At 66.1% G+C, this 54,279-nt stretch carries 57 protein-coding genes (1 of these 57 only partly in view); 30 read left to right on the top strand and 27 right to left on the bottom strand.

Features of this window, described 5'->3' with window-relative positions:
• Positions 1–97 precede the first annotated feature (97 nt).
• Positions 98–772 carry a S24 family peptidase gene (locus VGU00_RS03095; RefSeq protein ID WP_327465379.1) on the top strand — a complete coding sequence of 225 codons (675 nt, stop codon included), beginning with the start codon at positions 98–100 and terminating at the stop codon, positions 770–772.
• 37 nt (positions 773–809) lie between these two features.
• Here VGU00_RS03095 and VGU00_RS03090 read toward each other — a convergent pair whose 3' ends face one another.
• Positions 810–1,115, bottom strand: a complete 306-nt coding sequence (locus VGU00_RS03090) for a hypothetical protein (protein ID WP_327465378.1) — start codon at positions 1,113–1,115, stop codon at positions 810–812.
• Positions 1,116–1,292: 177 nt separating this feature from the next.
• Here VGU00_RS03090 and VGU00_RS03085 point away from each other — a divergent pair, with 177 nt between their 5' ends.
• Positions 1,293–2,582: a methyl-accepting chemotaxis protein gene (locus tag VGU00_RS03085; RefSeq protein WP_327465377.1), complete on the top strand. Its 1,290-nt coding sequence runs from the start codon at positions 1,293–1,295 to the stop codon at positions 2,580–2,582.
• Between the two features lie 113 nt (positions 2,583–2,695).
• Complete coding sequence (gene aqpZ / locus VGU00_RS03080; protein ID WP_327465375.1) at positions 2,696–3,421, top strand: aquaporin Z; 726 nt, start codon at positions 2,696–2,698, stop codon at positions 3,419–3,421.
• 36 nt (positions 3,422–3,457) lie between these two features.
• Here the strand turns inward: aqpZ and galU are convergent, their stop codons facing one another.
• The 6 genes from galU to VGU00_RS03050 form a co-directional block, all read right to left on the bottom strand.
• Positions 3,458–4,321, bottom strand: coding sequence for a UTP--glucose-1-phosphate uridylyltransferase GalU (gene galU / locus VGU00_RS03075; protein ID WP_327465372.1), 864 nt, complete (start codon positions 4,319–4,321; stop codon positions 3,458–3,460).
• Positions 4,322–4,382: 61 nt separating this feature from the next.
• Positions 4,383–4,904: an OmpA family protein gene (locus VGU00_RS03070; RefSeq protein WP_327465370.1), complete on the bottom strand. Its 522-nt coding sequence runs from the start codon at positions 4,902–4,904 to the stop codon at positions 4,383–4,385.
• Positions 4,901–6,124 (bottom strand): diguanylate cyclase, encoded by a 1,224-nt coding sequence (locus VGU00_RS03065; RefSeq protein WP_327465368.1) that lies wholly within the window; start codon positions 6,122–6,124, stop codon positions 4,901–4,903. The genes VGU00_RS03070 and VGU00_RS03065 overlap by 4 nt, the downstream gene beginning before the upstream one ends.
• Complete coding sequence (locus VGU00_RS03060) at positions 6,121–6,657, bottom strand: YfiR family protein (RefSeq protein WP_327465366.1); 537 nt, start codon at positions 6,655–6,657, stop codon at positions 6,121–6,123. Before VGU00_RS03060 ends, VGU00_RS03065 begins: the two co-directional genes overlap by 4 nt.
• 139 nt (positions 6,658–6,796) lie before the next feature.
• Positions 6,797–7,333 carry a peptide-methionine (S)-S-oxide reductase MsrA gene (msrA, locus tag VGU00_RS03055; protein WP_327465364.1) on the bottom strand — a complete coding sequence of 179 codons (537 nt, stop codon included), beginning with the start codon at positions 7,331–7,333 and terminating at the stop codon, positions 6,797–6,799.
• Between the two features lie 54 nt (positions 7,334–7,387).
• Positions 7,388–8,323: a M48 family metalloprotease gene (locus VGU00_RS03050; protein ID WP_327465362.1), complete on the bottom strand. Its 936-nt coding sequence runs from the start codon at positions 8,321–8,323 to the stop codon at positions 7,388–7,390.
• A 103-nt stretch (positions 8,324–8,426) separates the two neighbouring features.
• Between VGU00_RS03050 and VGU00_RS03045 the strand changes: the two genes are divergently transcribed.
• The 5 genes from VGU00_RS03045 (at position 8,427) to VGU00_RS03025 (ending at position 11,837) form a co-directional block, all read left to right on the top strand.
• Positions 8,427–9,476 carry a COX15/CtaA family protein gene (locus tag VGU00_RS03045; protein ID WP_327465360.1) on the top strand — a complete coding sequence of 350 codons (1,050 nt, stop codon included), beginning with the start codon at positions 8,427–8,429 and terminating at the stop codon, positions 9,474–9,476.
• Positions 9,473–10,276, top strand: coding sequence for a hypothetical protein (locus tag VGU00_RS03040; protein ID WP_327465358.1), 804 nt, complete (start codon positions 9,473–9,475; stop codon positions 10,274–10,276). The genes VGU00_RS03045 and VGU00_RS03040 overlap by 4 nt, the downstream gene beginning before the upstream one ends.
• Before the next feature lie 174 nt (positions 10,277–10,450).
• Positions 10,451–10,930, top strand: a complete 480-nt coding sequence (gene rplM, locus VGU00_RS03035; RefSeq protein WP_327465356.1) for a 50S ribosomal protein L13 — start codon at positions 10,451–10,453, stop codon at positions 10,928–10,930.
• The gene (rpsI, locus tag VGU00_RS03030) at positions 10,930–11,427 is read left to right on the top strand and encodes a 30S ribosomal protein S9 (protein ID WP_327453429.1); all 498 of its coding nucleotides are present in this window, start codon (positions 10,930–10,932) and stop codon (positions 11,425–11,427) included. Before rplM ends, rpsI begins: the two co-directional genes overlap by 1 nt.
• 104 nt (positions 11,428–11,531) lie before the next feature.
• The gene (locus VGU00_RS03025; RefSeq protein WP_327465354.1) at positions 11,532–11,837 is read left to right on the top strand and encodes a hypothetical protein; all 306 of its coding nucleotides are present in this window, start codon (positions 11,532–11,534) and stop codon (positions 11,835–11,837) included.
• A gap of 41 nt (positions 11,838–11,878) precedes the next feature.
• On the opposite strand, the gene VGU00_RS03020 is transcribed toward VGU00_RS03025, so the two are convergent.
• From VGU00_RS03020 to VGU00_RS03000, 5 genes are all read right to left on the bottom strand, one after another.
• Positions 11,879–12,688, bottom strand: a complete 810-nt coding sequence (locus VGU00_RS03020) for a hypothetical protein (protein ID WP_327465352.1) — start codon at positions 12,686–12,688, stop codon at positions 11,879–11,881.
• A 92-nt stretch (positions 12,689–12,780) separates the two neighbouring features.
• Positions 12,781–13,824, bottom strand: a complete 1,044-nt coding sequence (locus VGU00_RS03015) for a phosphotransferase (protein ID WP_327465350.1) — start codon at positions 13,822–13,824, stop codon at positions 12,781–12,783.
• Positions 13,821–14,927 carry a hypothetical protein gene (locus VGU00_RS03010; protein ID WP_327465348.1) on the bottom strand — a complete coding sequence of 369 codons (1,107 nt, stop codon included), beginning with the start codon at positions 14,925–14,927 and terminating at the stop codon, positions 13,821–13,823. The genes VGU00_RS03015 and VGU00_RS03010 overlap by 4 nt, the downstream gene beginning before the upstream one ends.
• A gap of 49 nt (positions 14,928–14,976) precedes the next feature.
• A complete protein-coding gene (locus VGU00_RS03005; protein WP_327465346.1) occupies positions 14,977–15,825 on the bottom strand; it encodes a metallophosphoesterase in 849 nt (282 codons plus the stop codon).
• Positions 15,822–16,652: a diacylglycerol/lipid kinase family protein gene (locus tag VGU00_RS03000; protein ID WP_327465344.1), complete on the bottom strand. Its 831-nt coding sequence runs from the start codon at positions 16,650–16,652 to the stop codon at positions 15,822–15,824. Before VGU00_RS03000 ends, VGU00_RS03005 begins: the two co-directional genes overlap by 4 nt.
• 122 nt (positions 16,653–16,774) lie before the next feature.
• Between VGU00_RS03000 and VGU00_RS02995 the strand changes: the two genes are divergently transcribed.
• The 3 genes from VGU00_RS02995 to VGU00_RS02985 are packed head-to-tail and all read left to right on the top strand — an operon-like array spanning position 16,775 to position 19,253.
• The gene (locus VGU00_RS02995) at positions 16,775–17,701 is read left to right on the top strand and encodes an alpha/beta hydrolase (RefSeq protein WP_327465342.1); all 927 of its coding nucleotides are present in this window, start codon (positions 16,775–16,777) and stop codon (positions 17,699–17,701) included.
• Positions 17,698–18,492: an NTP transferase domain-containing protein gene (locus VGU00_RS02990; RefSeq protein WP_327465341.1), complete on the top strand. Its 795-nt coding sequence runs from the start codon at positions 17,698–17,700 to the stop codon at positions 18,490–18,492. The genes VGU00_RS02995 and VGU00_RS02990 overlap by 4 nt, the downstream gene beginning before the upstream one ends.
• A complete protein-coding gene (locus VGU00_RS02985; protein ID WP_327465340.1) occupies positions 18,489–19,253 on the top strand; it encodes a phosphocholine cytidylyltransferase family protein in 765 nt (254 codons plus the stop codon). The genes VGU00_RS02990 and VGU00_RS02985 overlap by 4 nt, the downstream gene beginning before the upstream one ends.
• Here VGU00_RS02985 and VGU00_RS02980 read toward each other — a convergent pair.
• From VGU00_RS02980 to VGU00_RS02960, 5 genes are read right to left on the bottom strand one after another with little or no spacing between them, the layout of a single operon-like run.
• Positions 19,241–19,669 carry an HIT family protein gene (locus tag VGU00_RS02980; protein ID WP_327465339.1) on the bottom strand — a complete coding sequence of 143 codons (429 nt, stop codon included), beginning with the start codon at positions 19,667–19,669 and terminating at the stop codon, positions 19,241–19,243. The two genes, VGU00_RS02985 and VGU00_RS02980, sit on opposite strands and share 13 nt — an antisense overlap.
• On the bottom strand, positions 19,666–20,769 hold the full coding sequence (locus VGU00_RS02975; protein ID WP_327465338.1) for a CDP-alcohol phosphatidyltransferase family protein: 1,104 nt from the start codon (positions 20,767–20,769) through the stop codon (positions 19,666–19,668). The genes VGU00_RS02980 and VGU00_RS02975 overlap by 4 nt, the downstream gene beginning before the upstream one ends.
• Entirely contained in the window at positions 20,766–21,905 is a 1,140-nt protein-coding gene (locus tag VGU00_RS02970) for a hypothetical protein (RefSeq protein ID WP_327465336.1), read from the bottom strand. The genes VGU00_RS02975 and VGU00_RS02970 overlap by 4 nt, the downstream gene beginning before the upstream one ends.
• Positions 21,905–22,624 carry an HAD-IB family phosphatase gene (locus VGU00_RS02965; RefSeq protein WP_327465334.1) on the bottom strand — a complete coding sequence of 240 codons (720 nt, stop codon included), beginning with the start codon at positions 22,622–22,624 and terminating at the stop codon, positions 21,905–21,907. The genes VGU00_RS02970 and VGU00_RS02965 overlap by 1 nt, the downstream gene beginning before the upstream one ends.
• Positions 22,621–24,165: a lipopolysaccharide biosynthesis protein gene (locus VGU00_RS02960; protein WP_327465332.1), complete on the bottom strand. Its 1,545-nt coding sequence runs from the start codon at positions 24,163–24,165 to the stop codon at positions 22,621–22,623. Before VGU00_RS02960 ends, VGU00_RS02965 begins: the two co-directional genes overlap by 4 nt.
• Positions 24,166–24,293: 128 nt before the next feature.
• Here VGU00_RS02960 and VGU00_RS02955 point away from each other — a divergent pair, with 128 nt between their 5' ends.
• The 4 genes from VGU00_RS02955 to zapE are packed head-to-tail and all read left to right on the top strand — an operon-like array spanning position 24,294 to position 27,659.
• Positions 24,294–25,076: a succinate dehydrogenase iron-sulfur subunit gene (locus VGU00_RS02955; protein WP_327465330.1), complete on the top strand. Its 783-nt coding sequence runs from the start codon at positions 24,294–24,296 to the stop codon at positions 25,074–25,076.
• A complete protein-coding gene (locus VGU00_RS02950) occupies positions 25,076–26,053 on the top strand; it encodes an MBL fold metallo-hydrolase (RefSeq protein ID WP_327465328.1) in 978 nt (325 codons plus the stop codon). Before VGU00_RS02955 ends, VGU00_RS02950 begins: the two co-directional genes overlap by 1 nt.
• Positions 26,050–26,541: a PaaI family thioesterase gene (locus VGU00_RS02945; protein ID WP_327465326.1), complete on the top strand. Its 492-nt coding sequence runs from the start codon at positions 26,050–26,052 to the stop codon at positions 26,539–26,541. The genes VGU00_RS02950 and VGU00_RS02945 overlap by 4 nt, the downstream gene beginning before the upstream one ends.
• Complete coding sequence (zapE, locus tag VGU00_RS02940; RefSeq protein WP_327465324.1) at positions 26,538–27,659, top strand: cell division protein ZapE; 1,122 nt, start codon at positions 26,538–26,540, stop codon at positions 27,657–27,659. The genes VGU00_RS02945 and zapE overlap by 4 nt, the downstream gene beginning before the upstream one ends.
• Here the strand turns inward: zapE and VGU00_RS02935 are convergent.
• Entirely contained in the window at positions 27,630–28,673 is a 1,044-nt protein-coding gene (locus tag VGU00_RS02935; protein ID WP_327465322.1) for a hypothetical protein, read from the bottom strand. The two genes, zapE and VGU00_RS02935, sit on opposite strands and share 30 nt — an antisense overlap.
• 355 nt (positions 28,674–29,028) lie before the next feature.
• Here VGU00_RS02935 and mdh point away from each other — a divergent pair, with 355 nt between their 5' ends.
• The 7 genes from mdh (at position 29,029) to VGU00_RS02900 (ending at position 38,248) form a co-directional block, all read left to right on the top strand.
• Positions 29,029–29,991 carry a malate dehydrogenase gene (gene mdh, locus VGU00_RS02930; protein WP_327465320.1) on the top strand — a complete coding sequence of 321 codons (963 nt, stop codon included), beginning with the start codon at positions 29,029–29,031 and terminating at the stop codon, positions 29,989–29,991.
• Positions 29,992–30,052: 61 nt separating this feature from the next.
• Complete coding sequence (gene sucD, locus VGU00_RS02925) at positions 30,053–30,943, top strand: succinate--CoA ligase subunit alpha (protein ID WP_327465318.1); 891 nt, start codon at positions 30,053–30,055, stop codon at positions 30,941–30,943.
• An 82-nt stretch (positions 30,944–31,025) separates the two neighbouring features.
• Positions 31,026–33,848: a 2-oxoglutarate dehydrogenase E1 component gene (locus VGU00_RS02920; RefSeq protein WP_327465316.1), complete on the top strand. Its 2,823-nt coding sequence runs from the start codon at positions 31,026–31,028 to the stop codon at positions 33,846–33,848.
• A 33-nt stretch (positions 33,849–33,881) separates the two neighbouring features.
• The gene (odhB, locus tag VGU00_RS02915) at positions 33,882–35,120 is read left to right on the top strand and encodes a 2-oxoglutarate dehydrogenase complex dihydrolipoyllysine-residue succinyltransferase (protein WP_327465314.1); all 1,239 of its coding nucleotides are present in this window, start codon (positions 33,882–33,884) and stop codon (positions 35,118–35,120) included.
• A gap of 4 nt (positions 35,121–35,124) precedes the next feature.
• Positions 35,125–35,442, top strand: coding sequence for a hypothetical protein (locus VGU00_RS02910; protein WP_327465312.1), 318 nt, complete (start codon positions 35,125–35,127; stop codon positions 35,440–35,442).
• A 47-nt stretch (positions 35,443–35,489) separates the two neighbouring features.
• Positions 35,490–36,887, top strand: coding sequence for a dihydrolipoyl dehydrogenase (gene lpdA / locus VGU00_RS02905; protein ID WP_327465310.1), 1,398 nt, complete (start codon positions 35,490–35,492; stop codon positions 36,885–36,887).
• Positions 36,888–36,907: 20 nt separating this feature from the next.
• Positions 36,908–38,248 (top strand): amidohydrolase, encoded by a 1,341-nt coding sequence (locus VGU00_RS02900; protein WP_327465308.1) that lies wholly within the window; start codon positions 36,908–36,910, stop codon positions 38,246–38,248.
• A 4-nt stretch (positions 38,249–38,252) separates the two neighbouring features.
• Here VGU00_RS02900 and VGU00_RS02895 read toward each other — a convergent pair whose 3' ends face one another.
• Entirely contained in the window at positions 38,253–38,714 is a 462-nt protein-coding gene (locus VGU00_RS02895) for a GFA family protein (RefSeq protein WP_327465306.1), read from the bottom strand.
• Between the two features lie 53 nt (positions 38,715–38,767).
• Here VGU00_RS02895 and VGU00_RS02890 point away from each other — a divergent pair, with 53 nt between their 5' ends.
• The 3 genes from VGU00_RS02890 to VGU00_RS02880 are packed head-to-tail and all read left to right on the top strand — an operon-like array spanning position 38,768 to position 41,691.
• Positions 38,768–39,385, top strand: a complete 618-nt coding sequence (locus tag VGU00_RS02890) for a trimeric intracellular cation channel family protein (RefSeq protein ID WP_327465304.1) — start codon at positions 38,768–38,770, stop codon at positions 39,383–39,385.
• Between the two features lie 48 nt (positions 39,386–39,433).
• Complete coding sequence (locus tag VGU00_RS02885; RefSeq protein WP_327465302.1) at positions 39,434–40,762, top strand: oxygenase MpaB family protein; 1,329 nt, start codon at positions 39,434–39,436, stop codon at positions 40,760–40,762.
• Positions 40,763–40,785: 23 nt separating this feature from the next.
• A complete protein-coding gene (locus tag VGU00_RS02880; protein WP_327465300.1) occupies positions 40,786–41,691 on the top strand; it encodes an alpha/beta fold hydrolase in 906 nt (301 codons plus the stop codon).
• Between the two features lie 30 nt (positions 41,692–41,721).
• Here the strand turns inward: VGU00_RS02880 and sppA are convergent, their stop codons facing one another.
• The 6 genes from sppA to VGU00_RS02850 form a co-directional block, all read right to left on the bottom strand.
• Positions 41,722–43,704 (bottom strand): signal peptide peptidase SppA, encoded by a 1,983-nt coding sequence (sppA, locus tag VGU00_RS02875; RefSeq protein ID WP_327465298.1) that lies wholly within the window; start codon positions 43,702–43,704, stop codon positions 41,722–41,724.
• A 78-nt stretch (positions 43,705–43,782) separates the two neighbouring features.
• Positions 43,783–44,679, bottom strand: coding sequence for an NAD-dependent epimerase/dehydratase family protein (locus VGU00_RS02870; RefSeq protein WP_327465296.1), 897 nt, complete (start codon positions 44,677–44,679; stop codon positions 43,783–43,785).
• A gap of 17 nt (positions 44,680–44,696) precedes the next feature.
• Positions 44,697–45,800 (bottom strand): glutamate 5-kinase, encoded by a 1,104-nt coding sequence (gene proB, locus VGU00_RS02865; RefSeq protein ID WP_327465294.1) that lies wholly within the window; start codon positions 45,798–45,800, stop codon positions 44,697–44,699.
• Between the two features lie 44 nt (positions 45,801–45,844).
• The gene (locus VGU00_RS02860; RefSeq protein WP_327465292.1) at positions 45,845–46,591 is read right to left on the bottom strand and encodes a MipA/OmpV family protein; all 747 of its coding nucleotides are present in this window, start codon (positions 46,589–46,591) and stop codon (positions 45,845–45,847) included.
• Between the two features lie 104 nt (positions 46,592–46,695).
• Entirely contained in the window at positions 46,696–47,736 is a 1,041-nt protein-coding gene (gene obgE / locus VGU00_RS02855) for a GTPase ObgE (RefSeq protein ID WP_327465290.1), read from the bottom strand.
• Between the two features lie 175 nt (positions 47,737–47,911).
• The gene (locus VGU00_RS02850; protein WP_327465769.1) at positions 47,912–48,520 is read right to left on the bottom strand and encodes a TetR/AcrR family transcriptional regulator; all 609 of its coding nucleotides are present in this window, start codon (positions 48,518–48,520) and stop codon (positions 47,912–47,914) included.
• 76 nt (positions 48,521–48,596) lie between these two features.
• Between VGU00_RS02850 and VGU00_RS02845 the strand changes: the two genes are divergently transcribed.
• The 3 genes from VGU00_RS02845 to VGU00_RS02835 all read left to right on the top strand — a co-directional run bounded on the left by VGU00_RS02845 (position 48,597) and on the right by VGU00_RS02835 (position 50,817).
• A complete protein-coding gene (locus VGU00_RS02845) occupies positions 48,597–49,487 on the top strand; it encodes a metal-dependent hydrolase (protein WP_327465288.1) in 891 nt (296 codons plus the stop codon).
• 206 nt (positions 49,488–49,693) lie between these two features.
• On the top strand, positions 49,694–50,254 hold the full coding sequence (locus tag VGU00_RS02840; protein WP_327465286.1) for a hypothetical protein: 561 nt from the start codon (positions 49,694–49,696) through the stop codon (positions 50,252–50,254).
• A 32-nt stretch (positions 50,255–50,286) separates the two neighbouring features.
• Complete coding sequence (locus VGU00_RS02835; protein ID WP_327465284.1) at positions 50,287–50,817, top strand: GNAT family N-acetyltransferase; 531 nt, start codon at positions 50,287–50,289, stop codon at positions 50,815–50,817.
• Here the strand turns inward: VGU00_RS02835 and VGU00_RS02830 are convergent.
• On the bottom strand, positions 50,814–51,260 hold the full coding sequence (locus VGU00_RS02830) for an NfeD family protein (RefSeq protein WP_327465282.1): 447 nt from the start codon (positions 51,258–51,260) through the stop codon (positions 50,814–50,816). The two genes, VGU00_RS02835 and VGU00_RS02830, sit on opposite strands and share 4 nt — an antisense overlap.
• Position 51,261: 1 nt before the next feature.
• The gene (locus VGU00_RS02825; RefSeq protein WP_327465280.1) at positions 51,262–52,173 is read right to left on the bottom strand and encodes an SPFH domain-containing protein; all 912 of its coding nucleotides are present in this window, start codon (positions 52,171–52,173) and stop codon (positions 51,262–51,264) included.
• Positions 52,174–52,260: 87 nt separating this feature from the next.
• On the opposite strand from VGU00_RS02825, the gene VGU00_RS02820 reads away from it, so the two are divergent.
• Together VGU00_RS02820 and VGU00_RS02815 are read left to right on the top strand one after the other, a co-directional pair.
• A complete protein-coding gene (locus tag VGU00_RS02820; protein WP_327465278.1) occupies positions 52,261–53,073 on the top strand; it encodes a CoA ester lyase in 813 nt (270 codons plus the stop codon).
• A 131-nt stretch (positions 53,074–53,204) separates the two neighbouring features.
• Positions 53,205–54,279, top strand: the 5' portion of a protein-coding gene (locus VGU00_RS02815; RefSeq protein ID WP_327465276.1) for a M28 family peptidase. It continues 431 nt past the right edge of the window; 1,075 of the gene's 1,506 nt are visible here — the first part of the coding sequence; it begins with the start codon at positions 53,205–53,207; its stop codon lies off the right edge, out of view.

Raw genomic sequence — 54,279 nt, 5'->3', positions numbered from 1 at the left:
CCGATAGGATATTTCCTATTTGAGATTCATTTTCCTACTTGTCTAGGAAAAATCCTATTGCTAGAGACGAAATAGGAAGGACCAGCCGTTCACGACCATGACCGATTTTGTTCAGGATCCGCGCGCCGCGCTCGACCGCCTCTTGACCGACAAGGGGATCGACTATGCACGCCTGTCGGAAGTGATCGGGCGCAATCCCGCCTATATCCAGCAATATATCAAGCGCGGCTCGCCGCGCCGGCTGGCCGAACAGGATCGCGCGCGCATCGCGGCCTATCTCGGCGTATCCGAAGCGATGCTCGGTGGCCCGGTCCAGCGCGTTGCCGCGCCGGCGCGCGGGCGCGGGCCCGCCGCCGCCATGATCCTTGTGCCCAAGCTCGCGATCGGTGCCTCGGCAGGGGCCGGGGCGAGCATCGACGGCGAACCGGTCGAGGGCGAGGTTGCGTTCGATCCGCGGTGGCTGCGCGAGCTTGGCGCCGATCCGCGCGCGCTCAGCATCATCCGCGTCGAGGGCGATTCGATGGCGCCGACGCTCGACGACGGCGATGACATATTGGTCGACGGCGGCGACGCGGCGGCGCGGCTGCGCGACGGCATCTATGTGCTGCGCATGGACGATGTGCTGATGGTGAAGCGGGTGGCGCGTGCGCCGGGGCAGGGCCGCATTTCGGTGATCAGCGACAATCCGCATTATCGCAGTTGGGACGACCTGCCGATGGGGGCGGTGCAGCTTGTCGGCCGCGTCGTGTGGACCGGGCGAAGGGTGCGGTGATTGTCTGCGTTTGGCGGCGCAGACGGCGCTCGCTCGCCTAGCGCGGCTCCGCCATCAGCGCCTCGATCTCATGATCTAGCACTTCGGCGCGCTGGCATTGCTCGTTGTTGCCATCGCGGCATTTCTCCGCCGCCTTGTCGCGCTGGCGCGACAGCTTGCCGACCTGCTCTTCGCGCTTGCGCATTTCGCGGCCGCGGTTGCGGTCGGACTCGTCCTGGCTCGTCGTCGACCAGTCGGCGACCTGCCCAACCGCCTTGACGGGCGCGGTGACGACCGTCTTGACCGCGCTCACGCAGCCCGAAAGCAGGGGAACGGTCAGCGCAGCGATGATGAGGACACGCATTTTCTTCTCCCTTGCGGACGGCGTTTCATCGCATAGCCGGGGCGCCCTGAACAGAAGATTGCGATGGACAGCCCGTCGTTTTCGTCTGCTGTCACAGCTTTGAAACAATTGGTTAAATTTGCCTTTACCATCCGGGCCTAGATCGGGCGGCACCGATCATCCGCGCTACAAAGAGATATGATGAGCCCCGTCGACCTAGTCCTAGCCCCGTCATCCGGCCATTCGGTCGCGATCGGCGCCGATGCCCGATTGTCGGATGTGATCGAGGCCTTTCGCGCCAATCCCGACTTGCGCGTCCTCGCCGTGCTCGATGCTGGACGCGCGCCGGTGGGGATCGTGCGCGAACAGCGGATTCGCGAACTGCTTTTCTGTCCCTACTGGTATTCGCTGATGCAGAACCCGACGATCGGCGGCTCGATTGCGTCGATGATCGAGCCATGCCTCACTGCCGATGTGTCCGAGACGACGGCCAGCCTGTTGCGGATGGTGTCGGATTCGAAGCGCCATGACGGGCTGATCCTGGTCGATCGGGGGCGCTTCGTGGAAACGCTCGACGCGGCGCAACTGGCGCGGCTCGCGATGCTGCGCGAGGTCGAAGTGGCGCAGGATCGCGCCGCGCGCGCATCGCGGGTCGACGATGCGGGCCACCGGTTCCAGCAGGATATCGCCGCGCTGACCGCAACGCTGTCCGACATGGCGCGCGAGGTCGAGGGGGTTGCGCTCAAATTGTCGGCGCGGGCACAGCAGACCGGTCGCGATGCGGTTTCGGTCGCCGGCGCGACCGCGCAGACCCTCACAGGCCTGCGCGAACTCGGCGATCGCGGGCAGGCGCTGGCGACGTCGATGACGCGGATCGTCGACGACGGCGCCCGCGCCCGCGCGGTCCGGCACGACGCGCATCTGAAGGTCAAACAGGCGGGCGAACGCGCCGAGGCGCTGAAGGCCGCGAGCCAGTCGATCGAACATATGCTGCGGCTGATCATCGATATGGCGAGCCGCACCAACATGCTGGCGCTCAACGCAGGGATCGAGGCGGCGCATGCCGGCGACGCCGGCCGTGGGTTTGCTGTCGTCGCGGCAGAGGTCAAGTCGCTGGCCAGCCAGACGCGGGTCTCGGCGAGCGATATCACGCCCTATGTCAACCGGATCCGCGAAATCGTCGAGCAGGTTGCCGCCGGTTTTGCCGAGGTCGAGCGCGCGATCGATGCCAATAACGGCTTTTCGGACGCGATCGATCTTGCCGTCGATGGCCAAAGTGCGACGACGCTGGTCATCGCAAGCTATGTCGAGCAGGCTGTCTCTGCCGGTCGCGAGGTCGACCAGCGGGTCCAGCATATCAGCCGCGGCGCCAATGCCGTGGGGGAAGGCGCCGAGTCGCTTGGGCGATTGTCGGCCGGGCTCACGCAGGCGGCGACATCGCTGCACCAGCGGGCGCGCCATTTCGTCGAGGCGGTCGCCGTCGCCTGACCGGTTCTTGGGTGAAACCCCCGCGCTATTCAAAGGCTTGCCGCAAATTCGCGTCGTGCTAGGATGGCGCTGCGCCGGAGGCGTCGATGGCCGCCGGCGGGGAGGAGGTCACCATGACGAATATCCAAAAGGGTTTGGCCGAGTTTATCGGCACGTTCTGGCTTGTCTTTGGCGGTTGCGGCAGCGCGGTCCTGGCTGCGGCTTTTCCCGATGTCGGCATCGGATTGCTCGGTGTTTCGCTGGCTTTCGGCCTGACGGTGGTCACCATGGCCTATGCGATCGGGCATATTTCGGGCTGTCACCTCAACCCGGCGGTCACGGTCGGACTATGGGCGGGCGGGCGTTTCGAGGCTCGCGACATCCCGCTCTATGTCGTTGCGCAGGTGCTGGGCGCGATCGTGGCGGCGTTCCTGCTCTACTATGTCGCCAGTGGTACCGCGACATTCGATCCGGCAACGAACCAGCTTGCGTCTAACGGTTTTGGTGATGCGTCGCCCGGAAAATACGACATCTGGTCGGGCTTCATCGTTGAAATCCTGCTCACCGCTTTCTTCCTGTGGATCATCATGGGATCGACCGACGGCCGCGCGCCGGCGGGTTTCGCGCCGCTCGCGATCGGCCTTGCGCTGACGCTGATCCACCTCATCTCGATCCCGGTGACCAACACGTCGGTCAACCCGGCACGCAGCACCGGCCCGGCGCTCGTCGTCGGCGGGCTCGCGCTCCAGCAGCTGTGGCTGTTCTGGGTTGCGCCGCTGCTCGGCGGGCTTGTCGGTGGCTGGCTCTATCGCACCGTCGGTGCGGACCGGTTCCCGAAACCGAATATCGAAGGCGAATGATCGTCGGCCGGGCGGAGGCGTCAGCCTCCGCCGGTCCTATTTCAACAAGTCGACCGCAAAGGCCCGGACGTCGGCCGCCATATCGGGGCGTTCGAGCGCGACCGCGAGATTGGCCTGGATATATCCGGCTTTCGATCCGCAGTCATAACGCGCGCCGTCGAACGTCACGGCGTGGAAAGCCTGTCGCCCGATCATCGTCGCCATCGCATCGGTCAACTGGATTTCGCCGCCCGCGCCTTTCTCCTGTCGTTCGAGGACGCGCATCACTTCGGGCTGCAGGATATAGCGGCCCGAAATGATGAGGTTCGACGGGGCGTCTTCGGCCTTCGGCTTCTCGACCAGCCCGGTCACTTCGGTCAGCGCGCCGTCGCGCGCGCCCGGCGCGATAACGCCATAGCTCGACACCTGCTCGTGCGGCACTTCGAGGACCGAGATCAGGTTGCCGCCGACTTGGGTGTAGGCATCGACCATCTGCTTCATGCAGCCGGGCGAACCGTGCATGAATTCATCGGGCAGGAAGATCGCGAAGGGCTCGTCGCCGACGATATCGCGCGCGCACCAGATTGCATGACCCAGCCCGAGCGGCTCCTGCTGCCGGACATAGGCGCAGTTGCCGGGGCCAAGCCGCGTCGGTTCGAGCACACTGAGGTCCTTGCCGCGCTCGGACATCGTCTTTTCGAGTTCGAACGCGACGTCGAAATGGTCCTCGATCGCGCTCTTCCCTCGTCCGGTGACGAAGATCATCTGCTCGATCCCCGCCTCACGCGCTTCGTCGACTGCATATTGGATCAGCGGCCGGTCGACGATCGGCAGCATTTCCTTGGGGATCGCCTTGGTCGCGGGCAAAAAGCGCGTGCCGAGACCGGCAACGGGAAATACGGCTTTGCGGATCGGTTTCATGCGCCGGACTTAGCCGCGAATTTGATGCAAGAAAAGCGCGGCGGCTGCGCGTTTCACAGCCTCACTCGGGGGCGACGATGACGACGACGCGCCGGTTGTCCTGACGTCCCTCGGGCGTCGCATTGCTCGACAGCGGCAGCGTTTCGCCGCGACCGATAATCTGGTCCGCCGTAAAGCGCATGCCGCCTGCCTGCATCGGCGCCGCAACTGCCTGCGCCCGCGCCTCCGAAAGCGTCAGATTATAGGCGGAGGCGCCGGTCGAATCGGTATGCCCCTCGATCCGCGCCGTCGTGATCCCGACCGACACGAGCTTGGCGGCGGTTTCGCCTATCCGTTTTACCTGTTCGGCGCCGAGGCTGCTTTCGTTCGAAGGAAACAGCAGCCGTTCGGGCATGTTCAACTGCCAGTCGGGACCGGTCTCCACGAAGCCTTCGGACCGGAGTACGGCGATCTGCGCGGCGTTGAACCCGGTCGGCGCCGGGACACTCTGGCACGCGGCAAGCAATGCCGCGAAAGCCGCGACGAGAAAGAGACGGATGGTGTGGGGGAAGGAGGGGGTCACATTGGTCACTCCGCTGTTCATCGGGAACGGTTGGTCATCTTGTCGGCGTACATCGCCGCGTCCGCTGCGGTCAGCAGGGCCGTCGCATCGCTGCCATTGTCGGGAAAGGTGGCGACGCCGACGCTGACCGCAGGGCGATAGGTTTCGCCCCCCGGCAGCTGGATGGGTTCGGCGACACTGGCCCGGATCCGGCTTGCCAGTCCTTCGGGGCGCGTGTCATTGTCCAGCTCGACGATGACGATGAATTCGTCGCCGCCGATGCGCGCGGCGAAATCATCCTTGCGCAGGGTCTCCTTGATCCGGGCAGACAGCGCAACGAGAACGGCGTCGCCCGCGGCATGGCCGAAATTATCGTTGGCAGCCTTGAAATTGTCGGCATCGATGAACAGCAGGGCAAAGCGGACGCCGTGCGTTTCCGCCGCCTCGATCCGCTGGCCGAGCTGTTCGTCGAACGACGCCCGGTTGGGCATTTCGGTCAGCGTGTCGTGCGAGGCGCGGTGTGCAAGCATCGCCCGTTCGCTTTCCATATGGCCCTGCCAGCCCTGCAGTTCGTCGAGCAACGCGTTGATATCGCCGCCGAGCCGGTCGAGTTCGGCGATGCCCAGTTGCTGGACGCGCTTGTCGAAGCGCCGGTGCAGGCGCACGTCATGGGCAACGGTTGCGATCTCGTTGAGCGGCTTGACGAGTTCATATTCGAAGCGCCGCGCGAGGAAGATCGTGCCCAATGCGGTGATAAGGAGGCAGCCGAGCCCCGCTAGCAGCCCGATGCGGACGTAATCGATCAACGTCGAACTGTCGCCCCATACCTCGATCGTCCCGATGATCGATCCGTTGCGCTGCACGGTCACGGCAAAGGGGCGTGGAAAGAAGATACGGGTCAGGATCGGCGCGGGGTCGGCCGCAGGCGACATCCATTGCGTGAGGGGTCGGCCTACATCGTCGAGCACGCGCAGTCGCGCAATGCCGGGGATGCGTGTCAACGGCTCCAGCCCTTCGCGTACCGCCACCGGATCGTTGAAGACCAGCGCCGGCTCGACGCCATAGGCGCCGAGCTGCGCTGCCAGTTCCATATTGCGGTCGGCATAGCCGCGCAGCGCGGTGACACCGGCAAGCAGGATGGTGAGCCCCGAAAGTGCGACCGCAAACAGTGTGATGCCGAAATGAAAGCGCGACAGCAGTTTTTGCAACGTCGTGCGCGCACCGATTCGTTCGATCGGGCGATTTGTCGTGGCCCCGGTCATGACGCGCCTCCGCCGATGCGCAGCACGCGCGGATCGATCCGCAGCGGCCCGCGGCCGACTGCATCGAGATTGACCGAGAAGCTCAGGTTGCCCATCTTGCTCTGGAGGCAGAACATCGCGCCGTAGATGCAGGCGGCATCGTCGTCGGTGATCGTCAGGATGGGGCGACCGCGCACCCATGCGATCAATTGCCGGCGGTCGGCGACCGGCATCCGGCCGAGGAACAATATGTCGCAATCGGTTCGTAGCTCGACCGCCTCCGCGGTCATGCGGCGAACCACCACCGATCCGGTCCCCGGGACGTCGGGCGCCATATGGTCTGTCAGTCGCGGCAATCCGACAAGGCACATGACCCGGCTGGTGGTCGCCGACCTGTCAGGCCAGCGGGCATAACTCACGATCCCGCCGACCATGCGGTTGACGGCGCGGGTCATCCCGCCGGCGCCGTCTTCGACGATCGTCTGGCTTGCGGCCTGGACCGACATCTGGGGCGTTGTCGTCAACGCACCGATCAGAAACAGCGATGCCAGCACCCGGCAGTGACCCCTCAACTGCTTGTCAGGGCGATCCTGCCCCAGCGAAGGCGCGTCCGCTAGACAAAACGATTGGAAAGTCAATGAAAAGTGACGTCATGCGGCCATCTTGCAACAGTCGTTCGACGACATTTATACATTATCCCGCGCGTAAGCGATCGCTGAAGCCCTTGCGCAATTTGGCGAGCTTGGGCGGGATGACTGCCATGCAGTAAGGATTGCGCTGCCCTTCGCCGTCCCAATAGGCTTGATGATAATCCTCGGCCGGATACCATTCGGATGCACTTTCGATCGTCGTCACGATCGGCGCGGGCCAGTCGCCCGCCGCCCGTTCGATCCCCGCGCGGGCGGCGTCGGCCTGCGCAGCGTCGAGGGGGAAGATGGCGCTGCGATATTGGGTGCCGATATCATTGCCCTGGCGATTGAGCTGCGTCGGGTCGTGCGTCGCGAAGAAAACGTCGAGCAGGTCGTCATAGCCGATGGCCGCGGGATCGAAGGTGATCCGGATCGCCTCGGCATGGCCGGTGTCGCCGCCGCATACCTGCTTGTAGGTCGGGTTGGAAACCGTGCCGCCGATATAACCGCTTTCGACGCCATCGACGCCACTGAGCGACTGGAACACGGCTTCGGTACACCAGAAGCAGCCTCCGGCAAAAATGGCGGTTTCACGAGTCATGGGGACAATCCTTGTTCGGGAGTGGAATGCCCCCAAAATAGGATGCGCCCCGGGTTATTCCAAGGGTGGCAGCGCGTCGATCAGCGGCGGACGTCTCGCCGGCCCGGCGGCACGGGCCGCGCGCATCGCGGCGATCTCGGCTTCGATAGCGGCGATGCGCTCGCCGCGCGGCGGATGCGATGCCGCGCGGACAAGCGGCCGTTTGTGGCGGTTCCAGAACCGGACTGCTGCAGCGGGATCATAGCCGGCATCGGCCATCAGCCATACCGCCAGCCGGTCGGCTTCGAGTTCGGTCGCGCGGACCCGCGCGGCGGACCGATCCTTGCCCAACCGTTCACGATGGCGAAGGATATTATGCGCAAGCTCGTGCGCGACGACGGCTGCGAGCTCGCTGTCGTCGGCGATCGACCGGGCCAGTTTCAGCGTCACGCGCACAAGGATGCCGTTCGCGGCCGCCTGCGCCCCGCTGAGTTCGACGCGAAACGCACTCGCGCAGCCCGGTGCCGGCGCCATCGGGTAAAGCCGTCCGGCGCTGTCGGTGACGGTCCATGCCGCGGTCGGATCGATTGTATAGAGTTTCACGATCGCGGTATCGATCCGGATCGTCGGCCCGGTATCCGATGGCGCAATGGCATCGCCGTTGATGGCGGCGATCCGGGTACCGCGCGTCAGTCCGGCGCGATCGGCGGGTGACCCGGGGACGACCGCGGCGACGAAGGCGCCGTCGCCGACGCCGTAGGTCCCGCTGGCCGCAGCACGCTCACCCGGCTTGAACTGGCGCAGGTCGCCGAGAATCCATCCGGGCTGCGGCGTGACCTCGGGGCACCAGCCGGCGCTCGCCGTCGTCAGCCGGTAACCGATCGTGGCGAGCCGCGTTTCCTGTTGGGCGAGCGCGGAATAGTCGTCGGCACGGCCTTCCCCCGCCTTCACGAGCGTCGGCGACAGGGCGAGCATCAGGGCGGTGGGCAGGAACAGGAGGCGGCGCGACATCGGCACCGCTTATCAACGCCCGGCTGTCGGGGCCATGAATTTCCCCGGGGCGGCGGTTTCCGGCCCTTGCCTATCGCCCGGCAAGCGCCGATAGGGCGGGGCGATGCCGCACGATCCCGCCCCGTCTGCCCCTCCGACCCGCCAACCCCGCCCGGCCGCGCTCGCGCGCTGGCTGTGGGCCGTTGCCCTTCTGGTGATCATCGTGGTCGGGGTGGGCGGTATCACGCGGCTCACCGAATCCGGGCTTTCGATCACCGAATGGCGGCCCGTGTCGGGCGTGATCCCGCCGACGACCGAGGCCGGCTGGATCGCCGAGTTCGAGAAATACAAGCAGATCCCGGAATATAAGGAAATCAACGTCGGCATGACGCTGGCCGGCTTCAAGGCGATTTTCTTCTGGGAATGGCTGCACCGCATCCTCGGGCGACTCGTCGGCATGGCGCTGGTCGTGCCGCTGATCTGGTATGCCTGGCGTCGCGCCATTCCAGCGGGCTATGGATGGCGCCTGCTCGCGCTTGCCGCGCTTGTCGGGCTGCAGGGCGCCATCGGCTGGTGGATGGTCGCCTCGGGGCTCGAATATCGCACCGACGTCAGCCACTTCCGCCTTGCAACGCATTTGCTGACCGCGCTGTTCCTGCTCGCGGGCCTCGTCTGGACTGCCCGCGACCTTGGTGCGCTCGCGCGTAGTCCCTCGGCGCGGCCCGCGCGATTGACCGGCCCGGCGGTTGGTATCGTCGCGATCCTCTTCGTCCAGCTGCTGTTGGGGGCGTGGGTTGCAGGGCTTAATGCCGGCTATGTTGCCAGCACCTGGCCGCTGATGAACGATCATTTCGTGCCCGAGGGGATCGACTGGGCCGGGGGCGCCTGGCTCGCGCTGACCAATGATCCCTTCCTGATCCATTTCCTGCATCGCTGGTGGTCGTGGATCGCCGCGCTGGCGTTGCTCACGCTGGCGCGTACCTTGTCGCGGCGCGGCGCGCGCACCGAAGCGGGCTTGCTTGTCGCGGTTGTCGCCGCACAGATGCTGCTCGGCATCTGGACGGTCGTGTCGGGTGTGTCGATGTGGGTCGCCGTGTGGCATCAGGTGACGGGCGCCATCCTCGTTGCGATTGCAGCGGCGGCGCTGCATCGATTGGGCCGCGCGGCGGCATGACTGCGGCGGGCGCCCTTCTTGGCGCGCTCTTGCTGTTCGCAGCCGATCCTCTGCCGCCGCCCGTTGAGGGAGCGGCGACAGCGATCGCACATTTCCACTTTGCCCCGCCCGTCGGCCAGCCGATGGCCTATCGCGTGACGACGCGCCGCATCGGTCGCGACGGGGGGCTGATCAATTTCTCGCTGATCTATGCCTTGCAATGGGAACCGCTCGGACGGGGCTACCGGCTTCAGGCGGTGCTGCAGCGGATCGATTCGGACGCCCCGCCCGAAGTGACCCGCGCACTGACGTTGATGCTGGAGCCGATGGTCGGCCAGGAGATCGCCTATCTTGTCGCGGCCGACGGTAGTCGTGTCGACCTGATCGATCCCGATGGTTTGTGGGAGCGGGTGATTGCCCGGATAGAAGCCGCGGGTGCCGAAGGCGGCCGGCCCGAAGCCAGGCAACTCGCTCAGCTTGTCGCCGCACTGCCCGCGGCCGAGCGCGACAGGCTGGCAAGCGCCGACATTCGCGCGCTGATTGCCCCGGCCAACGGCGACATCCCGGTCAGGGCGCAGGATGCCGGTGCGAGCGTGTCGATGCGGCATGGCGGCACGCACCAGACCTTTGCCAAGATCGAACAGGCTTCGGCCGTGGTCGGTGCCGCCGACCGGCCGCTGGAGATCGACAATTTGTGGACGGTCGATACCGCCACGGGGCTGGTCGTTCGCGAACAGCGACAGAGTTGGATCATCGAGCCGGACGGCGACGGGCGGACGCTTGTCGAGGAGCGCGTGCGCGCCATCGAAGCGGCGCCCTGATCGATAGGGTATCATAATACCCGTCAGCAAAGCCGCGCAATGCTTGACTTTCGACACGGCTTTCGCCATTGGCCCGCTCCGAAGCGCCGCTTCGTCCATCCGGGACAGGCGGCGCGGTTTGTTTCGGGCGGCGCGTGTCGCTCGTCCTAGTCCATCTCTGTCAAGGAGCGTGCCATGAAGGCGCTGACCAAGACGACCGTTTCGGCCAATGCCGGTACCGTCGAAAAGAAATGGGTGCTGATCGACGCCGAGGGTCTCGTCGTGGGCCGCGTTGCCTCGATCATCGCCAACATCCTGCGCGGCAAGCACAAGCCGTCGTTCACCCCGCACGTCGATTGCGGTGACAATGTCATCGTCATCAACGCCGAAAAGGTGGCGTTCACCGGCAAGAAGCTGGCCGACAAGCGCTACTACAAGCACACCGGTTATGCCGGCGGCATCAAGGAAACGAGCCCCCAGAAGATTCTGGAAGGCCGCTTCCCCGAGCGCGTGCTCGAAAAGGCCGTCGAACGCATGATCCCGCGCGGCCCGCTCGGCCGCCAGCAGATGCGCAACCTGCGCATCTTCGCCGGCACCGAACATCCGCACGAAGGGCAGAACCCCGAAGTGATCGACGTCGCGTCGATGAACCGCAAGAACAAGGTGGGTGCATAATGGCTGACGAACAGACCATGACCGATCTCAAGGATCTCGCCGGCGCCGTCGAAGGCACCGTCGCTCCGGCCGCGCCGACCGCTCCGCTCCGCGAAAAGCAGGTCGACAAGCAGGGGCGCGCTTATGCGACCGGCCGCCGCAAGGACGCCGTCGCCCGCGTGTGGGTCAAGCCCGGTACGGGCAAGATCACCGTCAACGGCCGCGACCAGGAAGTCTATTTCGCGCGTCCGACGCTGCGCCTCGTCATCAACCAGCCCTTCGGCCTGACCGAGCGCGTTGGCCAGTATGATGTGATCGCGACCGTCAAGGGCGGTGGTCTGTCGGGCCAGGCCGGCGCGGTTCTGCACGGCATCGCGCAGGCATTGACCCGCTTCGAACCGGCGCTTCGCAGCCCGGTCAAGGCGGCAGGCTTCCTGACCCGCGACAGCCGCGCGGTCGAACGTAAGAAGTACGGCAAGGCGAAGGCCCGCCGCAGCTTCCAGTTCTCGAAGCGCTAAGAGCTTTTCCACCGACGGGTGGAGAGGGAAGGGCGGTCCGGCAACGGGCCGCCCTTTTTGCTGCGCGCATTGCGGGGCCGGGCGCCGCGCCCTAGATTGCGGCCATGGTGTTCGACCTTCGCCGCGCGCTGCTCAGCAAGAAGGAAAAGGAATCCTCGCGGCTGATGGACTTCGAGTTCCGCCAGCGCGCGCGGAGCTTTCGCCTGGTCGCCGAAGCGCTCGGGCTGCCGGGGGATGATCTGGTCCGGCAGATCGCACTGTCGGGCGACGAGGCGATCCTCGACCGGCTGATGAGCGAGCACGGCATCGCGCGGAGCGAACTCGGCGAACTCTACGCCCGCTGCCGCGCCGGGGCCTATCGCCAGCTTGTCCAAGAGCTGGGTGATCCGACACCGCACCGGCTGGGGTAGGCGGCGCAATTAGAGGAATCAACTGCGTTGCAGCCGCGAAGTCACAAGTCCGAAAAGTCGTCATCTTGCGGATCGGTTGCAGAAAATATTTCTATCGATTTTAGCCTCCCATCAGAAGAGACCTTTTTTCGGTATGATATGGATACCGGATAGTTGACCTTACTAATGTAATGATCCAGAGACCGAGATAGTATGGCCATGGTTCCCGCCTTCGATCTCCTGTCTACAACGAACCTGACGGTTCTTCCCAGTTCAGGAAAATAAGCTCTTCCTGTACGATCATTCGCGTTTAGTGCTGATATCGTAACTAGCTGTATGTCATTTCCGCCATCATTAGTGCTTTGGAGATAGTTCTTCGAGTTTTGATCAAAATATACAATAGTCTTTCTGGAACTTTCCTCATATATTTCAATTTTTTCAATCGTATTTCCTATTCCGTAGTGACCCTTTTTTAGGGCGGGTTCGACCGCTTCAACAAGAGCTCCTATGTCACCGCTCCTTTTGCGGTCTAGCTCTTCAATTGGCTCAGAGATTTCGGTTGGCTCGTTGCCCACAGCCATATTTAGAACCAACTTACCTAAATCATAGATCGCGTTAGTCGCTAGGCCTACGGCAACCGTGCCAGCGATAATTTTGAATTTCCAGTTAAAGCTTCCTTCTTCAGTTCCCTCAAGAAAAAACTGAACATCTGTACTGAAAGGGTAGCGATATCTCACTTCGCCAGTAGCGGCGTAGTGCCCTATTAAGGCGAGGGCTCTAGCAATGCCGGCGGCCGATTCTAAGCCGGAAAACGCTTCAATCCGATGCTCATCTGCATCTCCACCAAGGAAGCTGACTATCAGCGTCGCCATATCCAATCCCCTCGCCAAAAGGATTTAGACCATATTGGACAAGTTTGATCAAGAACGTCGCCTTTTAGCCTGCGGCTCCGAATGATAACGAACTAAAGCAGCTCCAGACTCCCCAGCGCCAGCGCCTGCCGCGCGGGGCGTTCGGCCATCACCGCGAACATCTCGTCGCCGCGTGTCGTGCGCTCGACGCTCATCGAGGCGAAGACGGCCATGAAATAGCCGCTCAATGCGCCGATGCGGTAGTCGGTCCACAAGGCGTCGGCGTCGGGGTCGATGCCCTCGGCGCTGAGCGCCGCGATCCAGTGGTCGAAGGCGGGGCGGTCGGCGGCGGCGCGTTCGAAGGGGTCGGCGATGCTGGTGCCGATGAGGTAGGCAAGGTCGTTCGCGCCGCTGCCGCGGCCGAGCGTCTGCCAGTCGACCAGCCAGCAGCGCGCGCCTTCTGAGCTGAACAAGATATTGTCGATGCGAAGGTCGCCGTGGACGAGCGTTCGCGCCGCGGGTTCGCGGGTCAGATAGGCGTCGAGCCGCTCGACGATCCCCGCGCCGATCTCGAGGATCTCGGGCGACAGGCGCCGGGCGTAGCGTTCGCGGAAACCGAGGTAGAGCTGCGGGAACATCGCGCGGATGAGGTCGCCATTGTCGCGCGCGATATAGGGCATGTCCGCGAGCCGGGCGTCGTTCCACATATAGGCGTGGAGCTTCGCCGCCGCCTCGATGCACGGGACCAGACCCGCAAGACCGCGTCCGGCGAGCTGGTCGCCCTGCGTCGCGGGGGCGAGGTCGGAGAGGATGAGCAGGAATTCGACGTCGTCGTCGGCGATCGCTTCGAAATAGCAGGTCGGCGCCGGCACGCCGCTCGCCGCCGCGAGATGGCGGTACCAGCTCACTTCCTTGACATAGGTGCCGGTGAGCTTGGCGATGTTGCGGCTCGCCTCGTCGTGGCTCGGGCATTTGGCGATCACGCTCTCAGGGGCGTCGACGCCCGACTCCCAGTCGAGCGTCAGGCGATAGCTGTCGCACATCTGCCCGGTGCCGACCTTGCCCACGGCAAAGCCGCGCAGCGCGTCCGGCGCCTGTCCCAGTTTTTCGGCGAGCCACGCGGGCGTTATCGCCTCGGGCGCGGTCGGGAAGCTCAAGGCGCGGGGTCCATCAGGCCGCTGAGCCCGGTCGGGGCGTGCGGGCCGACGAACAATTGTTCGAGCACGCCGAGGCCGCGATGCGTCGTGCCGCCGTCGACGAGTTCGGCGGTGACCAGCGCCTGGATATGCATCGCCAGCGGATTGCCCCAGCTGCGCTCGGCCTCGGCGAGCGTGTCGTGCGCGACCGCCAGTTCGGGGCCATGATCGAGGCCGTGCCCCCAGACCGGATGCGTGTAGCCGAGCCCGCTCATCGCAAAGACCGGACCGGCCGGGGTCAGCGTCAGCCGCTGGCCGTGGCCCAAATCGGCGGTCATCCGGGCGATGCGCCGCGATCCGCGTGACCACTCGATATCGAAAGCGGCGTCGGCGAAATGCTGTTCGGTTCCGTCTTCGCTGCTCTCGCTGTCGCTGACGATCACCGCGCGGCGGTTCCATGGGCTGCCCGCACCGTCGTCGTTGCTATGGAAAAAGAGCGAGCGATCGTCGAAATTGCAGGGTGTCCACAGCCAGAAGAATTGGGTGAAATTGCCCTCGGGCGGCGGCTGCGGCTCGCTGGCGCCGACGGGACGCACGCCCCAGCTCCGGTCGCGCGTCCCGCTCCAGCCGTCACCCAGCTCGATCTTCTCGCCGCCGACCGACAGCCAGCCCGACCAACTGCCGTTCTGCGTCATGCGGGTGTAGTCCATGAACAGCCGCGTGCCGTTGCGACGGATGAAGCGCGGTTCCTCGATCGGGAAATGGCGGTTCATGAAGCGTAGCTCGCCTTCGAGCGGGCCGTCGTTCGGCGAGATGTGGAGCGTCAGCACCTGCAGCGGAATGTCGATATCGAGGATGATCGGCCCGACCGACAGGTTCAGCCGTTCGCCGCCCGACCGGCGGCTAGCGCGGAGGTTATACTGTACGCCGTTCAGGATGACGCAAAAGCTGGCGTCGACGATCCCGAGCTGGGGGTAGAAGCCCATCGCCGCGGCGAAAAAGACCGATCCGTCGGGGCTGTAGCCGTTGAAGAAATAGCGGTCGTAGAAGTTGCGGTCGGTTCCGGCGAACGCAATCGGTTCGCTGGTCTGGTGCAACGGAAAATCGTCGCCGCGTGTCAGCATATGTCCTCATCCCGTTTTTTCTTGCAACGTAACGGGAAGACGGCGCGCGTCAATGCACCGGTGGATCGACCGGCGGCACCGCCGCGACGGGCGCGACCGGCTCACCCGGTTCGCGCGGCGGCAGCGCGTCGGGCGGTATATCGTCGATCTGCATGTCGGGGGTCGGCACCTGTTCGAGGTTGCGCACGCGGACGCCGATCGCCGTGCCTTCGACGGTGAGGTCGTTGAAGCTGGGCGGGGTCGAGCGGATGCGCTGCGACAGCGTCCCCGCGCCGATCATGCGGATCGGCCCGGCGGTGGTTTCTTTCACGAGATCGAAGGCGTCATGAACGTGCCCGGTGAGTACCGCCGCGACGCCGCGCTTCGCCAAAGCCGCGAGTGCGCGCTCGCCGCCGCGGGTGAGCGCGCGGCCCCTGGTGCCCGCCTCGACCAGCGGATGGTGCGCGGTGACGAGCACCGTGGTACCCGGTGGCAGCGCGTCGATTGCGGCGAGGGTCTTTTCCAGCGCGCGGTGCGTCACCCAGCCTTTCGACCAGTCGAGCCGCCACTGCGCCCGCGCCGTTGTCTTGAGCGGCACCACCGCGACCCCTGCCAGATCGAGTTCGCGTTCGACCAGCCGCTCGATCCCGCGAATGCGGCGATAGGGGTAGAAGAAACGCTCAAAGGGATTGAAATAGGGCAGGTCATGATTGCCGACCTCGACCGTCACCCTGACGTCGAGCGCCTCGATCCAGTTGCACGCCGCGGCAAATTCGCGGCTGCGCGCGCGCATGGTGAGATCGCCGGTGATCAGCACCGCATCGGGGCGCTCGCGCCGTACGCAATCTTCGAACCATGCGAGCGCGGCACGATCCTCCAGCCCGAAATGCAGATCGCTGATATGGAAAAGCCGTGTCATGCCGTCGCGACGAAATCCACGGCGCTGGTCCCGAGTTCGAAGCGTGCGGGGGAGGTCGTCTCGCCGAGTTCGCCATCATATTCGAGGCTGATGGGGGCCGCGCTTTCGAGAATGATCGTCTCGCCCTCGACGATTTTCTCGCTCGGCCCGTCGCGGAAATCCCCGCCGAGCCAGGCAAGACCGTGACGGAGTACGTCGGCGGTGCCCTCGGTCAGGATGCCGTCGGCGCGGATGCCCTCTGCGGTCGGGGTCAAGATGACGGCGGGATAGCTTCGCCCGCGTCCGGCAACCGCGACCCCGGGCGCATTGAGCATGGCATCCAGCGCATCGGGCGCGGCGCGGCTTGCCTCGATCAACCCGTCCTGCCGCATCGTTTCGCGCACTTCGGCCCAGCGTGTTGCGGGGCCGGCCACGATGGTGATGAAGGCGTCGCCGTCGTCCGAGCGGATTGTCGGGATCGGGCGTCGCCGTCCTTTGCCCTGCAGCGCATCGGTCAGGATGTCGGGTGCCGGCCGGTCGCCGTGCAATGCCTTCGAGAGCAAGTTGAGCGTGCCGCCGGGCAGCGGCAGGATCGCGCCGGTCCAGCCGGCCGCCCGCGTCGCGGCGGCGTTGATCGTGCCGTCGCCGGTCCAGACGATCAGCAGGTCGATGTTCTGCCGGATGAGTTCGGCCGCATCGGGGATGTCGCCGTCGGGCAGTTCGAAAACGGCGGAAAGCGGCGAACCGGCCGCGCGGCAGGTCTCGACGATCTCGGCGAGGACGGCGTCGTCATGGCTGCCGCTCTGGCTGTTGCAGACAAGAGCCGGGCGTGAATAGTTGCTGGTCATCACCCTGTCCTACGCGCGAACGCGAAAAAGGTGGCCGTCTATATCGCGCGGCCGTCTTGTTCGCCGCCCCGCCGCCCTGTAGGGCGCGAACGATGGCGGGGCCGGTTTCCAAAGGACGACGGTTGATCAAATTCCTCTTCGTGGTGGTGCTGCTCGTGCTGCTGTTCGGCGGCGGCGCCAAAATGATCGTTGCGGGCGGTGCGAAGTCGCTCAACATGGCCGACCGGCTGCTCGGACAGGGCGATGGTGCCCGGCTGCTGCTTGCCGACCAGCCCTATGGCCACGGACCGCGTCAGTCACTCGACATCTGGGTTCCCGAAAACGCCGAGGCGGACGACCGGCTGCCCGTCGTCGTCTTTTTTTATGGTGGCGGTTGGGACAGCGGCGAGCGCGATAGTTACGGTTTTGCCGGGCGCGCGCTCGCGCAGCAGGGTTTTGTCGTCGTGATCCCCGACTATCGCCTTGTGCCCAAGGCGCATTGGCCAGACTTCGTCGAAGATAGCGCCGCGGCGGTTGCGTGGACGCATGAGCATATCGCCAAGCTCGGCGGCGACCCCGACCGGATCGCGCTGATGGGCCATTCGGCGGGCGCCTATAACGCCGCGATGCTCGCGCTCGACCCGCAATGGCTGCGCGCCGCGAAGAGCGATCCGTCGATCGTCCGCGGCGTCGCGGGGCTGGCCGGGCCCTATGACTTCCTGCCGCTCGAAAAGGGCGGGCGCGGTGACCGCGCGATGGGCAAGGTCAAGCCGATCGAACGAACCCAGCCGATCCATTTTGCGCGCGGCGATGCGCCGCCCTTGTGGCTCGCGACCGGCGATGAGGATGACACGGTGCGGCCGCGCAACAGCCAGAATCTCGCCGCCGCGATCGAGAAGGCGGGCGGGCAGGTGACGCTGCGCATCTATCCCGGCATGGGGCATACGGGCATCGTGATGGCGCTTGCCGCGCCGTTCCGGAGCAGGGGGCCGGTGCTCGAAGAGGCGACCGACTTCCTGCGCGGCGTAACCGGACGTCGCATCGCGCCCGCGTCGGAAGCCGCACAATGAGCGCCCCGATCCCGGCGATCGTGCTGGCGGGCAGCCGGCCCGGTCCCGATCCCTTGCTTTCGGGAAGCGGCGTCTCGACGAAGGCGCTGCTGCCGATCGCGGGGCAGGCGATGCTCGTTCATGTCGTGAAGGCGCTCCGGGCTTCGCCCGAAGTCGGCGCGATCAAGATCCTCGCGCAGAACAGTGCCGAGCTTGCGGCTGAGCCGGGGCTTGCGGGCCTCGCCGACCTGCATTTTGCCGATTCGGGGCAGGGGATCAGCAGTTCGCTTGCCGCCGCGCTGCCGCCGGGCGACGATCCACTGCTGGTGACGACCGCCGACAATGTGCTGCTCACGCCCGCGATGATCGCCGAATTTTTGCGCGGCGGCGCGGACAGCGATGTCGCGGTTGCGATGGTCGAGCGCGACATACTGCTTGCGCGCTACCCTGAATCGAAGCGCACCTGGCTCAAGTTCCGCGGCGGCTGGTGGTCGGGCGCGAACATGTTCCGACTGCGCGGGCGCCGCGTGCTGCCCTTGCTCGATTTCTGGGGTCGCATCGAACGCGACCGCAAGAAGGGGCTGAAGATCGTCGCCGCCTTCGGGCCATGGCTGCTCATCGGCGCGCTGCTCCGCCTCTTCACGATCCAGCAGGGGATCGCGCGCGGGGGGCTTCGTTTCGGGCTGAGGGCGAAGGTCGTGCCGATGTCGGAGCCCGAGGCGTGCATCGATGCGGACAAGCCCGCCGACATCGACCTCATCGAAGCGATATTTGCCGCGCGGCGGGAAGCGGCTATAGGCCGGCCCCTATGACCATCGACAAAGCCATCATCCTGTCGGCCGGGCAAGGCTCGCGCCTCCTGCCGCTGACCCGCGACATTCCCAAATGCCTGATCGATTTCAACGGCCGCAGCCTCATCAGCTGGCAGGTCGCGGCACTCGTCGCGAACGGGATCAAGGACATCGTCGTCGTCACGGGTTTCCGCACCGAGCGGGTCGAGGATCATGCGCTGCAGCTCTATCGCGACACCGGCGCGCGCATTCGTACCCTGTTCAATCCCTTCTTTCAGGTTGCCGACAATCTCGGCACCTGCTGGATCGCGCGCGAGGAGATGGACCGTGATTTCATCATCCTCAACGGCGACACCATCATCTCGGACGAGATCGTCGCGAAGCTCATCGCGGGCGCGAACGAGCCGATCAACGTCACCGTTGACGTCAAGGCCGACTACGACGACGACGACATGAAGGTGAACCGCGACGCCGAAGGTCGCCTGCATCACATCGGCAAGCGCCTGCTGCCCCCCGACACCAATGCCGAGTCGATCGGCATGCTGGCGTTCGTCGGCGATGGCCCGTCGATCTTCCGCAATCAGGTCGACCAGATGATGCGCACCCCCGATGGAGTCGAGCGCTGGTATCTGCGTGCGATCGACATCATCGCCAAGGGCAACCGCGTCGGCACGGTGTCGATCGAAGGGCTCGAATGGCAGGAAGTCGACTTCCCGCAGGATGTCGAGGCCGCGGACGCGCTTACCGCGAAATGGGCCGAAGAAGGCCGCTACGCGAAATAGGGTTTGAGCCAGCCGGCTAGCGCGGCGACCTCTGCGTCGTCCAGTTTCACCGCTTGCCCGAGATCGGGCTGCGCCGGCCAGCCGGCGTCGGCGATGGTCAGCCCCGCGCCCGAACGTTCGCCCTCATAGCGGGGCAGGACGTGGAAATGGACGTGCGGGTCGACCATCATCAGCATCAGATAGTTGATCTTCGCATAGCCGACCGCTTGGCCGAGCGCGCTTTCGATCGCGGCGGTCGCGAGTTTGAGTTCGGCATGCGCTGCGGCCGGCAGCTCGCCGAACGCGGTCGCGTCCGACTTCGCTGCCAGCACCAGCGCGCCGAGCGTCGGCTGCGCGGGGCGCAGCAGCACGACCCAATGATCATATTCGGCGATCAGCGTCGCGGGATGGCCGAATTTGGCGATGGTCGCGTTCATGCTTCCTCCATCCAGCTGACGATCGGACGCCCCGACCGTTTGACGGCATAGGCCTGCACCAGCCGCACCGCATGGACGACCAGCGAGATGACGGTCCACCACGCCAGCGCGATCAGCCCGATATCGGGACGTCCGGCGAGCGTCGCGACAAAGAGGATCGCGATGTTCGGGTTGCGGCGCGCGGTGACGAGGCGGAAGTCGCTGTCGAATTTTTGCCAGACATGGATGTCCATGCCGAAGTCCTTGATGAACAGTCCCTCGATCACGCGTTGGAGCACATAGCCCGCGACGACCGCGATCATCACGAGCAGGAAGGTCTGGTTCGAGAGCGCAAGGCCCCAGCTACCGAGCCCGACGCCCCAGAAATACCACCAGAAGGGCGGGTGGACGAGGTCGACGCCATGGTCGGCGACATTGCCCCATTTCGACGAGGTGATCGTGCAGCGCGCCAGCTTTCCGTCGACGGTGTCGAGCACCATGAAGATGAAGCCCGCGAGCATGCCCGCCCAGTAATGGCCGTAAGCGAACAAATAGGTCGCATAGACGCAGAGCGCGGCGCCGATCGCGGTGACCATGTTCGGCGTCATGCCGATGCTCGCGGCGCCGCGCGTCAGCCACAGGGCGATTTCGGGCCAAAGATATTTGGTCAGCGCGTCGGTCACGCCCTTGTACGCGCCGAAATAGCTCTTCCGTTCGATCTCGCGCCGGGTGGCGGGGGTGAGCCGCTGGACGAATGGGCAGTCGAGCTTGCGGAGCTGGCGGTTATAGATTTGCGGGTTGTCGCGGTAATCGATGATGGTCAGCGCGTTGCCCTGCTGCGCGATATCGTCGGGTTGCATGCCGTCCGTCAGATACGCCATCACCAAGTTGCTGCCGTCCATCAGCACCGTGCCGGGCAGCGTCACGATATGCCGCAGCCACACCGGGTCGAAGACATAGTCGAGATTGACATAAAGCTGCGCGCCCGAGGCCGGAACGGTTTCGGGCAGCCCTTCGGCGCGCGCCAGCCGCCGCAGCCGCTCGGCATTGGTCATGCCCCACAGCAAGGTCGGATTGTCGCCGATCGGCGTCAGGGCGGGCATGGCGGGCGTGTCGATCATCGCCCGCTCTTATCCTGCCCGGCGCCCATTGCAAGGAAGCGCGAGATCGCTTCCGCGCCGCGCCGCGCCGCGCCGGCCGGGTCGCCGCCGATGGATTCAGCGAGCCTTTCGCATTGTTCGGCGGAATAGAGGGCATGGCGCGCCGGAGCCTGATCGAGCGCGCTCGGCAACTGGGCCAGGTCATCGAGGACGTCGCCGAGCGTCCAGAAGAGATAATCGGGATCGCCAACCCAGTCGACGCTATGCGCGTTGAGGAACAGGCACGGCCGCGGGGTACCGAGAAACTCGTAAACCTGGCTGCTCACATCGCCGAGATAGATGTCGGCGCCGCTCGTATAGCTCATATCGAACAGCCTGTCGGACTGCAGGTCGATCAATATCTTGTCGGGTATCGCCAACTGCTGCACCGCTTCGCGCGCGGCATCGCCCGCCTCGGCGAACAGGCGGATGTGCGGCGCGACCACGAGGTTGTAGTGGTCCTGCGCGGCGAACCAGGCGATGACATCGCGCCCGAACCGGTCCCACGACGACAGCCCGCGGTGGAAATGCGGCGCATAGAGAACGGTGGGGCGGCCATTGTCGAACAGCGGCTCGCGGATTTTCTGCAGCCGCGTCATCAGGTCGAGCTTCACATAGCCGTTGACCGCATAATGGCCAGGGCGGATCGTCCCCGCCTCGAGCAGGCGCTGTTCGCTCTTCTCGCCCGCGACCAGCACGAAATCGAAATGCCGATCGCGCGGGTCGAGCATGATCGCGCGGTCGCCCGCGCCATGCGGGGTAAAGATCAGCCGCGTCTTGCGCGGAAGGAAATGGCGGATCGCGGTGCTCGTCCGTTCGGGAACGACGATCGCGTCGAACTGGCGCAGGAAGCCCAGCGCGCCGAACAGGATGGGCAGGCGCGGATGGCGAATGAGCGCGCGGTCGCGCAGCCACCTGCTGATACCGCGCTGCCCGAGCAGCGTGACGCGCGGGGCGAAACCGGGATAGGCGTGCGCCACCTGATCGACCATGCGCAGATGGTCTGCGCTCGCGACGGCAACCTCCACCTGATGGCCATCGACCGCCATTTCGGCGGCGATGGGCAAGGCGTGGAATATCTGGTGCGGTTCGCCGATGAACAGGAACAGGATGCGCATTACCGGGCCCCGATCACCGAGCCCGCCGCGGGGTCTTCGAAATCCGCAGCATGCCAGCCATGTTGCGCTGCACGTCGGATGAATTTTTCGCCGCGCCCGATCAACCAGGCTTCGTCCGCCAGCGCGAACGTGGGCGCATCGCTGGTATGATCGGAATAGGCGCGGATATGCGCGGTGCCACCGGCGGCATGGACCGCCAGCCATTCGGCGACGCGCCGCGCTTTTTCATCGCCGTAACAATTGGGCCCGTCGAGGCCGGGTAGCCAGTTTCCGTCGGCGTCGCGGCGATGGCGCGATGCGACGATCGCATCGAAATCCAGCGCATCGGCGATGGCGCCGGCATAAAATTCGGGCGCTGCGGTCGCCATCAGCAGGCGATATCCCTCGGCACGATCGCGCGCGATGCACGCCGCGGCGCCGGGCGGAACGTCCTGCGGCACCCGCCAGGCGGCGAAATGCGCCGCGAGCCTTCCCGCGCGTGCGGGCGATATGCTGCCACCCAGCATCAGGCGGATGGCGGCGGGCTTGAACCGGTCGCGCCCGTAGAGGCGGAGCGCATAGCCGATCATCAGCGCGGCGAGCGCGGGAAGCAGCAGCAGACGCCACGGCGCCTCGCGCGCCGCCGCCCAGAGGAGGAACAGGGTGAAGGTCGGTTTGCGCAGCACGGTGCGGTCGAGATCGTAGATCGCGATGCGTGCGGACGGCGACATGCCGGTCATGCGTCATCGCCTCCCAGCAAACGCAGCCGGCGGCCGGTCTTGCCGAGCGAGGCGCGATCGGCGAACGGGAGGGCGAAGCGCATCGATAGCCAGACCGAAGCGACGGCGATCAGCGCGATCAGCGGCAGCGAAAACACATCGGGCAGCCGATCGGCGAGCAATGTCAGCGCGCCTGCCGCCAACGTGATCGCGCCGGCACGGATGGCGACTGCGGGGAACTGCGCGTCGAAGGGGTGGAGCTTTTCGGTCGCCGCGAGCTGGAGCATGGGAATGCCGGCCATCGTGACGACGCCGATCGCGGTGGCCAGCGTGACGCCGGTGAGCGGGTCGAGGTGACCGACGATCAGCCATCCGGCACCCACCGCAAGCCCGACGCCGAAGATGCTGGCGGTCAGTTGCTGGCTGAAGGCGGCAACGACTTGCAGCACCGGCGCGGCAATACCGAGGACGGCCTCTGCCGCGCGGGCGAAAAGCAGGATCACAAGCGCGGCTTGCGCCGCTTGTGCCTGCTCGCCGAACAGCCCGAGCAGAGAGGCGCTGCCCGCCGCGAGCACGGCGGCGAGGGGCAGGGTGATCGCGGAGATGAGCCGCGTCGCATAAGCGTAGATATCGGCGACCTGACGCCGGTCCTCGCGCTCGGCGCTCGCGGCGAGGGGCGCCATCACATAGACGAAGGCGATCCGGACGAGCTGGACGACGCTCGACAGCTTGCGCGCGATGGTGAAGAGCCCCGCCGCTGCCGCACCCGCCGCGCCGGGCAGGAGCAGGTTGAGGATCAGCGCCGGCGCGTCGCCGAACAACCGCGCGATGATATTCGACGGCAGGATCGAAAGTCCCGCCCAGAATGTGTTGCGCGCGGTCTCGGTCACCCAGGGGCCGCGCCACAGGTCGGCGAAATTATAATAGCGGGCGAGGAGCCGGATACAGAGGATCGCCGTGATCGCGAGCGAACAGAGGTGCGCGATGAACAGGCCCTTGAGGCCGAGCCCGCCGGCAAAGAACAGCCCGGCAAAGACCAGCCGGATCACCTGCTCCCACACGATCCGCAGGCGGATTTCGGCACCGAACACCATGCGCGCGCGCAGCGCCGATGTGGCGATTTCGACAAAGGCCCACAGCGGCAGCGCCCAGACGAAAATCTGGATCGCGGGCGTGACCAGCGCGCGATCCCGCTCAGCGACGTTGAGCAAAGGCCCGAGCTCTGCGGCAAAGAAGGCGATCAGCGCCGCGACGATCAGGCAGGGGCCAACGCCGAAGATCATCGCGGTGCGCAGCGCCGCCGCCGCCTCGGCGTCGCTCGCCGATTGCGGCACGGTGCGCTGCATCGCGCTGGTCATGCCGGTGTCGAAGATATTCTCGAGCAGGTTGATCGTCGCCCACAGCACGGCATAGAGGCCATAGCCTGCGAGGCCGAACATCAGCACGTAAAGCGGCTGGGCGACGATCTCGACGACCGCACCCAGCCGCGCCAGCACGGTTGTGCCGAGCCCGCGCGCGACGCTGCGGCTGGTAACGGCGGGTTGGGCGGCGTCTTCGCTCATCGGTGCGCACCTAGCGGCTCGTCCGCCGCGCCGCCAGCGGCTTTCGTGCATTCTCCGCTTCTTCACCCCCTTGTCGACTCCGCCAATCGGGTCTAGGCAGCGCGCAATTGCATAGGGAACCCCGCGATATGGCTCAATTCGTCCTGCCCAAGAACAGCCGCCCGCAAAAGACGGGCAAGGTCCACAAGGCCGAGGGCGCCGCGGCAGTGAAGAAATTCAAGGTCTATCGCTACGACCCCGACAGCGGCCAGAATCCGCGTTTCGACACCTTCGAGATCGACACCGAAAAATGCGGTCCGATGGTGCTCGACGCGCTCATCAAGATGAAGAGCGAGCAGGATTCGTCTCTGACCTTCCGCCGTTCGTGCCGCGAAGGTATCTGCGGCAGCTGTTCGATGAACATGAACGGCAAGAACGGCCTCGCCTGCACCACTGCGATCGAGGATCTGAAGGGCGACATCACGATCACCCCGCTGCCGTCGATGGACGTGATCAAGGACCTCGTCCCCGACTTCACCCATTTCTACGCCCAATATGCGTCGATCGAGCCTTGGCTGAAGACCAAGACGACGACGCCGAGCGGCAAGGAGCGGCTGCAGTCGCCCGCCGAGCGCGAAAAGCTCGACGGGCTTTACGAGTGCATCCTGTGCGCTTGCTGCTCGACGAGCTGCCCGAGCTATTGGTGGAACAGCGACAAGTTCCTTGGCCCCGCGATCCTGCTCCAGGCCTATCGTTGGCTCGCCGACAGTCGCGACGAAATGACCGGCGAACGGCTCGACGAACTGGAAGATCCGTTCCGTCTCTATCGCTGCCACACGATCATGAACTGCTCGAACGCCTGCCCGAAGGGATTGAGCCCGGCGCGCGCGATCGCCGAGATCAAGAAGCTCGAGGCCGAGCGGCAGGTCTGATGCGGAGGTGGCTGCCGGCGCTGGCCGCGCTGGCGCTTGCTTCCTGCGCATCGACGATCGAACCCGGAAAGGTCGCCGAACTGCCCGGTGCCGTTGCGCTGGGCGATGCGACTTGGCTCGTGCCGGGTGGGTTCGAGCCGGGCCGCTCGCCCGACGGCAACAGCGTCATCCTGCGGGGGACGGCAGGGGCCGTGCTCATCGACACGGGGCGACATGCCAGCCACAGCGAAGCCGTCGACCGGGCGCTTGGCGCGCTCGACATGCCGCTCGCCGCGATCGTCAACACGCACTGGCACCTCGACCATGTCAGCGGCAACCTGCCGCTCAAGACGGCACATCCCGACGTGCGGGTCTATGGAACTTCGGCGATCGACGGCGCGCTCGCGGGCTTTCTCGCAACCAGCGCAGAGGCGTCGCGCAAGGCGCTCGCCGCGGGGCAAATTCCCGCTGCCGCGGTTCCCGATGTGAAGGGCGATCTGGAAACGATCGGGCGCGGGCCTGAATTGCGGCCGGACATCGTCGTCGACACGCCGCACGACATCGTCTTCGCAGGCCGCGCCCTGTCGCTGCGGATCGCCCATCGCGCGGCGACCGAACGCGACCTCTGGATCTACGACGTCGCGGCCAGGCGCGCGATCGTCGGCGACCTTGTCACGCTTCCGGTGCCGTTCCTCGACACCGCCTGCCCCGAAGGCTGGCTGGAGGCGCTCGGCGACGTCGCGCGGTCGGGGGCGAAACAGGTCGTGCCGGGGCACGGGCCGGTCATGGATCGGCACGGCTTTGCCCGCTGGCGTACCGCCTTTGGCGATTTTATCGCTTGCGCGCGGGGATCGGGGGCGCTTGAGAGCTGTTCGGCGGGCTGGGTTGCCGGCGCCGCTGAATGGATCGGCAGCGACGGCGCCCGCGCGAAGGCGATGGCCGATTATTATGGCGAGCTGATACGCTCGAAAAAACTGGACGGATATTGCAGGGCATGAACGACGGGATCGAGGAACCGAAGCGCCGCGACCATTTCAGTGCCGAGGAACTCGACGGCGGCTGGCTGAGCTGGGACCTCAAGGACCCGACGCGTTTCAATGCCTTCATCGAACCGCTGACGGTGCGCGTCGAGGCGCCGACCGAAGACGGTCGCCCGCGCGCCCGCGTGCGCATGATCCCCGAACGCAAGCACAGCAATCTCGGCGACAATGTCCATGGCGCGGTGACGCTCGCGCTCGTCGACATCGCGCTGTTTGCGGCGTCGCACCAGTTCGGATCGCTCAACGCCGGCCATTCGGTGACGCTCGATCTGTCGACGCAGTTCGTCGGCGCGGGACGGGTCGGTGAGCCGCTGGATGCGCTTGTCGAGCTGGTGCGCGAAACCGGACGCCTCATCTTCCTGCGCGGGCTGGTCGTGCAGGGCGAGCGCGACAGCCATATTGTGCTCAGCTTCGCGGGGACCATTCGCAAGGCGACGCAGAAATGACAGGCGTGCTTGCGGCCTATGACGCGCTGGTTGCCGCCGGCGAGCTGAAGCCAGACCCCGAACAGCGTGCCGCCGCGGAACGGCTGAACCGGCTGCAGGCCGAACTCGAAGCCGTGCCGAAGCGCGGCAGCCTTCTCTGGCGCCTCGCCGGCCGCAAGCCCGAGGCGCTGCGCGGCATCTATCTGTGGGGCGCGGTCGGGCGCGGCAAGTCGATGCTGATGGACCTTTTCTACGACCAGCTCGCGATCGAGCGGAAGCGGCGCGTCCATTTCCACGCTTTCATGCTCGACGTGCACGCCCGGATGCGCGAGGTGCGCAGACAAGAAAGCGGCGATCCCATCCCGCTCGTCGCGGATGCGCTGGTCGAAAATGTGCGCTGTCTCGCGTTCGACGAGATGGTCGTGAACAACAGCGCCGACGCGATGATCCTCTCGCGGCTGTTCACCGCGTTGATCGAACGTGGCGTGACGGTCGTTGCGACCTCCAACCGGCCGCCGCAGGATCTCTACAAGGACGGGCTCAACCGCGAGCATTTCTTGCCCTTCATCGCGCTGGTCGAGGATCGCCTCGATGTGATGAGCCTCAATGGTCCGACCGATTATCGCCGCGACCGGCTGGGCGACGGCGCGCGGTGGTTCGTGCCCGCCGACGATGCGGCGAGCGCGGCGCTGTCGGCCGCCTTTTTCCGTCTCACCGATTATCCGCCGGAAGATCGCGCGCATGTGCCGACGCTCGATCTCGATGTCGGCGGCGGCCGGATATTGCATGTGCCGAAGGCGCTGAAGGGGGTCGCGGTCTTTTCGTTCAGGAAATTGTGCGGAGAGGCGCGCGGGGCTTCGGACTATCTGGCCGTCGCGCGCCATTTCCATAGTGTGATCCTTGTCGGCATTCCGCGCATGGGGCCCGAAAATCGTAACGAAGCGGCGCGCTTCGTGACGCTGATCGATGCGCTCTACGAATATAAGGTGAAGCTGCTCGCGAGCGCGGCCGCGATGCCCGACCAGCTCTATGTCGCGGGCGACGGCGCGTTCGAATTCGAGCGGACGGCGAGCCGCCTCGCCGAAATGCAGTCCGACGATTATCTTGCCCTAGGCCACGGCCAGGAGGACGCCGCCTAATATCTTGCCCCAGCGCGAAGAATTGACCGTGACCGAAATCAGGTCGCGGACATAACGGACCTCGTGCGCAAGATGGCCGATCGCCTGTTCGACCGTCCGGCGCAGCGTACGCAGAGGCTTGGGGGCCGCGAGACCGATCCGCGCCGGGCGCGCGGGCGGCCCCGACAGCGTCGCGAAGCCGCCGCTGCTTACGCGCGGATCACCGGCGACGGCGCGGCAGAGCGCTTCCATGCGTGCGATCGCGAGCCCGTTGGGAACCGCGCGGTCGCGGCTCAGCAATTCAAAGCTGTGGCTGAACGCCGAAAACTGGATGGCGCCGCTCGTCGCGCTATGGTCGAGCGCGTCGCGCATCTCTTCCTCGGACATGGCGCAAAGCTGAGCCGGGCGAAAGCGGCTCGCGCGGTCCATCAATCCGCTGACCGGTACCTCGACGACGCCGTGATGGGTGCGCATGCCGAGGTTGGCGGGATCGAGCGTGATGTCGCAGCCATGACCCCGGTAAGCGCCGTTGAAGCTGCTGTCGAAGCGGAAACCGAGCGCGGCGAGCGCGCGCAGCGTGTCGTCGTTGGCGCCGAAATTCCCGGCGCGAAAGGCGGTCGGTCTCGGCGCACCCGCGCCGGTCAATATGTCGCGCGCCAGCCCGATCAGCTTCTTTTGCGCCGCCAGGGGGAAGTCGCCGATATTGCGACCGGTCAGCCGCCCGACCGGGTTGAACCGGGCAAAGGCGAGCCATTCGGTGTGGATATGGACCTGGACCTCGTGCCCGCGCGCGACGACGGGCTGGACGATCGCGTCGATTACCTCGGGACCATAGACGAGCGCGGGCATCGGATCGATGAAGAAGACCCCGGTCAGCCCGTGGCGTTCGAGCATGTCCATCTGGAAATGGATGCCGAAATCGCCATCGCGGCAGCGGCCGAGGATCGAGCTTTCGAAATTGGCGCGCGCATCGGCGCCGCGCTGGTACAGGCCGGCGGACAATTCGGTGTCGAAGCTGATGATCGCGCGGGTCACGCCTCGCGCCTAGCACCGCAGCGATAAGGGAGGGTTAACCCGCGCATGCGCGATATACCGTCCGCCGCCATTGCGCATATCGGCCATGTTGCGGGGGCTGTCAGCTTCGCGAAAGGATCATATCTCTATCGTATATCGCCCTGAAGCATGGGCGGCAGAGCGACTCGCCCGCATCTTATCGTTATTGCGAACTATTAGCAAAAAAAGGCTGTTTTTCGTCCTTTTGGCGGTTGTTTCCTTAAGGGAATCGGCGTAGGGGCGTCGCCAGTCTTGGGACCGGAGCGGAGCTTTAGCCCGTGCTCCCGCCGGTCTGTGAACCAATTGCCGGGCTTGCCAGAAGGGAGTGCCGCGCGCCATGGGACGCAAGAAGATCGCATTGATCGGAGCCGGGAATATCGGCGGAACGCTGGCGCTGCTCGCCGCGCAGAAGGAACTGGGCGATGTCGTCCTGTTCGACGTCGTCGAAGGCGTGCCGCAAGGCAAGGCGCTCGACCTGTCGCAGGTCGGCCCGATCGCGGGCTTCGATGCAAAGATCACCGGCTCGAACGACTATAAGGATATCGCCGGCGCCGACGTCATCATCGTCACCGCCGGTGTCGCCCGCAAGCCGGGCATGAGCCGCGACGACCTGCTCGGCATCAATCTGAAAGTGATGAAGGCCGTCGGCGAAGGCATCAAGGCGAACGCCCCCGACGCCTTTGTTATCTGCATCACCAACCCGCTCGACGCGATGGTCTGGGCGCTGCGCGAATTCTCGGGCCTGCCGCACAACAAGGTCGTCGGCATGGCCGGCGTGCTCGACTCGGCGCGCTTCAGCCACTTCATCGCCGACGAATTCGACGTGTCGGTGAAGGATGTGAACACCTTCGTGCTCGGCGGTCATGGCGATACGATGGTTCCCGTCGTCCGCTACTCGACGGTCAACGGCATCCCCGTTCCCGACCTCGTCAAGATGGGCCTGTCGTCGCAGGACAAGATCGACGCGATCGTCAAGCGCACCCGCGGCGGCGGCGGCGAGATCGTCGCGCTGCTCGGCACCGGCTCGGCCTTCTACGCGCCTGCCGCCTCGGGCATCGCGATGGCCGAAGCTTACCTCGGTGACCAGAAGCGCATCCTGCCCTGCGCCGCCTATGTCGACGGCCAGTACGGCCTCGACGGTCTGTATGTCGGCGTGCCGGTGCTGATCGGCGCGAACGGCGTCGAAAAGATCGTCGAGATCGAACTCGACGATGCCGACAAGGCCGGCCTGCAGGTCTCGGTCGACGCGGTCAAGGAACTGCTCGACGCGTGCAAGAACCTGGATCCCAGCCTCGCCTGATCTTTTTCGCCGCGCCCGGCGTTTTCGGCCGGGCGCAGGCTCTCCCCGGGAGAATTAGAATATGTCCATCCTCATCGACAAAAATACCAAGGTCATCACGCAAGGGATGACCGGTGCCACCGGCACCTTCCACACCGAACAGGCGCTCGCCTATGGCACGCAGATGGTCGGCGGCGTGACGCCGGGCAAGGGCGGCACGCAGCACATCGGCCTGCCGATGTTCAACACCGTTGAAGAAGCGAAGCATGCGACCGGCGCGACCGCGTCGGTCATCTATGTGCCGCCGCCGTTCGCCGCCGACTCGATCCTCGAGGCGATCGATGCCGAGATCGAACTGATCGTCGCGATTACCGAAGGCATCCCCGTGCTCGACATGGTCAAGGTGAAGCGCGCGCTGTCGGGTTCGAAGTCGCGCCTGATCGGCCCGAACTGCCCCGGGGTGCTGACCCCCGAAGAGTGCAAGATCGGCATCATGCCGGGCAACATCTTCAAGAAGGGCAGCGTCGGCGTCGTCTCGCGCTCGGGCACGCTCACCTATGAAGCGGTGTTCCAGACCTCGAATGTCGGCTTGGGCCAGACCACCGCGGTTGGCATCGGCGGCGACCCGGTCAACGGCACCAACTTCATCGACGTCCTCGAACTCTTCCTCGCCGACGAAGCGACCAAGTCGATCATCATGATCGGCGAAATCGGCGGCGACGCCGAGGAACAGGCCGCCCAGTTCCTGATCGACGAAGCCAAGCGCGGCCGCAAGAAGCCGATGGCCGGCTTCATCGCGGGCCGCACGGCGCCTCCGGGCCGCCGCATGGGCCATGCCGGCGCAATCGTGTCGGGCGGCAAGGGCGACGCCGAAAGCAAGATCGCGGCGATGGAAGCCGCCGGCATCAAGGTGTCGGCGAGCCCGTCGGAACTCGGCACGACGCTCGCCGAAGTGCTCAAGGAACGCGTCTGACCGGACGGCCCGCCGGCACTCTTTGCCGGCGGGCCTCCGCTCCCCATATAAAACCCACCCCTACCTCCCCGTGGAAAAGCAGATGAACCTCGAACGACAAAGCTTCGACATCGACGAGCCGCAGGCCGGCCCGAGCTGGGCGCCGAAAAACTGGCCCCGGATCGACACCGACGACCTGACCGCCGCGCTCGACCCGCAGCAGATGCAGGTCGCGGTGAAGGCCGCGGCCGCCAAGGCGGGTGCCGCGCTGTCGAGCGCCGAGGTCGAACGCGCCGCCGACGATTCGATCCGCGCGATGATGCTGATCCGCACCTATCGCGTGCGCGGCCATCTTGCTGCCAACCTCGATCCGCTCGGCCTCAGCCAGCGCGAGCTGCCCGCGGACCTCACCCCCGAATATCACGGCTTCGCCGGCGCCGATCTCGACCGTCCGGTCTGGCTCGGCGGCACGCTCGGCCTCGAGCGCGCGACGGTGCGCGAGATTGTCGCGATCCTGCGCGCCAATTATTGCGGCAATGTCGGCCTCGAATATATGCACATCGCCGACCTGAAGGAGCGCCAGTTCCTGCAGGAGCGCATGGAAGGCGCCGACAAGATCATCGAATTTTCGGTCGAGGGCAAACGCGCCATCCTGAACAAGGTGATCGAAGCCGAGGAATGGGAAAAATTCCTCGCACGCAAATATGTCGGCACCAAGCGCTTCGGTCTCGACGGCGGCGAATCGATGATCCCCGCGATGGAAGCCATCATCAAATATGGCGGCCAATACGGCGTTCGCGAGATCGTCTATGGCATGGCGCACCGCGGGCGCCTTAACATGCTCGCGAACGTGATGGCGAAGCCGTACAAGATCATCTTCCACGAATTTGCCGGCGGATCGGCCAACCCCGACGACATCGGCGGTTCGGGCGACGTCAAATATCACCTCGGCACCTCGACCGACCGCGAATTCGGCGGCGCGTCGGTGCATATGTCGCTCGTCCCCAACCCGTCGCACCTCGAAGCAGTCGATCCGGTCGTGCTCGGCAAGGTCCGCGCGCAGCAGGTCGTGCGCGACGACCTCGAAAAGCATGAACAGGTGCTGCCCGTGCTGATCCACGGCGACGCCGCGTTCGCGGGGCAGGGCATCGTGTGGGAGTGCCTCGGCTTTTCGGGCATTCGCGGTTACAACACCGGCGGCTGTATCCATTTCATCGTCAATAACCAGATCGGTTTCACGACCAGCCCGCAGTTCGCGCGCTCGTCGCCCTATCCGTCGGACGTCGCGAAGGGCGTGATGGCGCCGATCCTGCACGTCAACGGCGACGACCCCGAAGCCGTGACCTTCGCGTGCAAGCTCGCGATCGATTTCCGCCAGCAGTTCAAGCGCGACGTTGTGATCGACATGTGGTGCTACCGCCGCTTCGGCCATAACGAAGGCGACGAACCGTCGTTCACCCAGCCTTTGATGTACGCCAGCATCCGCCAGCACCCGCCGGTGTCGCAGCTGTGCGCCGCCAAGCTCGAAGCCGAAGGCGTGATCGACGCCGGCTGGGCCGACGCCCGCCGCGCCGAGTTCGTCGCGCGGCTCGAAGGCGATTTCGAATCGGCGAAGAGCTACAAGCCGAACAAGGCCGACTGGTTCGCGGGCCGCTGGTCGGGGCTGCACGCCCCCGCCGATCCCGAAAACGCGCGCCGCAACATCGCAACGGGCGTCTCGGAAAAATTGTTCGATTCGATCGGCCGCACGCTGACGACGATCCCCGACGATGTCGAGGTGCACAAGACGCTGCGCCGCGTGATCGACGCGCGCGGCGCGATGTTCGCCGACAAGGGCGACGGCGAAGTGTTCGACTGGGCGACCGCCGAAAGCCTCGCTTTCGGTACCTTGCTCAGTGAAGGCTATCAGGTGCGCCTGTCAGGTCAGGATTCGGGACGCGGCACGTTCAGCCAGCGCCACGCCGTCTGGGTCGACCAGAAGACCGAGAGCAAATATGTGCCGCTGACCACCGTCCCGCACGGCCGGTTCGAGGTGCTCGACAGCCCGCTGTCCGAATATGGCGTGCTCGGCTTCGAATATGGCTATGCGATGGCCGACCCGAAGAGCCTCGTGCTCTGGGAAGCGCAGTTCGGCGATTTCGCCAACGGCGCGCAGATCATGATCGACCAGTTCATCGCCAGCGGCGAAGCCAAATGGCTGCGTGCCAACGGGCTCGTGATGCTGCTGCCGCACGGCTATGAAGGGCAGGGCCCCGAACATAGCTCGGCGCGCCTCGAACGCTTCCTGCAACTGTGCGCGGGCGACAATATCCAGGTGTGCAATATTTCGACCCCGTCGAACTATTTCCACGTCCTGCGCCGCCAGATGCTGCGTCCGTTCCGCAAGCCTTTGATCATCATGACGCCGAAGTCGCTGCTGCGTCACAAGCTGGCGGTGTCGCAGCGCTCGGACTTCATCGGCGACGCGCATTTCCGTCGCCTGATGTCGGACCGCACGCCGCCGGCCGACAAGGACGTCAAGCGCGTCGTCCTCTGTTCGGGCAAGGTCGGTTACGACCTGATGGAAGCGCGCGATGCTGCGGGCCTGACCGACACGACCGTCGTTCGCGTTGAACAGCTCTATCCCTTCCCGGGTGAACCGCTCAGCGTTCGCCTGAAGCGGATGCCGAACCTCGAAGAGGTCGTCTGGGCGCAGGAAGAGCCGCGCAACAACGGCGCCTGGTTCTTCGTCAACGAACTGATCGAAGAGGCGCTTACCAATGCCGGCCACAAGGGTATGCGTCCGCGTTATGCCGGCCGCGCTGCCGCGGCGTCGCCCGCGACGGGCCTGATGAGCCGCCACCAGACCGAACAGTCGGCGCTCGTCGCCGATGCGCTCGGCCTGTCGGTTCGCGCCGAAATCCGCCGCGCCAAGAACAAAGCCTGAGCCCCAAGCTTAAGTCCCCAAGGAACTGCACCTATGAGCACCGAAGTCAAAGTCCCCACGCTGGGCGAAAGCGTTACCGAAGCGACCATCGGCGAATGGCTGAAAAAGCCCGGTGAGGCCGTCGCGCTCGACGAACCCATCGCCAGCCTCGAAACCGACAAGGTCGCGGTCGAAGTGCCGTCGCCCGTCGCGGGCGTGATGGGCCAGCAGCTCGCCGCCGTCGGCGACACGGTCAATGTCGGCGCGACGATCGCCACGGTCGAAGCCGGCGGTGCCGCTGCCGCTCCGGCGCCCGCTGCCGCGTCACCCGCGCCCGCCAAGGCCGAAGCCGCTGCGCCGGCTCCCGCCGCGACCGCCGCTCCGGCCGGGGAAGGCGTCGACACCGTCACCACCATGTCGCCCGCCGTCCGCCGCCTCGTGCTCGAACATGGCGTCGACCCGACGAAGATCCAGGGCAGCGGCAAGGATGGCCGCCTGACCAAGGAAGATGTGCTCGCCGCCGCCAACAACGCGCCGGCTGCCGCTCCCGCACCCGCTGCTGCGCCGGCGCCTGCTGCCAGCGGCGCGCCGGGCCGTCAGGAAGAGCGCGTGAAGATGACGCGCATGCGCCAGACGATCGCGAAGCGGCTGAAGGCGGCGCAGGATACCGCGGCGATGCTGACGACGTTCAACGACGTCGACATGTCGGCGGTGATGGCGACGCGCGACAAATATCGCGAAAGCTTCGAAAAGAAGCATGGCGTGCGTTTGGGCTTCATGAGCTTCTTCACCAAAGCGGTCGCGCTCGCCGCGCATGACATCCCCGCGGTCAACGCGCGGATCGACGGCGACGAGATCGTCTATCACAATTATCTCGACGTCTCGGTCGCGGTCAGCGCGCCGAACGGCCTCGTCGTGCCCGTCGTGCGCAACGCCGACAGCATGAGCTTCGCCGACATCGAGAAAGCGATCGCCGACCTCGGCAAGCGCGCGAAGGAAGGCACGCTGACGATGGACGACATGACCGGCGGTACCTTCACCATTTCGAACGGCGGCGTGTTCGGCGGCCTGATGTCGACACCGATCATCAACCCGCCGCAGTCCGCGGTGCTCGGTCTCCACCGCATCGAGGATCGTCCGGTCGTGCGGAACGGCGAGATCGTGATCCGTCCGATGATGTATCTGGCGATGAGCTATGACCACCGCCTGATCGACGGCCGTGAGGCGGTGACCTTCCTCAAGACGATCAAGGAAGCGATCGAGGATCCGACGCGCCTGCTGATCGATCTTTGATCCGATGATCGCCCCGTCTGTCCGTCCGATCCTGATCTTTGCTGCGGCGGCCGTCCTGGCCGGCTGCAGTGAAGGCGAAAACTCGATGCAAAAAGGTTTCGAGGACGGGTTCAAGACGCAGTTTGTGGAAAAATTCGGCAATTCGTGCCGCGCTGCGGCCGAGGGCGCCGGGGCTCCGGCGGACCTGGTCGCCGACGTTTGCAAATGTGCGGCGGACGAATTGGTCAAGAAATACAGCGCATCGGAACTGATCAGCCTGTCGCCCGAAACGGCCGAGCCGGTTATGAAGTCCTGCGCTGCGAAATCCGGGCTGCCGGTTTGAGCTGATCCGCTCCCCGGTGCCGAGGCAGAAATTGAGGTAGATTGAACATGGCTGATTACGACTACGACGTCCTTGTCATCGGTGCCGGCCCCGGCGGCTATGTCGCGGCGATCCGCGCGGCGCAGCTGGGCCTCAAGACCGCGTGCGCCGAAGGGCGCGAGACGCTGGGCGGCACCTGCCTCAACGTCGGCTGCATCCCGTCGAAGGCGATGCTCCACGCGTCGGAATATTTCGAGGCGGCCGCCGGCGGCGCGATGGCGAAAATGGGCATCAAGGTGAAACCCGAACTCGACCTGCCGGCGATGCACGGCCAGCGCGTCGACGCCGTCAAGGGCCTGACCGGCGGCATCGAATTCCTGTTCAAGAAGAACAAGGTCGACTGGCTGAAGGGCTATGCCCAGTTCACCTCGAAAGACAGCGTCGAGGTCGCTGGCAAGACCTATCGCGCCAAGAATATCATCATCGCCACGGGCTCGTCGGTGACCCCGCTTCCGGGCGTCGACGTCGACAACGACAAGCAGGTCATCGTCGATTCGACCGGCGCGCTCGAACTCGCGAAGGTTCCGGGCCATATGGTCGTCATCGGCGGCGGCGTGATCGGGCTCGAACTCGGCAGCGTGTGGCGCCGCCTCGGTGCCAAGGTCACCGTCGTCGAATTCCTCGACCAGATCCTGCCCGGCATGGACGGCGACGTCCGGAAGGAAGCGAACAAGATCTTCAAGAAGCAGGGCATGGAGTTCAAGCTCAAGACCAAGGTCACGTCGGCCGCAGTCAAGGGCAAGAAGGCCGTGCTGACGCTCGAGCCCGCCGCCGGCGGCGATGCCGAAACGCTCGAAGCCGACGTCGTGCTCGTGTCGATCGGGCGCCGTCCGAACACCGACGGCCTCGGCCTCGACAAGGCGGGCCTCGCGGTCAACCAGCGCGGCCAGATCGAAACCGACCATGATTTTGCGACGCAGGTTCCCGGTATCTGGGCGATCGGCGACGTGATCCCCGGCCCGATGCTCGCGCACAAGGCCGAAGACGAAGGCATCGCCTGCGCCGAGAATATCGCGGGGCTGACCGGCATCGTGAACCACGATGTCATCCCGTCGGTCGTGTACACTTGGCCCGAAATCGCCGGCGTCGGCCTGACCGAAGAGCAGGCGAAGGAGAAGGGCGAGGTCAAGGTCGGCAAATTCCCGATGCTCGCGAACAGCCGCGCCAAGACCAACCACGAGCCCGACGGTTTCGTGAAGGTGATCGCCGATGCGAAGAGCGACCGCGTGCTCGGCGTGTGGTGCATCGCGAGCGTTGCGGGCACGATGATCGCGCAGGCCGCGCAGGCGATGGAATTCGGCGCGACGTCCGAAGACATCGCCTACACCTGCCACGCACACCCGACGCACAGCGAGGCGATCAAGGAAGCCGCGATGGCGGTGACGGGCAAGCCGATCCACACCTGACGAAAAAATTGGGGGAGACTATGATGGCGAAGCTTTGGCTCTGGGCAGGGGCTTCGCTAGCCCTCTCCCTCACCGCGACCGTTGCGCAGGCGGCACCCGATCCGGGTGCCGCGAACGCGCGGCTGACCGCGCTGCTCGATAAAAATTACCCGGCGCTCGACGCGCTCTACAAGGACCTGCACCAGAACCCCGAACTCGGGATGCAGGAAGTGCGCACCGCGGGCATCCTCGCACAGCATCTCCGCAAGGCCGGCTTCACCGTGACCGAAAAGGTCGGCGGTACCGGCGTCGTCGGCATACTCAAAAATGGCGAGGGCCCGACGATCCTCGTCCGCGCCGACATGGACGCGCTGCCGATGGAGGAAAAGACCGGGCTTGCCTGGGCGAGCAAGGCGCGCGCGACCTATGAGGGCAGGGATGTACCCGTGATGCACGCGTGTGGCCACGACACGCATGTCGCCTATCTGGTCGGCGTCGCGCAGGCGCTTGCCGCGATGCGCGACAGCTGGTCGGGCACCGTGATGCTGATCGGCCAGCCTGCCGAGGAGCCGCTGCTCGGTGCGCGCGCGATGCTCGACGACGGGCTGTTCACGCGCTTTCCGAAGCCCGATTTCGGCTTCGCCGCGCATGTGTCGAACCTGCCGGCGGGCGTCGTCGCGATCAAGGCGGGCGCCGGGTCGTCGGCGTCGGACAGCTATTCGATCACCTTCCACGGCCGCGGCGGGCATGGCTCGATGCCCGCAGCGACGATCGACCCGATCCCCATCGCCGCGCGCTTCGTCACCGATACCCAGGTGGTGATCAGCCGCGAAAAGGATCCCGCCGCCTTTGGCGTGCTGACGATCGGCGCGATCAATGCGGGCAGCGCGCCCAATATCATTCCCGACAGCGCCGAGGTGAAGGTCAACCTGCGTTCGCAGTCGCCCGAGGTGCGCAAGCTGCTTCAGGACGGCACCGCGCGCGTCGCGAAATCGGCGGCAGCGATGGGCAAGGCGCCCGAACCGACGATCCGCTATCTCAGCGGTACCGGCGTCCTGACCAACGATGAAACGATGGCGAATGCCGCGGTCGCGGCGTTGACGCCGGTATTCGGCAAGAGCCTTGTCTTCGCGCCGGCGAGTGCGGCGCCGATGTCGGGCAGCGAGGATTATTCCGAGTTCGTCGATGCGGGGGTGCCGTCGCTTTTCTTCGGTATCGGCGGTTATGATCCGGCGGTCCTCGCCGACCTCAAGGCGAAGGGCGAACCCGCGCCGACGAACCATTCGCCTTTCTTTGCGCCGAAAGCCGAGCCCGCGATCCGCAATGCGGTGACCGCGATCGTGCTGTCGATCGTCGGCGGTGTGCGGCCGGCCGCGAAATAGGGCGTCAGCCCGCCATCATCACCTGCCACCGGCGCTGCGCGTCGGTGGTCCACACGCCTTCGGGCGACGGATAGAAATCCGGAAAGACTTTCACATCGGCGGGCAGCACGACCCACGGCTGTTTGCTGCGCGTGAAGATATGCACGTCGGGCGGATATCGGTCGGGGTCGTCGAGCGTGCCGACGCGGACGAAGGACGAGCGGCGACCCGAGGTCGGATAATGGCTCCAGAGCGCGACCCGGCACGCCGGGCAGCGGATGATCTCCTGCCCCTTGCCGCTTTCGGACGGCGTCATCACCGGGTCGACCACCCCTTCGACCTCGAGCCGGTCGCTCTCGATCACCGCATTGATCACGAAGGCGCTGCCCGTCTCGCGCTGACACCAGCGGCAATGGCAGCAGTGGACGATCATCGGGGCCGAGTTCATCCGGTAACGAACCGCGCCGCAAGTGCATCCGCCTTCCATCGCGGCCTCCTCTCCATTGTGCCGTATCGCGCGCGATGATAGCGCGGCGCGCGATGGATACACAAACGCTCGTCCGCCTGCTCGACCTTGTCGGCATCGGCGTCTTCGCGCTGTCGGGCGCGCTGATGGCGGTGCGGCTGCGCCAGACGCTCGTGACTGCCGCCTTCTTCGCGCTCGTCACCGGCGTCGGCGGGGGCAGCGTGCGCGACCTCTTGATCGGCGCGCCGGTGTTTTGGGTCCAGGATGGCGCTATCGCCGCGGTGTGCATCGCGATCGCGCTGATCGTCTGGCTGACGCCCGAACATTGGTGGCGCGGGCAATTGCTCGAGTGGGCCGACGCCGTCGGGCTTGCCGCCTATGCCGTGTTCGGGACCGCGAAGGCGCTCGCGTGGGGCGTCCCGCCGGTGCCTGCGCTTATGATGGGCGTCATTACCGGCTGCGTCGGCGGCACGATCCGCGACATCCTCGCCGGGGTGCCGTCGATCATCATGCGGCCCGAAGTCTATGTGACGGCAGCGGCGCTCGCCTCGGGGCTGTTCCTGCTTTTGCAGTGGCTGGGGACGGGAACGCCCGTTGCGGCTGTCGCAGGCGCGGTCGCGGGCTTCGTCCTGCGCGGGGCGGCGATCCATTGGTCGCTTGCGCTGCCCGCCTATCGCGGGCCGAAAGCCTAAGAGAAGCGACAGGCTTGCCAAATCGCGAAACTGTGGCAGTTTCGCTTTATGAACATGGATGTCAGCACCATCGCATGCCGGGTGCGGGGTCAGGCGGATGCCTTGCCCGAGCTGTTCGGCCGTTTCGATTTCGACAAGGCGCCCGAGCGCTGGGCGCCCGAAGCCGATGCGGTGAGCGAGCTCAGCCGCGTCCGCAGCATCGATCGCGCCGACTATCTGGACGACCCCGACCTGCTCGGCCGCATTCGCGAATATACGATGCTCGGCGACCGGGCGGGCGATGCCTATGCCGCGCTGATGCCGCGCTACGGTTTCCAGCGCACCGTCGCGATGCTGGTCGATGCGTGCGACAAGGGTATCGAAGCGGTTGCGGACGCACCGCCCGAGCTGGTCGCGCTGATCCGCGAAATGGAGCAGAAACCCGACTGGCTCGACATGGGGCTGGTCGAGGAGGGCGCTGCCTATGAGCGCAACGCGACCGCGAACCTCTCGCCCTTCCTGATCCGCGGCGCGTTCATCGCGACCTTCCTCAACAAATATTCGGCGCTGCCGATGGCGCTGACCGGCACGCTCGGCCATGCGACCGCGGCACGGCGGGTGAAGGAAACCGCGACCTTCTTCGCGACGACGGCGCTGCCCGGCGCGCTCGACCGCTATGGTGCGGGCTTCAAGGCGGCGGCGATGGTGCGACTGATGCACTCGATGGTACGCATCAATGTGTTGTCGCGCCCCGGCATGTGGGACGCCGACACCTATGGCATGCCGATCCCGCAGCTCGACCAGATGCCCGCGGGGCTGATCCCCGTCTATTTCCTGTCGCAGGAAGTGCTGGCGAAGGGTCGCACCAGTTTTACCCGGCTCGAACGCGGGCGGGTCGAGCTCGCGCGCTATCGCTGCTATCTGCTCGGCTTGCCCGAGGATCTGCTTGCCGACACGCCGCAGGAGATCGTCCGCATCTGGCGCACGCGCAGCGCGACACTCCGCTACGAATATGACGATGTGGTCTGCGGCGGGCTGCTGCGCGCGACGATGGACGCCGAACTGTCGAAGGATCGTTCGCCGAAGGGGCAGGTGAAGCGCCGTCTCGAATATTCGGTCAGCCGCGTCTTCTTCGTCAAAGCCTTCCTTGCCGGCGACGAGGAGCGCGCAGCGAATGTCGGCGTGCCTGTGCGGCGCCGCGATCATCTCATCTATGGCGCGACGATGCTCGGCATTGCGGGGCGGATGGCCGCGTACCGCGTCGCCTCGCGCCTGCCGGTCATCCGGCATCTCGCCGATCGCCGTCTCGTCCACCGGATCGAGCGCCAGCTCGCCGAATATGGCCGCGCCGAATTTACCTCCGACGCCGCGCATTATAAGCCCGCAACGGCGAGCTAGATTCTTCGACCTAAAGGATTTTCATGCAGACCGAGCAGGCGACCGTAAACGGCATCAGCATCACTTACGAGGACAAGGGGCCGCGCGATGCGCCGGTCATATTGCTGGTCATGGGGCTCGGCGGCCAGTTGACGCTCTGGCCCGACGAATTCGTCGATGCGCTCAACGACCGCGGTTTCCGTACGATCCGTTACGACAATCGCGACGTCGGCCTGTCGACGCGGTTCGAGGCGGCGGGTATTCCCAATGTGAAATGGATGATCGTCAAATCGGTCATCGGCCTGCCGGTGCGTTCGGCCTATACGCTCGCTGACATGGCGGCCGACGGGATCGGATTGCTCGATCATCTCGGCATCGCGCGCGCGCACATCGTCGGCGTGTCGATGGGCGGCATGATTTCGCAGCATATCGCGGCGCGCTATCCGCAGCGCGTGCTGTCGCTGACGTCGGTGATGTCGACGACGGGCAACCGCCGCCTGCCCCGCGCGCAGAAAGAGGCGATGCGCGTGCTCGCCAATCGCCCGATGAGCGGCGACAAGGAAGCGCTCATCGCTTACTCGGTCAATGCCGCGCGCGTCATCGGAAGCCCCGGCTATCCGTCGGCCGAAGACCGGCTCCAGCGCCGCGTGCGCAACGATTTCGAACGCGGCTGGTACCCGCAGGGTGTCGCGCGCCAGATGGCGGCGATCGTCGCCGACGGCGACCGGCGTGCGATGCTCAAGGACATCAAGGCGCCGACGCTCGTCATCCATGGCGAGGACGATCCGCTCGTCCCGCTCCCCGGCGGGCGCGACACGGCGGACAATATCGCGGGGGCGCGGCTGCTGACGATACCGGGCATGGGTCACGACCTGCCGCTGGCGCTCGTCGACAGGCTGGCCGATGCGATCGCCGCGCATATCAACGACACCACCGCTGTCGCGGCGTAAGTCTTCCTTCCCCCAAGCGGGGCGGAAGACTTAGCGCAGCAACAGCGCCATCGTCGCGAAAAAGCCCTTGGTTTCGGTCTGGGCCGGCCTCGGCACGGCGGGCAGATAGGCGCGGCAATCGAGGCACGATGCCTGTACCGACCCCGCCTGCGTCAGCATCGTCAGGTCCTGCACCAGCCGCCGTTCGGTGAGCTGGCGGTTCATCGCCGCGATGCCGAACCAGCCGCGTGGCAGCGCCGCGGTTTCCTCTTCGGCGCCCGACCAGCTCGCGAGCATCTTCGAAAATTCGCTCGGCTCGTCCTCGAAATATTTGGCGTGGAACTCGCCGTCGAGCTTCGCGAGCTTCGCTGCGGCCTTCAGCGCGTCGGGCAGCCCGCCGAACTGGTCGACGAGGCCGATCTGGCGCGCGGTGCCGCCCGCCCATACGCGCCCCTCGGCAATCGTGCGGACCTTCTCGATCGGCTGTTTGCGGCTCTTGGCGACAAGCCCGGTAAAGCGGCCATAGATATCCTCGACGCTCGCCTGTGCCAGCGCGTTGAATTCGTCGTTCACGCCGCCGAACAGGTCGGGCTGGCCCGACAGCGGCGTGGTCGCGATGCCGTCTGCAGTGACCCCGATCTTGGCGAGCGCCTGATCGAAACTCGGCAGGATGCCGAACACGCCGATCGATCCGGTGATCGTCTCGGGCTCGGCAAAGATGCGGTCGGCGGGGGTCGCGATCCAGTAGCCGCCCGACGCGGCGACATTCGCCATCGACACGACGACCGGCAGCTTCTTCGCCTTGGCGGCGAGCAGTGCCTGCCGGATTTCCTCGGACGCGAGGACCGACCCGCCGGGGGAATCGACGCGAAGCACGATCGCCTTGATGCTGCTATCGGCCGCGGCGTCGAGGATATGCTGCGCGACGGTTTCGCCGCCCGCGACGCCGCTCGGCGCTTCGCCGTCGACGATTTCGCCGATGACGGGGACGACTGCGATCGCGCTGCCATTCGTCGCCGGCGGATTCGCGGCGACCCAGTTTTCGAGCGGGATCGCATTATATTCCCACGGCTTGCTGTCGTCCGCCGCTCCGCTGATTTCGGCGACGCGCGTGTTGAACGCCATGCGGCTCCCGACCTTGTCGATCAGCCCGGCGTCGACCGATGCTTTCGACAGGTCGTTGCCCGCCGCCTGCACCGCGCCTGCGGTGTCGGCGATGAACGCGTCGACCTTGGCCGCGGGGCGCGCCTTTTTGACGTCGCTCAGCCAGTTGTCCCACAGCACGCTGGCATAGGCGAGGTCGGCTTCCTTGGCTTCGGGCGACTGGTCGCTGCGCAGATAGGGTTCGACCGCGCTTTTGAAGGTGCCGACGCGGTAGATATGCGCGGTGATGCCGAGCCGGTCCATCAGCCCCTTATAATAGAGGCGCGATCCGCCGGGTCCGGCGATCGCGACGCCGCCGATGCCGTCGGCCCAGATTTCGCTCGCGTGCGATGCGATCTGGTAGCTGTCGGTCGTGTAGGCGGTCGCGAAGGCGAGCACCGGTTTTTTCTTCGCGCGCACCTTGTCGACTGCGGCGCCGATTTCTGCGAGCGAGACCTGCCCGCCGCCAAGGAAGCGGTCGAGGTCGAGCACGACCGAGGTCACACGCTTGTCGTCGGCGGCGGTTTCGAGCGCGTGGACGACGTCGCGGACGCGGATTTCCTTGAGCTCAGCGCCGCCCGACAGCGCCGCGAGCGGATCGACCTCGGCGGGCTGCTCGCTGACGATGCCGTTGAGTTCGACCAGCAGCGCACCCTGGCTGACGGGCAGCCCCGCATTCGGGCGCCCCGAAAGCAAGCCGAACAACGCGACGAAGAAGAGCAGCAGGAAGATCAGCGCGAGCCCGTCCTTGATCGCGACGAGCAGGTTCCAGACCTTGCGCGGAAAGCTGGTGGTCGATCTGGGTTTGTCGTCGCCGGGGAGCGGGCGGCGTACGGGAATAGCCCAGGGGCCGGCGGGGTCGTTCGGAGGGGTCGCGGTCGTGTCGGTCATGTTCGCGAACCTAGGGATGCGCCTCGCCCTTGGCAATGCACGCTTCGACGGGCGAACGGCGACACCCCACGGGCGACGTCAGAGCCAGCCTTCGCGGCGATACCAGCGCACGGTTTCGGCGAGCGCGTCTTCGGTATCGAGCTCGGGACGCCAGAGGGTCGCGGGCGGGTGGGCGCCTTCGGTCGCGACCCAGTCGGGGTGCGCGATATAGCGGGCGCGGTCGGGGGTCAGCTTGGCGCGGCCGCGGCGCACCAGCTTGTCGATGCGGCCGCCCGCCTTGAGCAGCATGGCGGGCGTCGCGAGCGTCGACAGCCGCTGCCGTCCCACCGCACGCGCGACCGCGCGGGCAAAGCTGCGATGCGACCAGCCGGTGGGCTTGCCGTCGTCGGGTTCGTAGATCTGGCCGATGCTGGCGCCGCGATCGGCCGCGAGCGCGACGAGCAGGCGCGCAAGCTCGTCGACATAGATCGCCGACATGCGCCCGTTCGGGACCAGTGCGATGCCGCGCCGCGCCATGCGGAACAGGTCGAGCATTTCGGTGTCGCCGGGGCCGAAGACTGCAGGCGGGCGTATGATCGTCCAGTCGAGACCGCTGGCGATGACGACGGCTTCGGCGCGTTCCTTCGACCAGCCATAGTTGGAGATGCCGGGCTCGCGCGCGGCGAGCGAGGAAACGTGGACGAAGCGCGTGACGCCGGCGCCGCGCGCGGCGTCGACGACATGGGCGGTAGCGGTCGCATTTCCGGCCTCGAACGCGGCGCGGGTGGGAACATTGACCACGCCGGCGATATGCATGACGACATCGGCGCCTGCCGCCATTTTGGCGAGGCTGTCCTTGTCGTCGAGCGCTCCGGCAATCCATGTGACGCCTTCGCGTTCGGGCTGTGGCCGGCGGGTGAGGGCGCGCACCTGCCATCCCGCCGCGAGCGCGTGTCGCATCGTAGCGCCGCCGACGAAGCCGGTTGCCCCGGTCATCGCGAGCACGCGCCGGGTCACAAGAGGACCATATGGTCGCGGTGGACCATCGCGCTGCGCGGTGCATAGCCGAGCGCCGCCTCCTGCGCGTCGCGGCCGAGGCCGACGATGTTCGCGGCGTCGGCGCCCGGATATTCGGACAGGCCGCGCGCGATGACGCGTCCGTCGGGGCCGGCGATGTCGAGGATGTCGCCGCGCGCGAAGCTGCCGCTGACCGCCGTCACGCCCGCCGCGAGCAGGCTCGCACCGCCTTGCAGCGCCTTGGCGGCACCGGCGTCGATCTCGACCCGCCCCTTGGCGGTGAGGCCGCCCGCGAGCCAGGCCTTGCGCGCGCTCGCGCCCTTGTCGGCAACGAACAGGCTGTGCCGTGCTTCGGTCGACAGCGGCCGGTCGATCCGGCCCGACGCGATCGCCAGATGCGCGCCCGCGGCGTTGGCGATGCGCGCCGCGGCGATCTTCGACACCATGCCGCCCGATCCCATGCCCGACGCCGACCCGGTATCGGCCATCGCCTCGATCCCCGCGTCGATGCGCTCGATCCGCGCGATATGGACCGCGCCCTCTTGCGCCGGATTGCGGTCATAAAGCCCGTCGATGTCCGACAGCAGGATGACGCCGCCTGCGGCGGCGGCCTGCGCCACGCGCGCAGCGAGCCGATCGTTGTCGCCAAACCGGATTTCCTCGGTCGCGACGCTGTCATTCTCGTTGATGATCGGCACGACGCCGAGGCTGAGCAGCCGGTCGAGCGTTGCCGCGGCGTTGAGATAGCGGCGGCGATGTTCGAGATCGTCGAGCGTCACCAGCATCTGCGCCGCGGTCAGTCCCTCGGCGCCGAGCACCTCGGCCCAGACCTGCGATAGCGCGATCTGCCCAGTCGCGGCGGCCGCCTGCGCATCCTCGAGCGTCCCGCGCCCCCCCTTGGCCAAACCGAGCCGCCGCGCCCCGAGCGCGATCGCGCCCGACGAGACGACGGCAACCTGCTGGCCCGCGCGCGTTCGTTCGGCGATGTCGGCGGCGATGCCGACGAGCCAGTCGCGCCTCACCGCGCCCGACGGATCGACGAGCAGGGCCGATCCGATCTTGACGATCAGCCGGGGGCAGGAGGCGGGCGCGAACAACATGCCGCCGCCGATAGCGCGTGCCGGAGCCCGCGCCAATCCTTAGCTTAACGCGACCCGCCGAACGTATAGCTGAGCGCGATGCCGCCCGACGGCTGGCTTCGCGAACCGAGCTGGCGCGTCACGGGCGAATCCGCTGCGTCGCCGACGAGCCGGTCGTAACGGCCGTAGACGGCGATGCCCCAATTCTTGCCGAGCATACGGTGGTACCCCGCAGTGACGCCCACCGACTGGACGCCGCCGCCGGGGTCATAGGCGGGAAGACCCGACGTCAGCGCGGCGGCGGGGGTAACGCCGAAATAGGCGCGGGTGTATTTCGCATCGCCAAGCGTGACGCGCGGACCGATAGAAAAGAGCCAGTCGTCGCCCTCGCGCGCGATATAATCGGCGCTGACTTCGCCGACCCAGCCCTTGTGACCGCTCAGGCCCTTGCGACCTTCGAGGCGGACGCGGATCGCGGGGGTCAGATGCGCCTGCGCAAAACCTCCCGCCTCGAACGAAAAACCGACCTTGGGAAGGTCGGCGCCGATGTCGGACGCCTTGCGCTTGCCGATGAAGCCGAAGGCCGGCCCGAAGGCGAAGTTGCCCGAGCGGACGAGGGGCGAGCCGAAGCTTTCATCGGGCGCCTCGAAGGTGAATTCGGCGTCGCGGGTGCGCGAGATGTCGACATAGGGGCCGACGCTGAACTTGTCCGCGCCCGGCCACGACGGCGACAGCTGCGGACCGAGGATCAGCCGCGTGCGCTTTTCCCCGCCCTCGCCGTTTTCCTGTGCGGCTGCCGGCATCGAAGCCATGGCCAATGTTGCAAGCAAAAGGGCAGGGAGTTTGCGGTTACAGGTCATGCGAAATCCTTGTTGTTCCGCATGAAATCCCCCGCGGTGGGTTTTGTTCCGATGGCCTAGAGCGGTGACCAGCCGGCCGCTTCATCGCTTTCGTCCTCGCCGGGTTCGGGATGGCCGATCGCTTCGAGCAGCTTGTCGAGTACCGCGGGCACGCCCGCGCCGCTCGCGCCCGACAGCGCCATCACCGGATGGCCGCTTTCGGCTTCGAGCTCGGCCGACAGTGCCGCGATCAGTTCGTCGTCGAGCGTGTCGGTCTTGTTGAGCGCGACGATCACCGGCTTGTCGATCAGGTCGGCGCCATAGGCTTCGAGTTCGTCGCGCACGATACGATAGCTTGTCGCGACATCCTCGTCGTTCGCGTCGACGAGGTGCAGCAGGACGCGGCAGCGTTCGATATGACCCAGGAAGCGGTCGCCGACCCCGGCGCCCTCGGCGGCGCCCGCGATCAGCCCGGGGATGTCGGCAACGACGAACTCATGCCCCTTGTGGCTCACGACGCCGAGCTGCGGGCGCAGCGTGGTGAAGGCATAGGCGCCGACCTTCGCCTGCGCGTTGGTCACCGCGTTGATGAAGGTCGACTTGCCGGCATTGGGCAGCCCGACAAGGCCTGCGTCGGCGAGCAGCTTGAGGCGGAGCCAAACCCATGCCTCTTCGCCCGGCCAGCCCGGCCCGTGCTGGCGCGGCGCGCGGTTGGTCGACGTCTTGTAGCTCGCATTGCCGCGGCCGCCGTCGCCGCCGCGCAGGAAGTGGAGGCGTTCGCCCTCTTTGGTCAGGTCGGCGAGCAGGCTGCGATCCTCGTCGTCGTCGAGGATCTGGGTGCCGATCGGCACCTGGATGACGAGGTCGGGGCCGCCCGCACCGGTGCGGTCGCGGCCCGCGCCGGGGGTGCCGCGTTTCGCCTTGAAATGCTGCGTGTAGCGAAAGTCGATCAGCGTGTTGAGACCGGCGACCGCTTCGAAGACGATATCGCCGCCCTTGCCGCCGTTGCCGCCGTCGGGGCCGCCATATTCGACATATTTTTCGCGCCGGAACGACACGGCTCCGGGGCCGCCGTCGCCGGACTTGATGAAGATCTTGGCTTGGTCGAGGAAATGCATGGTGGGGCCTTTGGGCGGCTGGTCAGAGCGCTACGTACAAATTCCGTTCGCATCGAGCGAAGTCGAGATGCCCCTCGGCCGTGCTTACCCGTGGGGTGTCTCGACTTCGCTCGACACGAACGGGGAGGAGGGGTGGGCGGTCCCTTAGCCCGCGCGCAACAAAATTGCCAGCGGCTTAGTCCTGCGGCTTGCCGCCATGTTCGGCCCAGAATTTGGCGATCCGCCCGGTGATCAGTTCGGTCGCGAGGACGCGCGACGTGTCGCGCGGCAGGTCCAGCGCTTCGGCCATCGGGCCACCGAGTTGCGCGTCGCCGAGCGCCATCAGCACGAGCGCAAGCGTATCCTCGTGCATCAGGCGCTTTTCGTGCGCGTCCGGCGCCATGCCGTCGATCAGCCGGTGGATCGCATCGACGATCGGGTCGAGCGCATCGTCATTGCCCGTGGCGGCCATCCAGGTCGCGAGCGCGCCCGCGCCGCCGCCGTTGAACGCGTCGAAGGCGAGGTCGACGATCTCGCGCACATTGCGCTCGCCGGGCGCCGATTCGGCCATCTTCTGGCCGATCGTCGCGCACACCGTCTCGGCCTGATAGGCCGCGAGCGCCTTTTGCAGCCCCGCGGCGCTACCGAAATGATGCAGCAGGTTGGCGTGCGTCCGGTCGATCCGCGCCGCGACTGCCTTCAACGTTACGGCCGCGGGTCCCATTTCGATCAGGATCTGGCGTGCGGCCTCGAGCGCGGCCGACCGGCTCTCCTCCGGGCTCAGGCGCTTCTTTGCTATTGACACCACTGTAAGTAACCTTTAACTTTTACCCCACAGGCGTCCCCACGCCCGACTTCCCTATTCCGACGGTGAGCATCATATGTCCAGCCTTTCCCAGTCGCCGACCCCCGCCAATCTGTCGATCACGCCGCGCGACATGCGCTTTGGCCGCGACGACCGGCAGGGCCGCTGGTGGCTGAACGGCGATCCGATCGCCTCGGCCTTCCACACCGCGCTGTCGGTGACCTTTCCGCGCGGCGAGGCGATGTTCATCGAGGCGGTGAAAGCGCACCGCGACGGCGTTCCCGATAAGCTGGCGCGCGAAATCCGCGCCTTTACCCAGCAGGAAGTGATCCACAGCCGCGAGCATGTCGTCTTCAACAAGAAGGCGGCGGAGGCGGGCTATGACCTCAGCGAGCTCGAGGACGACGTCAACCAGGTGCTCGACCTGATCAAGACGCGTCCGCAGATCGTCAATCTGATGGCGACGATCGCGCTCGAACATTATACCGCAATGATGGCGGCGGTGATGTTGCGTGAGGACAGCATGTACGCGGGCGCCGAACCCGAATGGGCGGCGCTGTGGAAATGGCACGCGATCGAGGAAATCGAGCACAAGGGCGTCGCCTACGACACCTGGCTCCACGCGACGAAGGACTGGAGCCGGTTCCGGCGCTGGCGCGCGAAGTCGCTGATGATGATCCTCGTCACCACGCGTTTCTGGCCGAAGCGCGTCAAGGGCATGAAGGCGCTGCTGAAGCAGGACGGCCTCACCGGTTGGCGCGTCACGGCGCGGATCTGGTGGTATCTGCTCGGCACCCCCGGCGTGCTGCGCAAGAGCTTCTTCCCCTGGCTTTCCTATTTCATGCCGGGGTTCCACCCGTGGAACCACGACGACCGCGCGCTGATCCAGAAATATGAAAGCGACTATGCCGACGCGATCATGCCGGCGCATTCGTCGAAACCCGAATTGGCCGCGGCAGCGGCCTGACCTTTCGTCTCCGCGGTTGCGGGGGTCCAGAGCGGTTCTCTCTCTCTCCCCGTTTCTGGGCCTCCTCATCCGCGGAGATTTTGTTGGGGATGACGGATAGCGGAACGGCAGTTCCCCACCCCAAAGACCACAGTCGTCCCCCCGATATTCGGCCGGGCTGGACGCGGCGACGTTCGTCCCATATCGGTTCGTCGGTGGAGGGGACCATGCAGCCACATATGACCGCGGCGGAAGTCACGCAGTTCGAACTGCAACTGGCAGGGCTCGGCTCGCTGCTCGAATTCGGTTGCGGCGGCAGCACGCTGGTCGCCGCCCGGCAGGTGCGGCGGATCGTCAGCGTCGACAGCGATCCCGCCTGGCTCGGCCGGGTGCAGGCCGAGGTGGCGCGCGAAACGGTCGAATTCACTCCCTTTCATGCCGATATCGGACCGGTCGGCGAATGGGGCTATCCGACCGACGAAGGCCGGCTTCGCGACTGGCCGCGCTATCACACGCAAATCTGGCGCGGGCTGAACGGCAGCCCCGACGCGGTGCTTATCGACGGGCGTTTTCGCGTCGCCTGCCTGTTGCAGTCGATCATCCACTGCAAGCCCGACTGCATCTTTCTGTTCCACGATTTTCGTGACCGGCCGCATTATCATGTGGTGCTGAAACATGCCGACGTGCTGGCGCGTGTCGATACGCTGGCGGTGCTGCGCGCGAAGCAGCTGGTCGACGGCAAGGCCGTGCTCCACGACCTGTTCGATCATTATCTGATCCCCGATTGACCTCACCCGCGCGATTGGGCACATCCGCCGCCATGCTAGGCACCGCACCCGTAATCGAAACCGACCGCCTTCGCCTCCGGCCCGGACGGCTTGCCGACAAGAACACGCATATCGCGATGTGGGCCGACGAGCGCGTCACGCGCTTCATCGGCGGCGAACCGCGTGCGCCCGACGTCAGCTGGGGCAAGTTCCTCGGCTCGGCGGGACTGTGGCCGATCATGGGCTTCGGTTACTGGGTGTTCGCCGACCGGGCGAGCGATGCGCTGGTCGGGCAGGGCGGGCTCAGCTATTTCTGCCGGGGCATCCCCGAACTCGAAGGTGTGCCCGAGGCCGGGTGGGCGTTCGACGCCGACCATTGGGGGGCGGGCTATGCGACCGAGGCGATGACCGCAATCCTCGGCTGGGCCGACGCGCATCTCGATGCCGCCGAAGTGCGCTGCATCATCGATCCGGGCAATGCCGCGTCAGCGCGCGTGGGGGCGAAGCTCGGTTTCCGGCCTATCGGCGACAGCGATGCGCTGGGCCATGTCGTCGCGATCTATTCGCGGCCGCGCGGCGGCTAGGCGGCCTCGACCACCAGCACGCCGCCGTCGGCGCTGACGACGCGGACCTTCGTCCCTTCGGCGACGTCGGGACCGCGCACCGGCCATTCGCCGTCGCCGACCCTGGCGCGGCCGCGGCCGTCCTCGATCGCCTTGGTGACCGTCAGCACTTCGCCGACCAGCCGCCCGCCGCGCTGGTTGAGGTGCGGGTCGGTCGTCGTGATCGGGTTCGCCTTCAGCCAGCGGCGTCCGCCGTAAAGCGCGACGAACGCCAGCACGGCAAAGATACCGAGCTGGAAGGGGATGCTGAGCGGGATCACCCACGCGATGACGCCGGTGACGACCGCCGCCGCGCCGACCCAGATGAGGAAGAAGCCCGGGGCGACGATCTCGGCCGCGGCGAGCAGGACGCCGAGCGAGAGCCATGCCCAATGCGGTTCCATGTTCGTCAGCCAGTCGGGCATGTCAGGCTCCCTTGCGTTCGAGCGCGTCCTTGGCGAGTTCGCCGATGCCGCCCAATGTGCCGATCAGCTGCGTCGCCTCGACCGGGAAGAGGATCGTCTTGCTGTTCGGGCTGGTCGCGAACTGGCCGACGGCTTCGACATATTTCTGCGCGATGAAGTAATTGATCGCCTGCGCATTGCCGTTGGCGATCGCGTCCGACACCATCTGCGTCGCTTTCGCTTCGGCCTCGGCCTCGCGTTCGCGGGCTTCGGCGTCGCGGAAGGCGGCTTCGCGGCGGCCTTCGGCCTCGAGGATCTGGCTCTGCTTCTGGCCTTCGGCGCGCAGGATTTCGGACGCGCGGCTGCCTTCGGCTTCGAGGATGTTCGCGCGCTTTTCGCGCTCGGCCTTCATCTGCCGCGCCATCGCGTTCGAAATATCGGCGGGCGGGCGGATGTCCTTGATCTCGACGCGGGTGATCTTGACGCCCCACGGCGTCGTCGCGTCGTCGACGACGTGCAGCAGCCGCGTGTTGATCTCGTCGCGTTTCGACAAGGTTTCGTCGAGGTCCATCGACCCCATCACGGTGCGCAGGTTCGTCGTCGTCAGGTTCATGATCGAGAGATAGAGGTCGCTGACCTCATAGGCCGCCTTGGCGGCGTCGAGCACCTGGAAAAAGACGACGCCGTCGACCGCGACCATCGCATTGTCCTTGGTGATGATTTCCTGCCCCGGAATGTCGAGCACCTGTTCCATCATGTTCACCTTGCGACCGACGCGGTCGAAGATCGGCATGATGAAATTGAGCCCCGGCTGCGCCGTATGGGTAAAGCGACCGAAGCGTTCGATCGTATAGGCATAGCCCTGCCGCACGGGCGTCAGCGCCCAGATCAGGAACACCAGCGCCAGAACCACCAGTGCGAGTGCGAATTCCATCGATCATCCCCTCTCTCTGCAAAATAGATGTTTTGCAAACCCGCTTCCTTATTGCGGCAATGGCGGGGTTGCGCCACAGAAAAGCGCATGACGCCAAGTGACTATCCGCCGCGCTCGCTGCTCTATGTCCCGGGATCGAACGCCCGCGCGCTCGAAAAGGCGGCCGGCCTCGCTGCCGACATGTTGATCATCGATCTCGAGGATGCGGTCCCCGCCGATCGCAAGGCCGAAGCGCGCGCGGCGATGCGCGCCGCCGTCGCGGCGGGCTATCCGGGCAAGCGGGTCGCGGTGCGTATCAACGGGACGGGCAGCGAGCATCAGGCGGCGGACATCAACGCGGTCGCGGGCCTCGCGCTCGACGCGGTGGTGCTGCCCAAGGTCGACGCCATCGCCGACCTCGAAAGCGCGCGCGGTCTCGGCCTGCCCATCCTTGCGATGATCGAGACGCCGACCGCGATCTACGCCGCGCGCGACATCGCCGCCGATCCGGCGGTGGCGGGGCTGATCGCGGGGCTCAACGACCTCGCGCATGAATTGAAGCTGCCGGGCGGCATGGACCGCGGCGCGATGAGCCATGCGATTCAGGCAATCGTGCTGGCGGCGCGGGCGGCCGGGGCGTGGGGGTTCGACGGGGTCTATAATGCGATCGACGATGCCGCGGGTTTCGCCAGCGAAGCGGCGGAGGGACGGCGGCTCGGGTTCGACGGCAAGACCTTGATCCATCCGTCGCAAGTCGATCCGTGCAACAGCGCATTCGCACCGTCGGAACGCGAAATTGCGGCGGCCGAGGCGCTGGTGGCGGCGGCGACCGGCGGAGCGCAGCGCCACGACGGCCAGATGATCGAGGATATGCATGTCGCGGCGGCAAGGGCGTTGCTGGCGCGGGCTGGGCACGCCTGACATCTCCTCCCACAGGCGGAGGGGAGTAAAGGTCGGCTCTCACTTGTCCCGCTTCGCACCGGACCAACGCCCGCGATCCTTCGACGAACGCCGCTTGCCCGGCTTTCGCGGGCGTGCCATGCCGCGCCCCCATGCACGCAACTAAATTTCGCGCCGCGATCGCGGCCGCCGCCCTCCTGGCCTTTGCCACCCCCGCCGTCCACGCCAAGCCCGTCGACGCGCCGATCACCGAAACCGAGCTCGCTGGCCATATAAAGATACTTGCGGGCGATGCGTTCGAGGGCCGCGCGCCGGGGACCGAAGGCGAGGATCGCACCATTGCCTATATCGTCGGCGAATGGGCGAAGGCGGGGCTCGAAGCCGTGCCGGGCAGCGCGACGCCCTGGCTCCAGCCGGTGCCCTTCGTCGAGACGCAGGGGCTGGGCAGTACCGCGAGGTTCAGCGTTCGCGGCCGCGATTTCGCGCTGCCGGACGATGGCATCGTCCTGACCGGGCGCGATCCGTCGGCCGCGTTGACCGGCCTCCCGGCGGTCTTCGTCGGCTATGGCATCGACGGCGCGGGCAAGGTCAACGCCGATGTCAAAGGCAAGCTTGCGATCATGTTGTTCGACAACGCGCCCTTCGGCGACAAGCTGCCGCGCTATCGCGAACGGCGCCAGATGCTCGCCGATGCGGGTGCGAGCGCGGTCCTGGTCATCGCGACCGACGCCGTGCCGTGGGAGCAATTGCGCGAGACCGCGGGCAGCAAGGTCATGCGCCTCGCCGACGCGAAGCCGGGCGCGCCGGTGAGCGGCTTCCTGTCGCCCGCGGCGGCCGATGCCTTGCTGAAGCAGGCGGGCGAGGACAGCAATGCGCTGCACGAAGCCGCGAAGTCGCCCGGCTATAAAGGCATGGCGTTGCCGGTGTCCGCCGATCTGGCGACGCAATCGGCCATTCGTCCCTTCGCGAGCAACAATGTGATCGCCAAGCTGCCGGGCGCGAAGCCCGACGGCAAGGCGGTGTTGTTCCTTGGCCACTGGGACCATCTCGGCATTTGCGAATCCGAAGGCACCGCCGACCGGATCTGCAACGGCGCGGTCGACAATGCGAGCGGCATCGCGGTGCTGATCGAGGTCGCGAAGCGGCTGGGCAAGGGCGCGCGGCCCGACCGCGACATTTATTTCCTGGCGACGACGGCCGAGGAAAAGGGCCTGCTGGGCGCGCATT

Source organism: Sphingopyxis sp., assembly GCF_035944815.1.
Classification (GTDB): domain Bacteria; phylum Pseudomonadota; class Alphaproteobacteria; order Sphingomonadales; family Sphingomonadaceae; genus Sphingopyxis.
Note: the sequence above shows the minus strand (reverse complement) of the source record. Positions and strands in the feature narration are given on the sequence as shown.

Excerpts from the sequence above, each read along its gene's own strand:
- VGU00_RS03095 (WP_327465379.1), top strand. The coding sequence starts at position 98 with ATGACCGATTTTGTTCAGGATCCGCGCGCCGCGCTCGACCGCCTCTTG.
- VGU00_RS03090 (WP_327465378.1), bottom strand. The coding sequence starts at position 1,115 with ATGCGTGTCCTCATCATCGCTGCGCTGACCGTTCCCCTGCTTTCGGGC.
- VGU00_RS03085 (WP_327465377.1), top strand. The coding sequence starts at position 1,293 with ATGATGAGCCCCGTCGACCTAGTCCTAGCCCCGTCATCCGGCCATTCG.
- aqpZ (WP_327465375.1), top strand. The coding sequence starts at position 2,696 with ATGACGAATATCCAAAAGGGTTTGGCCGAGTTTATCGGCACGTTCTGG.
- galU (WP_327465372.1), bottom strand. The coding sequence starts at position 4,321 with ATGAAACCGATCCGCAAAGCCGTATTTCCCGTTGCCGGTCTCGGCACG.
- VGU00_RS03070 (WP_327465370.1), bottom strand. The coding sequence starts at position 4,904 with ATGAACAGCGGAGTGACCAATGTGACCCCCTCCTTCCCCCACACCATC.
- VGU00_RS03065 (WP_327465368.1), bottom strand. The coding sequence starts at position 6,124 with ATGACCGGGGCCACGACAAATCGCCCGATCGAACGAATCGGTGCGCGC.
- msrA (WP_327465364.1), bottom strand. The coding sequence starts at position 7,333 with ATGACTCGTGAAACCGCCATTTTTGCCGGAGGCTGCTTCTGGTGTACC.
- VGU00_RS03050 (WP_327465362.1), bottom strand. The coding sequence starts at position 8,323 with ATGTCGCGCCGCCTCCTGTTCCTGCCCACCGCCCTGATGCTCGCCCTG.
- VGU00_RS03045 (WP_327465360.1), top strand. The coding sequence starts at position 8,427 with ATGCCGCACGATCCCGCCCCGTCTGCCCCTCCGACCCGCCAACCCCGC.
- VGU00_RS03040 (WP_327465358.1), top strand. The coding sequence starts at position 9,473 with ATGACTGCGGCGGGCGCCCTTCTTGGCGCGCTCTTGCTGTTCGCAGCC.
- rplM (WP_327465356.1), top strand. The coding sequence starts at position 10,451 with ATGAAGGCGCTGACCAAGACGACCGTTTCGGCCAATGCCGGTACCGTC.
- rpsI (WP_327453429.1), top strand. The coding sequence starts at position 10,930 with ATGGCTGACGAACAGACCATGACCGATCTCAAGGATCTCGCCGGCGCC.
- VGU00_RS03025 (WP_327465354.1), top strand. The coding sequence starts at position 11,532 with ATGGTGTTCGACCTTCGCCGCGCGCTGCTCAGCAAGAAGGAAAAGGAA.
- VGU00_RS03020 (WP_327465352.1), bottom strand. The coding sequence starts at position 12,688 with ATGGCGACGCTGATAGTCAGCTTCCTTGGTGGAGATGCAGATGAGCAT.
- VGU00_RS03010 (WP_327465348.1), bottom strand. The coding sequence starts at position 14,927 with ATGCTGACACGCGGCGACGATTTTCCGTTGCACCAGACCAGCGAACCG.
- VGU00_RS03005 (WP_327465346.1), bottom strand. The coding sequence starts at position 15,825 with ATGACACGGCTTTTCCATATCAGCGATCTGCATTTCGGGCTGGAGGAT.
- VGU00_RS03000 (WP_327465344.1), bottom strand. The coding sequence starts at position 16,652 with ATGACCAGCAACTATTCACGCCCGGCTCTTGTCTGCAACAGCCAGAGC.
- VGU00_RS02990 (WP_327465341.1), top strand. The coding sequence starts at position 17,698 with ATGAGCGCCCCGATCCCGGCGATCGTGCTGGCGGGCAGCCGGCCCGGT.
- VGU00_RS02985 (WP_327465340.1), top strand. The coding sequence starts at position 18,489 with ATGACCATCGACAAAGCCATCATCCTGTCGGCCGGGCAAGGCTCGCGC.
- VGU00_RS02980 (WP_327465339.1), bottom strand. The coding sequence starts at position 19,669 with ATGAACGCGACCATCGCCAAATTCGGCCATCCCGCGACGCTGATCGCC.
- VGU00_RS02975 (WP_327465338.1), bottom strand. The coding sequence starts at position 20,769 with ATGATCGACACGCCCGCCATGCCCGCCCTGACGCCGATCGGCGACAAT.
- VGU00_RS02970 (WP_327465336.1), bottom strand. The coding sequence starts at position 21,905 with ATGCGCATCCTGTTCCTGTTCATCGGCGAACCGCACCAGATATTCCAC.
- VGU00_RS02965 (WP_327465334.1), bottom strand. The coding sequence starts at position 22,624 with ATGACCGGCATGTCGCCGTCCGCACGCATCGCGATCTACGATCTCGAC.
- VGU00_RS02960 (WP_327465332.1), bottom strand. The coding sequence starts at position 24,165 with ATGAGCGAAGACGCCGCCCAACCCGCCGTTACCAGCCGCAGCGTCGCG.
- VGU00_RS02955 (WP_327465330.1), top strand. The coding sequence starts at position 24,294 with ATGGCTCAATTCGTCCTGCCCAAGAACAGCCGCCCGCAAAAGACGGGC.
- VGU00_RS02950 (WP_327465328.1), top strand. The coding sequence starts at position 25,076 with ATGCGGAGGTGGCTGCCGGCGCTGGCCGCGCTGGCGCTTGCTTCCTGC.
- VGU00_RS02945 (WP_327465326.1), top strand. The coding sequence starts at position 26,050 with ATGAACGACGGGATCGAGGAACCGAAGCGCCGCGACCATTTCAGTGCC.
- zapE (WP_327465324.1), top strand. The coding sequence starts at position 26,538 with ATGACAGGCGTGCTTGCGGCCTATGACGCGCTGGTTGCCGCCGGCGAG.
- mdh (WP_327465320.1), top strand. The coding sequence starts at position 29,029 with ATGGGACGCAAGAAGATCGCATTGATCGGAGCCGGGAATATCGGCGGA.
- sucD (WP_327465318.1), top strand. The coding sequence starts at position 30,053 with ATGTCCATCCTCATCGACAAAAATACCAAGGTCATCACGCAAGGGATG.
- VGU00_RS02920 (WP_327465316.1), top strand. The coding sequence starts at position 31,026 with ATGAACCTCGAACGACAAAGCTTCGACATCGACGAGCCGCAGGCCGGC.
- odhB (WP_327465314.1), top strand. The coding sequence starts at position 33,882 with ATGAGCACCGAAGTCAAAGTCCCCACGCTGGGCGAAAGCGTTACCGAA.
- VGU00_RS02910 (WP_327465312.1), top strand. The coding sequence starts at position 35,125 with ATGATCGCCCCGTCTGTCCGTCCGATCCTGATCTTTGCTGCGGCGGCC.
- lpdA (WP_327465310.1), top strand. The coding sequence starts at position 35,490 with ATGGCTGATTACGACTACGACGTCCTTGTCATCGGTGCCGGCCCCGGC.
- VGU00_RS02900 (WP_327465308.1), top strand. The coding sequence starts at position 36,908 with ATGATGGCGAAGCTTTGGCTCTGGGCAGGGGCTTCGCTAGCCCTCTCC.
- VGU00_RS02895 (WP_327465306.1), bottom strand. The coding sequence starts at position 38,714 with ATGGAAGGCGGATGCACTTGCGGCGCGGTTCGTTACCGGATGAACTCG.
- VGU00_RS02890 (WP_327465304.1), top strand. The coding sequence starts at position 38,768 with ATGGATACACAAACGCTCGTCCGCCTGCTCGACCTTGTCGGCATCGGC.
- VGU00_RS02885 (WP_327465302.1), top strand. The coding sequence starts at position 39,434 with ATGAACATGGATGTCAGCACCATCGCATGCCGGGTGCGGGGTCAGGCG.
- VGU00_RS02880 (WP_327465300.1), top strand. The coding sequence starts at position 40,786 with ATGCAGACCGAGCAGGCGACCGTAAACGGCATCAGCATCACTTACGAG.
- sppA (WP_327465298.1), bottom strand. The coding sequence starts at position 43,704 with ATGACCGACACGACCGCGACCCCTCCGAACGACCCCGCCGGCCCCTGG.
- VGU00_RS02870 (WP_327465296.1), bottom strand. The coding sequence starts at position 44,679 with ATGACCGGGGCAACCGGCTTCGTCGGCGGCGCTACGATGCGACACGCG.
- proB (WP_327465294.1), bottom strand. The coding sequence starts at position 45,800 with ATGTTGTTCGCGCCCGCCTCCTGCCCCCGGCTGATCGTCAAGATCGGA.
- VGU00_RS02860 (WP_327465292.1), bottom strand. The coding sequence starts at position 46,591 with ATGGCTTCGATGCCGGCAGCCGCACAGGAAAACGGCGAGGGCGGGGAA.
- obgE (WP_327465290.1), bottom strand. The coding sequence starts at position 47,736 with ATGCATTTCCTCGACCAAGCCAAGATCTTCATCAAGTCCGGCGACGGC.
- VGU00_RS02845 (WP_327465288.1), top strand. The coding sequence starts at position 48,597 with ATGTCCAGCCTTTCCCAGTCGCCGACCCCCGCCAATCTGTCGATCACG.
- VGU00_RS02840 (WP_327465286.1), top strand. The coding sequence starts at position 49,694 with ATGCAGCCACATATGACCGCGGCGGAAGTCACGCAGTTCGAACTGCAA.
- VGU00_RS02835 (WP_327465284.1), top strand. The coding sequence starts at position 50,287 with ATGCTAGGCACCGCACCCGTAATCGAAACCGACCGCCTTCGCCTCCGG.
- VGU00_RS02830 (WP_327465282.1), bottom strand. The coding sequence starts at position 51,260 with ATGCCCGACTGGCTGACGAACATGGAACCGCATTGGGCATGGCTCTCG.
- VGU00_RS02825 (WP_327465280.1), bottom strand. The coding sequence starts at position 52,173 with ATGGAATTCGCACTCGCACTGGTGGTTCTGGCGCTGGTGTTCCTGATC.
- VGU00_RS02820 (WP_327465278.1), top strand. The coding sequence starts at position 52,261 with ATGACGCCAAGTGACTATCCGCCGCGCTCGCTGCTCTATGTCCCGGGA.